General features: G+C 41.9%; 40 protein-coding genes and 1 pseudogene. 23 read left to right on the top strand and 18 right to left on the bottom strand.

All coding sequences use genetic code 11. From position 1 onward, the window contains the following. Together QZY95_RS03345 and QZY95_RS03340 are read right to left on the bottom strand one after the other, a co-directional pair. On the bottom strand, positions 1-1,452 hold a 1,452-nt coding region (locus tag QZY95_RS03345), incomplete at its 3' end, for a type IV secretory system conjugative DNA transfer family protein (protein ID WP_290919324.1). A 3-nt stretch (positions 1,453-1,455) separates the two neighbouring features. After that, positions 1,456-2,193 carry a TrbI/VirB10 family protein gene (locus QZY95_RS03340; protein ID WP_290919322.1) on the bottom strand — a complete coding sequence of 246 codons (738 nt, stop codon included), beginning with the start codon at positions 2,191-2,193 and terminating at the stop codon, positions 1,456-1,458. Positions 2,194-2,481: 288 nt separating this feature from the next. Between QZY95_RS03340 and QZY95_RS03335 the strand changes: the two genes are divergently transcribed. The 3 genes from QZY95_RS03335 (at position 2,482) to QZY95_RS03325 (ending at position 5,186) form a co-directional block, all read left to right on the top strand. After that, entirely contained in the window at positions 2,482-3,873 is a 1,392-nt protein-coding gene (locus tag QZY95_RS03335; protein ID WP_290919320.1) for a sigma-54 dependent transcriptional regulator, read from the top strand. 365 nt (positions 3,874-4,238) lie between these two features. Further along, entirely contained in the window at positions 4,239-4,535 is a 297-nt protein-coding gene (locus QZY95_RS03330) for a hypothetical protein (RefSeq protein WP_290919317.1), read from the top strand. Positions 4,536-4,862: 327 nt separating this feature from the next. Further along, the gene (locus QZY95_RS03325; protein WP_290919315.1) at positions 4,863-5,186 is read left to right on the top strand and encodes a hypothetical protein; all 324 of its coding nucleotides are present in this window, start codon (positions 4,863-4,865) and stop codon (positions 5,184-5,186) included. Positions 5,187-5,291: 105 nt separating this feature from the next. Here QZY95_RS03325 and rimK read toward each other — a convergent pair whose 3' ends face one another. After that, a complete protein-coding gene (rimK, locus tag QZY95_RS03320) occupies positions 5,292-6,197 on the bottom strand; it encodes a 30S ribosomal protein S6--L-glutamate ligase (RefSeq protein ID WP_290919313.1) in 906 nt (301 codons plus the stop codon). Between the two features lie 4 nt (positions 6,198-6,201). Continuing rightward, a complete protein-coding gene (locus QZY95_RS03315) occupies positions 6,202-6,639 on the bottom strand; it encodes an ATP-dependent zinc protease (RefSeq protein ID WP_290919311.1) in 438 nt (145 codons plus the stop codon). A gap of 379 nt (positions 6,640-7,018) precedes the next feature. Between QZY95_RS03315 and QZY95_RS03310 the strand changes: the two genes are divergently transcribed. From QZY95_RS03310 to QZY95_RS03290, 5 genes are read left to right on the top strand one after another with little or no spacing between them, the layout of a single operon-like run. Then, complete coding sequence (locus tag QZY95_RS03310; RefSeq protein ID WP_290919309.1) at positions 7,019-7,594, top strand: RNA polymerase sigma factor; 576 nt, start codon at positions 7,019-7,021, stop codon at positions 7,592-7,594. Continuing rightward, a complete protein-coding gene (locus tag QZY95_RS03305) occupies positions 7,572-8,168 on the top strand; it encodes a glycogen-binding domain-containing protein (RefSeq protein WP_290919307.1) in 597 nt (198 codons plus the stop codon). Before QZY95_RS03310 ends, QZY95_RS03305 begins: the two co-directional genes overlap by 23 nt. Further along, positions 8,158-8,970: a hypothetical protein gene (locus QZY95_RS03300; RefSeq protein WP_290919305.1), complete on the top strand. Its 813-nt coding sequence runs from the start codon at positions 8,158-8,160 to the stop codon at positions 8,968-8,970. Before QZY95_RS03305 ends, QZY95_RS03300 begins: the two co-directional genes overlap by 11 nt. A gap of 42 nt (positions 8,971-9,012) precedes the next feature. Continuing rightward, positions 9,013-9,981: a tetratricopeptide repeat protein gene (locus QZY95_RS03295; RefSeq protein WP_290919303.1), complete on the top strand. Its 969-nt coding sequence runs from the start codon at positions 9,013-9,015 to the stop codon at positions 9,979-9,981. Between the two features lie 10 nt (positions 9,982-9,991). Then, complete coding sequence (locus QZY95_RS03290; protein ID WP_290919301.1) at positions 9,992-10,876, top strand: hypothetical protein; 885 nt, start codon at positions 9,992-9,994, stop codon at positions 10,874-10,876. Between the two features lie 74 nt (positions 10,877-10,950). On the opposite strand, the gene QZY95_RS03285 is transcribed toward QZY95_RS03290, so the two are convergent. The 3 genes from QZY95_RS03285 to QZY95_RS03275 are packed head-to-tail and all read right to left on the bottom strand — an operon-like array spanning position 10,951 to position 14,667. Beyond that, positions 10,951-12,000 carry an ABC transporter ATP-binding protein gene (locus QZY95_RS03285; protein ID WP_290919299.1) on the bottom strand — a complete coding sequence of 350 codons (1,050 nt, stop codon included), beginning with the start codon at positions 11,998-12,000 and terminating at the stop codon, positions 10,951-10,953. Positions 12,001-12,010: 10 nt separating this feature from the next. After that, the gene (locus QZY95_RS03280; protein ID WP_290919297.1) at positions 12,011-13,609 is read right to left on the bottom strand and encodes an iron ABC transporter permease; all 1,599 of its coding nucleotides are present in this window, start codon (positions 13,607-13,609) and stop codon (positions 12,011-12,013) included. A 41-nt stretch (positions 13,610-13,650) separates the two neighbouring features. Then, complete coding sequence (locus QZY95_RS03275) at positions 13,651-14,667, bottom strand: Fe(3+) ABC transporter substrate-binding protein (RefSeq protein ID WP_290919295.1); 1,017 nt, start codon at positions 14,665-14,667, stop codon at positions 13,651-13,653. 786 nt (positions 14,668-15,453) lie between these two features. Between QZY95_RS03275 and QZY95_RS03270 the strand changes: the two genes are divergently transcribed. From QZY95_RS03270 to QZY95_RS03260, 3 genes are all read left to right on the top strand, one after another. Further along, positions 15,454-15,786, top strand: a complete 333-nt coding sequence (locus tag QZY95_RS03270; RefSeq protein WP_290919293.1) for a multidrug efflux SMR transporter — start codon at positions 15,454-15,456, stop codon at positions 15,784-15,786. 303 nt (positions 15,787-16,089) lie between these two features. Further along, positions 16,090-17,121: an alpha/beta hydrolase gene (locus QZY95_RS03265; protein WP_290919291.1), complete on the top strand. Its 1,032-nt coding sequence runs from the start codon at positions 16,090-16,092 to the stop codon at positions 17,119-17,121. Between the two features lie 42 nt (positions 17,122-17,163). Continuing rightward, entirely contained in the window at positions 17,164-18,093 is a 930-nt protein-coding gene (locus tag QZY95_RS03260) for an AraC family transcriptional regulator (RefSeq protein WP_290919289.1), read from the top strand. Positions 18,094-18,288: 195 nt separating this feature from the next. Here the strand turns inward: QZY95_RS03260 and QZY95_RS03255 are convergent, their stop codons facing one another. The 3 genes from QZY95_RS03255 to QZY95_RS03245 all read right to left on the bottom strand — a co-directional run bounded on the left by QZY95_RS03255 (position 18,289) and on the right by QZY95_RS03245 (position 20,846). Then, entirely contained in the window at positions 18,289-18,903 is a 615-nt protein-coding gene (locus QZY95_RS03255; RefSeq protein ID WP_290919287.1) for a hypothetical protein, read from the bottom strand. A gap of 363 nt (positions 18,904-19,266) precedes the next feature. Beyond that, a complete protein-coding gene (locus QZY95_RS03250; RefSeq protein WP_290919285.1) occupies positions 19,267-19,659 on the bottom strand; it encodes a rhodanese-related (seleno)protein in 393 nt (130 codons plus the stop codon). Positions 19,660-19,703: 44 nt separating this feature from the next. Then, complete coding sequence (locus tag QZY95_RS03245; protein ID WP_290919283.1) at positions 19,704-20,846, bottom strand: hypothetical protein; 1,143 nt, start codon at positions 20,844-20,846, stop codon at positions 19,704-19,706. 319 nt (positions 20,847-21,165) lie between these two features. On the opposite strand from QZY95_RS03245, the gene QZY95_RS03240 reads away from it, so the two are divergent. The 4 genes from QZY95_RS03240 to QZY95_RS03230 all read left to right on the top strand — a co-directional run bounded on the left by QZY95_RS03240 (position 21,166) and on the right by QZY95_RS03230 (position 23,988). Then, positions 21,166-21,615 carry a MarR family transcriptional regulator gene (locus QZY95_RS03240; RefSeq protein ID WP_290919281.1) on the top strand — a complete coding sequence of 150 codons (450 nt, stop codon included), beginning with the start codon at positions 21,166-21,168 and terminating at the stop codon, positions 21,613-21,615. Beyond that, positions 21,602-22,753: an MFS transporter gene (locus QZY95_RS03235; RefSeq protein ID WP_290919279.1), complete on the top strand. Its 1,152-nt coding sequence runs from the start codon at positions 21,602-21,604 to the stop codon at positions 22,751-22,753. The genes QZY95_RS03240 and QZY95_RS03235 overlap by 14 nt, the downstream gene beginning before the upstream one ends. Before the next feature lie 4 nt (positions 22,754-22,757). Then, positions 22,758-23,063 carry a 4Fe-4S binding protein gene (locus QZY95_RS16615; protein WP_365970757.1) on the top strand — a complete coding sequence of 102 codons (306 nt, stop codon included), beginning with the start codon at positions 22,758-22,760 and terminating at the stop codon, positions 23,061-23,063. A gap of 112 nt (positions 23,064-23,175) precedes the next feature. Next, positions 23,176-23,988, top strand: a complete 813-nt coding sequence (locus QZY95_RS03230) for a DUF169 domain-containing protein (RefSeq protein WP_290919277.1) — start codon at positions 23,176-23,178, stop codon at positions 23,986-23,988. 75 nt (positions 23,989-24,063) lie between these two features. On the opposite strand, the gene QZY95_RS03225 is transcribed toward QZY95_RS03230, so the two are convergent. Continuing rightward, positions 24,064-24,705 (bottom strand): CatB-related O-acetyltransferase, encoded by a 642-nt coding sequence (locus tag QZY95_RS03225; protein ID WP_290919275.1) that lies wholly within the window; start codon positions 24,703-24,705, stop codon positions 24,064-24,066. 395 nt (positions 24,706-25,100) lie between these two features. On the opposite strand from QZY95_RS03225, the gene QZY95_RS03220 reads away from it, so the two are divergent. From QZY95_RS03220 to QZY95_RS03205, 4 genes are read left to right on the top strand one after another with little or no spacing between them, the layout of a single operon-like run. Further along, on the top strand, positions 25,101-25,928 hold the full coding sequence (locus tag QZY95_RS03220; RefSeq protein WP_290919273.1) for a phosphate ABC transporter substrate-binding protein: 828 nt from the start codon (positions 25,101-25,103) through the stop codon (positions 25,926-25,928). Between the two features lie 53 nt (positions 25,929-25,981). After that, positions 25,982-26,854 carry an ABC transporter permease subunit gene (locus QZY95_RS03215; RefSeq protein ID WP_365970766.1) on the top strand — a complete coding sequence of 291 codons (873 nt, stop codon included), beginning with the start codon at positions 25,982-25,984 and terminating at the stop codon, positions 26,852-26,854. After that, positions 26,851-27,726, top strand: coding sequence for an ABC transporter permease subunit (locus QZY95_RS03210; RefSeq protein ID WP_290919271.1), 876 nt, complete (start codon positions 26,851-26,853; stop codon positions 27,724-27,726). The genes QZY95_RS03215 and QZY95_RS03210 overlap by 4 nt, the downstream gene beginning before the upstream one ends. Further along, on the top strand, positions 27,723-28,469 hold the full coding sequence (locus QZY95_RS03205; protein WP_290919269.1) for a phosphate ABC transporter ATP-binding protein: 747 nt from the start codon (positions 27,723-27,725) through the stop codon (positions 28,467-28,469). The genes QZY95_RS03210 and QZY95_RS03205 overlap by 4 nt, the downstream gene beginning before the upstream one ends. Before the next feature lie 244 nt (positions 28,470-28,713). On the opposite strand, the gene proX is transcribed toward QZY95_RS03205, so the two are convergent. From proX to QZY95_RS03185, 4 genes are all read right to left on the bottom strand, one after another. Beyond that, a complete protein-coding gene (gene proX, locus QZY95_RS03200; protein WP_290919267.1) occupies positions 28,714-29,739 on the bottom strand; it encodes a glycine betaine/L-proline ABC transporter substrate-binding protein ProX in 1,026 nt (341 codons plus the stop codon). Between the two features lie 19 nt (positions 29,740-29,758). Then, positions 29,759-30,607, bottom strand: coding sequence for a proline/glycine betaine ABC transporter permease (locus tag QZY95_RS03195; protein ID WP_290919264.1), 849 nt, complete (start codon positions 30,605-30,607; stop codon positions 29,759-29,761). Between the two features lies 1 nt (position 30,608). After that, positions 30,609-31,844, bottom strand: a complete 1,236-nt coding sequence (gene proV, locus QZY95_RS03190; RefSeq protein WP_365970752.1) for a glycine betaine/L-proline ABC transporter ATP-binding protein ProV — start codon at positions 31,842-31,844, stop codon at positions 30,609-30,611. Positions 31,845-31,949: 105 nt separating this feature from the next. Continuing rightward, positions 31,950-33,134, bottom strand: coding sequence for a LuxR C-terminal-related transcriptional regulator (locus QZY95_RS03185; RefSeq protein ID WP_290919262.1), 1,185 nt, complete (start codon positions 33,132-33,134; stop codon positions 31,950-31,952). A gap of 234 nt (positions 33,135-33,368) precedes the next feature. Here QZY95_RS03185 and QZY95_RS03180 point away from each other — a divergent pair, with 234 nt between their 5' ends. The 4 genes and pseudogenes from QZY95_RS03180 to QZY95_RS03165 all read left to right on the top strand — a co-directional run bounded on the left by QZY95_RS03180 (position 33,369) and on the right by QZY95_RS03165 (position 36,690). Further along, positions 33,369-35,333, top strand: a complete 1,965-nt coding sequence (locus tag QZY95_RS03180; RefSeq protein WP_290919260.1) for a cation:proton antiporter — start codon at positions 33,369-33,371, stop codon at positions 35,331-35,333. Positions 35,334-35,576: 243 nt separating this feature from the next. Next, a complete protein-coding gene (locus QZY95_RS03175; RefSeq protein ID WP_290919258.1) occupies positions 35,577-35,723 on the top strand; it encodes a hypothetical protein in 147 nt (48 codons plus the stop codon). 12 nt (positions 35,724-35,735) lie between these two features. After that, a pseudogene (locus QZY95_RS03170) lies at positions 35,736-36,086 on the top strand (redoxin domain-containing protein); the annotation flags it as partial. A gap of 10 nt (positions 36,087-36,096) precedes the next feature. Beyond that, on the top strand, positions 36,097-36,690 hold the full coding sequence (locus tag QZY95_RS03165) for an NAD(P)H-dependent oxidoreductase (RefSeq protein ID WP_290919256.1): 594 nt from the start codon (positions 36,097-36,099) through the stop codon (positions 36,688-36,690). Between the two features lie 15 nt (positions 36,691-36,705). Here QZY95_RS03165 and QZY95_RS03160 read toward each other — a convergent pair whose 3' ends face one another. From QZY95_RS03160 to QZY95_RS03150, 3 genes are all read right to left on the bottom strand, one after another. Further along, positions 36,706-38,736, bottom strand: a complete 2,031-nt coding sequence (locus QZY95_RS03160) for a DUF1365 family protein (protein ID WP_290919254.1) — start codon at positions 38,734-38,736, stop codon at positions 36,706-36,708. Then, positions 38,733-40,031 (bottom strand): FAD-dependent oxidoreductase, encoded by a 1,299-nt coding sequence (locus QZY95_RS03155; RefSeq protein WP_290919252.1) that lies wholly within the window; start codon positions 40,029-40,031, stop codon positions 38,733-38,735. Before QZY95_RS03155 ends, QZY95_RS03160 begins: the two co-directional genes overlap by 4 nt. Before the next feature lie 83 nt (positions 40,032-40,114). Then, positions 40,115-40,565, bottom strand: a 451-nt coding sequence (locus QZY95_RS03150) for a DUF2062 domain-containing protein (protein WP_290919250.1), incomplete at its 5' end; no start/stop codon positions are given.

Here is a 40,565-nt window from a genome sequence, read left to right as displayed (position 1 = left end):
GTACGCTGCGTGGAGCTGCGTTAAGTCCTGCACGATGAAGTACGCTTTCAGACCGAAGCCACCCATGAATGCAAGGGAACGCTCAAAGATTTCAAGACGGCCGAGCGAGGTAAATTCATCCATCATAAGGAGCAGTTGATGCTTGTAGCCTGCAACAGAGCGTCCGTCCTCAAATTCCATGTCTTCAGTAAGACGCCGTAAGATGATGTTGAGGATAAGACGGATCAGCGGCCTCAGGCGGTCAATGTCTGATGGTCGGATGACAAGGTACAAAGACACCGGAGCCTCATAGTTCATCAGATCATCAATGCGGAAGTCACATTCAGCTGTGTTGGCCGCAACAATTGGATCTCGGTACAAAGCGAGGTTCGCAACTGCTGTTGAAACAACACCGGATAGCTCGTTGTCAGCCTTGTTAAGCATTTCGCGAGCTGAAGAAGCAATGAAGCGCTGAACACTTAATGCCTCTTCTTTGCTTGCTCCAAGTGCATTCTGCAGAAAGGTTGCGTGGTCTGCGATGAGCATTTCCTGGAAGAGTACAGCATTGTCTTTCTCCGGATCAGCGAGCATCAAGCCAAGGTCACTTAAGTTTGCGATTCGGTCTTTCTTTTGAAGTGTCACAATGAGGCAGTGCAGAATAGCGCCGCCAAGCAGTGCAAATGCTGCTTTGTTCCAATAATCTTTCAAGCCCTTGCCGTCCGGATCAACGATCATGCTGGCAATGTTCTGCGTGTCTGCGATCGCGTGTGCGGTGTGCAGGCGGATCTCTTGAAGCGGGTTAAATCGTGCACCACTGGCGGTTTTATCAGTCGGTTCGAAACGAAGAACCCTGTGCCCTTGCTTTTGTCGCCAGCCGGCAGTGAGTGCCCAGTTCTCTCCTTTGATGTCGAGAGCGATGAGACTTTCTTTCCAGCTAAGGAGTGTAGGAAGAACAAGCCCGACGCCTTTACCCGATCGAGTAGGAGCGAACACAAGGATGTGTTCTGCGCCGCTGTGCCGAAGGTAGCGAAGGTTCTCTTTATCCTGCCAACCGCCGACATACACGCCTTTGTCAGCAAAGAGTCCTGCTTTTTGAATGTCCTTTTTCTTTGCCCAGCGAGCTGAACCGTGAAGATCTTTGTAGAGGTTCGGGGTGCGCATGAAGAACTGCCAAAGGCCGAAGATAGCAAATAGCGGAACTACGAATACCAATTGTCCTGTGAGCGTCGCGTCATCTATGACTTTTGCGGCTTCCGGAAACTGCTGGCTCCAACCTAAGATTGCCCAGGGCACATACCAATTGTTGAAGATCATGCCGTTTAGAGCAGGATGGTAGTTGTAGGTGGCTGCCACCTGTTGAGTGGCAACACTGAAGGCGATTAAAGCAAGAAGAACCAAGGTCGCTGGATAGAACAGCCATAAGAATTTGTATTTTTTAACGCTGCCAAGTCCGTATTTTGGTTTGTCTGACATGGCTTATCTCCACGGTTTGTAGGGGCTGCTGAAGACGATGTCTTTTTGAACAACCATATTGAAACGGTAGCCAGGGCGAATGGTGAGAGTCGGCTGAACGTTTAAGTTCTGCTGCAACAGGCGTTGGCTTGATTTGCCAAGCTCGCTTGAAAGAGCAGAGCCTAGCTCGTCCTGAAGAGACGGTTTATCGTTTGAAGCTGTGTCACTTTTGAACGTGTCAGAGGCGTAGGCTCCGACGCCGGAGATAATGCTCATGAGTGCAGCCGTTCCGAAGGTTCGAAAGTAGTGGTTGTCAGTGTGGTCAGAAAAACCGCTGTAGCCTGCCATATCGGCACCGGTCATTGAGCCGAGCGTTATGGAAGATCCGTCTTGAAAGATGATGCGGTTCCATGCAACGAGAACGCGGGACTGGCCAGCGACTACTCTGGAGTCATAGACACCGATCATCCTGCTGCCTTGCGGGATGAGGAGATATTTTCCTGTGGCCGTGTCATAGACGTTTTGTGAGACTTGCCCGATGAGTTGCCCTGGTAAGTCTGAGTTGATCCCTGAAATCATGATGCCAGGAATGACCGCACCAGTTTTTAACTCAAATGGGCTGCCTTGCGTTCGTGCGTGTTTCAGCGTCCATTCAGAGTTTCCGGAGGAGCGCTTTGAAAGGAACGCTTCTTTATCTTTCTGATCTGCCGGATTGTATGCTCCCTCTGGGAGATCCGGCAGTGGTGGACTGCTTGGGTACACTCCCGTCTGGGTTGAGCGCGGCTGTTGGGGCGTTGTTACTCGTTGTGCTTGAGAAGGCTGCTCAATATTTCCAGAGCGGAGAGGTTTACATGATCGAGAAAGTAGATGATTTGTCTACCGTAGATTGGAGGAGCGTCGGCAGGGAAAACGAGCTTGCCGTCGACTTCAATGAGATTTCAAGACTGTTAGTGAGGTAACTTCATCTGTCTAAGATGATGATGATTTAGTGGCTCTTTTTTATTGCCAAGGAGTAGGTAACTTCGTAAATTTGAGAAATAGGAATTTAATATGTTACAATATCAAATTATTACTCCTGACGTTCAGGCTAGCGAGATGCTCAAAAATAGTATTCTCAAATTGCGTCCCCAGACAACCGTTAGTGTTTCTAGTGTCTTTGATGAAAGGGCTACTAACGGTGAAACTGATGTTTTTTTTATTGATTACGGATTGTTGCTTGGTGATAAGGTCGGGATATCTGACGGTTTAAATTATATATGGAAAAGAGCTTCTAGGGCGGATGTTGTTGTTTTAGTAAATACTTCAGAAATAAGATACGCAGTAGAAGCGATTAACGTCGGCGCGGTGGATTATCTAGCTTATCCGCTTATGCCTTCAGAAGTAACTTTAGTGTTGTCACGGCTTGACCGTGACTTGGCACGCGAGCACGAGTTAGGTTATCTGCAGGACGGTTTTTGGAATGAGCAGTCTCTCCAGATGGTAAAAACTAATAGTTGTTTGATGCGTGATGTTTTTTCAATGGTCAGACAAATGGCCACTACAAAAACAACTGTTTTGCTAAGCGGAGAAACGGGTGTTGGTAAGAGTGTTATAGCGAAACTTATTCATTCGCATAGTACACGAAAAGAAAAACCGTTTGTTAGTCTTCATTGCGGGGCTATTCCAGATTCACTGATTGAAAGTGAATTATTTGGGCATACGCGTGGCGCTTTTACCGGGGCATTAAGAGATACTGTAGGTAAATTTGGAGCAGCTGAGGGGGGAACCCTTTTTTTGGATGAGGTAGGCACAATCACCGCCTCTATGCAAATTAAGTTACTACATGCACTTCAAGAACAGACCGTGCAGCGTGTTGGTAGTGATAAGGAGCACAGGGTTGATGTGCGAGTTATTGCTGCAACAAATGATGATCTATGGGCACAGTGTGAACTTGGAAAATTTCGCAAGGACTTGTATTACCGTTTAAATGTTTTTCCAATACACATCCCTTCGCTAAGGGAACGTCGAGATGATTTAGCATCATTTGCAAAAACTTTTATTCAAAATAACAACTTAATACTTGGTAAGGAAATAGAAGGATTACATCCTAAGGTGCTAGCAGCCTTTAAAAGATATTCGTGGCCTGGAAATGTCCGAGAGTTGGAAAATGTAATTGAACGTGCTTGTATACTGGAAAAAAATACCGTTATTCGTCTAGAGAATATCCCCAATGAGATCTCAGCACTTTCCAGAGGGGCATTAGATACGCATGCCGATATATCGGTTCCTTTAGGCAAAGCACGCCAAGGTGTGGTTGATCGTTTTGAATTCGTATATCTCTCGGAGTTATTGTTGGCTAAGAATGGAAAAATTAATAAGGCGGCTGAACAGGCTGGTGTTACAACCCGTCAACTGCATAAGTTGATGTTGAAACATGGATTAAAAAAGGATGATTATCGATAGGAACTAAAAGTTCTTAATTTGTTAAAATAAGAACTTTTAGTTCTGTTTTTGGTAAAGCATATTTTCCTTTAAAAATTGAGTAACTACCTATTTAGATAGATGATTTTGTTCGAAAGTAGAACCACTCTCTCTTAGTAATAAGAACTTGTGGTTCTTTTTTTTTGTCTTTTTGATTGGTAAGTGCAGTGAAAACAAGCTGTTACGATATTGGCATTGTATATGCTTTATCGCATTGGAGAATGAAAGATCCATTACCTATCAAAGATGATGTCATCATATATGGAGGCATTGTTAAAAATGAATAAAAGCTTTGGCAACGGAAAGAGTAAATGAGGAAAACAATCTTTCTATGTATAAGCATGGTAATGGCACTGTTGGTTATTGGTGAATCAAAAGCTCAGCAATTTGATATTGTAGAACCCAATACCCTAATTGCAGGTAATATCATTATTAAAGGTGAAAAAGTATATCTCGATGACGGTGAGTATGAAATTTTACTTTTGAACGTGAACGATACTACCTTAGAGGGAATGCAAGTCGAGATTGCGGGTGATTATGCCATTGTTGACGATAAAGCAGCGTTACAGGTAACCAAAATTAACATTTATGAAGGTGGAGAGTTATCGTTAGTTATGGAAGTTGAAGCTAGCGAAAATAAATAAGCATAGATGTTTACTGTTATTTGTCTCCATTACGTTTTTATCTTTCTAGCTGTAGTTAAAAACAGGGTGCTATTGTATTATCCACGGCTAATGTGTCTGACATATCCTAGCTCATATCCTTTGGGAAGACACTAGTAGCTTCAGTAGGCTCTGGCCCCGTAGTAGAGACAATAACATTGTGCCATGTAGGATGGGAGGCCTTGGTAAGCAGCCAAGGTTTCCCTTAAAAATCAACTGTCCCAACAAGCATTATTTTATTCTATACACCATCATACAATTGAATAGTGCTTGTTCCTATCTGCTTGAAGCATTAGTTTGGAGAATGTCATGAATTGTGAGCAGAAAACTGTACAGCTTAGCGGAATATTGCAGCCTTGGATCAAATGTTGTGACGAACCTGAAGGGTTGATGTTAGTAACTACCACTAATGACGGATACATTGTTGAAGAAAATCGCAGTGGTTTGAATCTGTTTTCATATATTGGTGAGTGGCTTGATGTTTCAGGTTATATCCGTAGAGATGGTCAGATTGGCTATCTTATTATTCGTTCCGCATCTGTTGCAGAGGACGATTTATGGCAAGACGAGTGTGACGCTGACTGGATGTCTGGACGCAGAGAGCCTCGAAAAATGCGGGAGAAGGATTATTAGATTAGTGTCGCTGACATCCCATATGTATTTAAGCAGATAAGGTGTGGATAAATAAAGAGAGGAGTTTATTAAAACTCCTCTCTTTATTTTTGCTGCTTTTTGACTTTAGCCCTTACCTTTTGTTCGAGTATTTCCCGGGCAGGCGTTTTTAGCTATATGATCTATAATCATGCCCGCAATATCTTTTCCTGTGGCTCCTTCAACCCCCTCTAATCCAGGTGAAGAGTTTACCTCCATAACAACAGGGCCATGGTTTGAACGAAGTAAGTCAACTCCAGCAACACCTAGACCCATAATTTTAGCGGCTCTTACTGCGGTTGAGCGCTCTTCAGGAGTAATACGAACGACAGAAGCAGACCCACCTCGATGAAGGTTTGAGCGAAACTCTCCCTCTTTTCCTTTGCGCATCATTGAGGCAACAACTTTCCCACCTACTACGATGCACCGAATATCACTTCCTTTTGCCTCTTTAATATATTCTTGAACAATAAAGTTAGCTTTTAGACCTCGAAATGCTTCAATAACACTTTCTGCTGCTGAATGTGTTTCTGCTAAAACTACGCCGACGCCTTGTGTACCCTCTAACAGTTTAACGACTAAAGGGGCGCCTCCTACAAGTTCAATAAGATCTTGCGTATACATTGTTGAGTTTGCAAAGCCTGTAACAGGTAAGCCGATTCCTTTTCGTGCCAAAAGTTGAAGGCTACGAAGCTTATCCCTTGATCGCGTAATAGCTACAGACTCATTTACACAATATACTCCCATCATTTCGAACTGCCTAACAACCGCTGTTCCATAAAAAGTAATAGAAGCACCGATTCTTGGAATAATTGCGTCGATATCTGTTAATTCTTGTCCACGATAATAAACAGATGGGTTGTGTGCAGTAATATTCATATAGCATCGTAGGGGGTTGATTACTTCAACTTCGTGTCCACGGGCTGTGCCGGCTTCAACAAGTCTACTAGTAGAGTACAGTTCAGCCTTTCGAGAGAGAATCGCAATTTTCATGGTTTTATTCGCATTCTATGAGTGGGTGTAAAAAAGTATGTTCGGGATCAATTATTGCTAAACCTGAAAGAGCAGATCTTCCAATCAGCATTTGGCATTTCATCCCTCTTCTTCGAGTGAGCGTGACCTCTGCAATATTTTGCCAGCTCCCTATGCAAAGTTTAGTTTCGATAACGAAGCGCTCTTCAGTTTGGCCGCCCGAGTTGGTTACATTGCGGGTTTCAAGTAAAGGGGCTTCGGCTATTGCAGTCCTTTTTTCATCAGAATCAAGTGCAATACAGAACCTTATCCATTTCACACCGTCTTTGAGAAAAACTTTTTCATGGACGGTATGAAGTGAAGAAGTACGAGCTCCAGTATCCAGTTTTGCAAGGATGGCTGATGTGTTTAAGTTTGGGAGCAAAACCCACTCTTTCCATCCGAATGTATATTTGTTTAACATATCGTTATGTATGGTTATTTTTTAAAAAAAAGTAAGATTTTTTTTGAGCTAGGGAGGTTTATGCTTTTTTGAAATACATGTCTATATAAATGTGAGTGTGTACTGTTGTTTAATAGAAAAAAAGTAAAATCATAAACCGCAGCGAGTGTGCAAAGATAATTTTATGCAGGCAATGCCGTTAAAGCTATAAAGCTTGTAGTAAACTTGAGGAGAGATTTTTTATCCAAAGCTAATGAGAAAAAAGATGGAGTACTGAAAAGTATATTTATTGGTCATAATCGTATTACATTTGTAGATCATGACATGCTGATATTTTAAGGAAAATAAAAAATATAATTTTTTTGTGACCAAACTCTCTTCAACTGCGTATTAGAATATAATGCGTAGCTCAAATCACCAAAGTAACGATGCTGTTTCTGATAATGAAGTTGTTGTCTCTGTCCTTAAGGGAGACACTGAAGCATACGCGTTGCTGATTACTAAGTATCAATCAAAAATTTACAGTATATTTGTCCGCTCTATACGATCTCAGGCCGTAGCAGCTGAGCTTGCTCAAGATGTTTTTTTGAAAGCGTATGAAAACCTTGGGCAGTATGTTCATGACAAGAAGTTTTCCACATGGCTTAATGCTATCGCAATAAATACGTTACGTGACTACTGGCGTAGGGAGGGAAAGAAAAACTTTTTTACTGATGAGTTGGATATAGAGCAGGTGTTTTATGACTCCAGTGTTGAAGCATGTGTGCTTGGTCGTAGCATTATGCAAATTGTACACGAGCTTCCGGATCTTTATCGCGAAGCTCTTCTGCTGCGGTATCGAGATGACTTGCCGGTCAAAGAGGTTGCAGATTCATTGGGCATTGGAGTGAGTGCGGCAAAAATGCGTTTGAAACGGGGGATTCAGATTATTTCAAATGCAGTGGGGGTAAGGAATGAAGAACGATACAAAAATTGAACAACAACTCCGAAATATTCTTTCTGAAGAATTTATTGATATTGATCCACCCGAAAATTTTACTAAAAACATACTGGCTAAACTTCCAGAAGTAGAGTCAAGAACGTCTCATCAGAGTTTTAAGCATATCTGTGGGTGTATGTGGGATAAGATAACAAGGCCGATAACATTTTCCTTTTCACCATTGCAGCTTGCTGTAGTTCTAATGGTCTTTTGCGGTAGTGCCGTTGTTTTCGCTCCGTTAAATTTTTCAAAAGTAGCGTCTAGACCTGTAACTATGGTCAAACAACAACCAGTTCGGTTTGCATTATACGACCCAGAACAAAAGTTTTCATCAGCTGTCGTGATCGGCTCATTTAATAAATGGCAAAGCCGTGGGTTTGAAATGAGTTATGACGAGCAGCAAAAGACGTGGATTCTAGAACATGAACTTCCAGAAGGGGACTATGAGTATGTGTTCCTTGTTAATGGTGAATCGTCTATTCCAGATCCGAGAGCGCTTTTCTATGTTCAAGATAGCTTTGGTAACAAAAATTCTTTGATTCAGGTTGGCGGAGTGCGACATGACTTGTAGCTTCATCCGATTGTTAAGTTTGAAGAAGTACTCAATCTCCATTTTGTTTTTTTCGGGATTACTCGTTAGTTTTCCAGCACTCGCTTCAACAACTGATATAAGCACAAAGTCATTTTCTAAACAGGTTGAAATGGCAAACGAGGCAAAGATCAGCAAAGAGCTACTTCTTTTGATTACTCAAGATGCTCTTGAAGATAGACTTGAAAGTCAGCAGGCAAGCTGCCTGTTAGCAAAGCTTATTGCAGCCCAAAGGGAAGGGCTTCCACTCAATGTTTTTGAAGAAAAAGTGATTGAGGGGAGAGCAAAAGGTGTTTCAGCTTCCAGAATATGTAGCGCGGTAAATGCTATGCTTGTTGAGATGCAGTTTTCTAAGCAGTTGCTTCATGAGTTGACAGGTAAAGCGCCTGATAAAAGTATTATTAAAAACATGGTTGAGGTGAGTGCGCAGGGGATATCGCGAGCACAGCAAACAGCATTTGTTACCGCTTATGCTTCGCGGAGTTTGAAGAGCATTGTGGAAGGGTTAAAGCTGTATGCCTTACTAAAACAAGCCGGTGTTTCTTTTAATGAGTTACAAGGCTTTATGCGTCTTGTGATGAAGGATGATGCCACCTTGATGCGCTGGAAAGAAGTTACTCAGCTCTTTTCAATTGTTATTGCAACAGGGGTAGATCCTGATGACTTTATTACAAAAGCAAGTTCTGCTGTTGAAGCTGGAATATTACCGAATGCCTTTGCAAGGAACTTTGCCCTACAGCCTAGATCATTAGGTGTTACTGAACGGAATAGTGAAATTAATTAGGTTGATAGCCAGTTCTACTTTTAAAGAGGTTGAGAGTTTTTGATGAATGTATCGAAGTTAATGTGTCGATTGGCAGTTCTATTTTTGCTTGTTGCATCAGTTGTTGGTTGTACAGGAGTGAAAGGGCAGTACTACCTTGGTATGGAAGAATACGACCAAGGGCAGAAAAATTTTGAGCAGGCAATAGCAGAAAATCCAAATGATGCAATGGCACAGTATTATTTGGGCAGAATGTTATTAGCACAAGAAAAGCCTGAAGCTGCGTTACCGCATTTGGAAAAAGCCGTTAGCATTGACCCGAGAGATGCGGACTATCATTTTTGGCTTGGTATCAACTACTGGGCTGTCATGGACTATAAAAATGAACGCAAACAATATCTGAAAGCAGTTGAGCTAAATCCAAGAGCAACTTACGCACATTTATATTTAGGGCACAACTATCTGGATAAAAATGAGTGGAAAAAAGCATATGACCAGTATCAGATTGTGTTGAGAAAAGATGAGTATGACCCCGAAGCTCTCTATAATACTGCGATCGCTTTGCATGGAATGCAGCGCTATAAACGAGAACATAAGGCTCTTCTAAGATATTTAAAGTATTACCCTGATGGGCATACAGCTCTAAAAGCTGTCTCAAGCTTAAATGCATTAGGTGATTTTTCTTGGCGTAATTTTTATATTGGCAAGAGAAGAGTGAGCTTCATAGGAGTACAGTTTGAAAAGGATACTGCTAAGATAAAAACGGATTCTACTGCTTCTTTAAAACTTCTGGGAGCCATGTTGAAGAACTCTCCTGATCTTTCTGTGAATATCGTAGCAAATGTGAAAGGAAAGAAATCGTTGGCAAAGGCACGGGCTTTTGCAGTTAGAAATTACATTGTTAAGTACGTTCCAGATGTTGAAACGAAACAGCTTCCAATGAGTTGGTTCGGTCAGTCAGAAAAAGTCAGGTATGGAAAGAAAATAAAGTACTTGCCTGAGTCAGTACGTTTTATAACTAAGGTTAAATAGGTGTTTAAAAATGAAGATGAATAAATTGAATGCTGTTCTATGCATTTGTTGCTGTTTGTTTATTAGTTTTGTTGCTGTTGTTTCATATGCTGAAACAGGGGCTGTATCAGAGGGGAATGTAGATTCGAGTGTTTCTTCTACTCCCAGTGCAAGTTCGGAAGAAGCAGCTGATGCAGGTGAAGACACCAGCGAAGACTCGGGTACAGAGGAAGGCACAGACACCGAAACTGACCAAGCTTCTTCTTTTGCAAATCCAGCTCAAGCTGCAAAAGCAGAAGCGTTAGCAGCAGCTGTAGCAGCTAAGCCTGATGCCGAAGTGGATGCAGCTGTAGCAGCCGTCGCAGATGCTGAGGCTGATTTAGCTGCAGCTAAAGAAATTGGTGATGAAGCTGCTGTTGCTGAAGCTGAAGCAAATTTAGCTGACGCACAGGCCGCTGCTGATGCTGCAATGGCTTCTATGACGTCGGTAAGTACTGCGGATATTGCAGCCATGCGTGATGCTGAAATGGGATGGGGAGAGATAGCTCATGAGCTTGGAGTTCATCCTAGCGTGCTAGGAGCAGCCCTTGGTAAAGCAAAAGGTAAAAGTAAAATTGGGACTCATGCCAGTGCCATGGGGCGTGGTAAAAGTAAAAATATGACAACCGCGCGCAATACCAAAAAAGGATATTCAACAGCACCCGGTGCAAAGATTGGAAAATCTCATGGTAGCAAAGCCGTTGGACTCGGACAATCTAAAAAAGGCGCTCGAGGTGCCAGCTCCGGTAACTCTGGAAAGGGTGGCGGTAAGGGCGGAAATTCCGGTGGTAAAGGTAATGCTGGTGGAAACGGTAAAGGTGGAGGAAATGGAAAAGGCGGCGGCAATGGCGGCGGAAAAGGTGGCGGTAAGAAATAGTACTACATGATAAATTAATAAGGCTTATGCGAATGCCGCATAAGCCTTTTTTTATGTCTTTCTTTAAAATTGCCTTAATTTCGGAAAGATACAGCAACAATATCATGTTGCGATAAAGAAGTATTGTTGGGGACTGTGGCGGTAATTATTTCATTTGAAGGCAATCTCACTGAACAGCTGCAGATAGTTCCTTTGAATCTCACATCTTCAATAATCCCTTTGACCGCATCTTCGGTGATGTTTTCCTTTAAAGAAGACACACAGATTTTTTCAGGACGTACAAGCATTACTCCATTTTTATGAGAAGGAAAGAATGTAATACAGTCTTTATTAAAAGTTCCCAATGCCGTGTTAACCATTGTTTTTGATAGGTTACCTTTAATTAACTCACCTTCGCCAATAAAAGTTGCGACAAAAGGGGTCGTGGGTGTGTGATACACTTCTGAGGGGGTGCCCCATTGATGAAGCTTGCCTTCATTCATAATACCGATGGTGTCGGCCATAGCAAAAGCTTCACTTTGGTTGTGGGTAACCATTACAGCTGTAATTCCTTCTTTTTTTAAAATGCTCCGCATTTCTAGTGATAGACGCTCCCTAAGCGTTACATCTAAATTTGAGAAAGGTTCATCTAACAGTAGTAGTTTGGGCTTTGGTGCAAGAGCGCGTACTAAGGCAACTCTCTGTTGTTGTCCCCCAGAGAGTTGATGTGGGAATTTGTTTGCTGATTCCGTTAGACCAACAAGGGAAAGCATCTTGCTAATACGCATTTTATCGGCGTTAGAGAGGGAAGCTGAAAGAAATCTTTTTCTCTTTTGCTGTAATCCGAAAGCAATGTTGTCTTTAACTGTTAGATGCGGGAATAGCGCATAGTCTTGAAATACCATGCCTATTTTTCGTTCTTCAGATGGTGTTAATTTCTTGTCAGAAGATACCAGCATCTTGTCTATGTTCACTTCTCCAGAGTCAACTGCCTCAAACCCAGCAATAATGCGCAATAATGTAGTCTTACCGCATCCGCTTGCACCTAACAGGCACCCAATTTGTCCTTCACGTAAAGAAAGGGATACATCCGACAAGACATATTTCTTATCAAATTTTTTTTGAACGGAAGAAATTTTTAACATTTTGTGCTCACTAAACAGGATCAGTTTTTTGATTAATACATAGAACAGGTATCAAACCAACAAGGATAAGAAGAATAGCTGGGATGGCAGCGCGCTCCCATTCTCCTTCACTTGTTAGTTCGTAGATCTTCACTGCTAGCGTATCCCACCCAAATGGTCTGGTCATGAGAGTAATGGGCATTTCTTTCATCACATCAACCAGAACAAGCAGTGCTGCGGTCAGAAGTCCTGTTTTCAATTGAGGAAGGTGAACTTTGCGAAGCATTTTCCAGCCTGTCACTCCCATGAGAATTGATGCGTCATCCATAGATGGTGTTATTCGTTGCATATTACTGTGTATGGAGCCATATGCCGCAGCCATAAAGCGAATGCCGTAAGCAATGAGGAGTACGCAAATAGTTCCTTGCAGAATAGGTTGTGCAGGATGTTTTGTGAGCAACGAAGCAATATCAACGTAAAGGTTATCTAAATACGCAACAGGAGCAATGATCCCGACAGCGAGTACAGTTCCGGGAAGTGAATAGCCTAGAGTTGAAAGGGAAATGATCCATTGAGTAGCTTTGGTGTGTTGAAAACGTGCAGCATAAGCCAATGCAAGAGCGCCAATACAGGTCACAACAGCGGCAAGAATACCGAGTAACAGAGTGTTAGTGCTGAAGGTTAAATATCGGCTTGATAATTCAAGGGCTGTTGTGTCTAACGCCCAGAGGGTTAGTTGAATTACGGGGAGAACAAAGCCAATACAGAATATTATGCTGCAAAATGTGCATGCTAGGATTGCTTTGGGCTTAGCAAGTTGTATTCGATTAAAATGTGATTGCTCTTGAGTGAAGCGCATTTTCTTTCGCAAATATTGTTCGCTTGTAAGCAAGCTGAGAGCAAGAATAACGAGTATTGAGGCAAGCTGAGAGGCAGTTGAGAGTGAAAAGAAGCCATACCACGCTTTGTAGACTGCTGTTGTAAATGTATCAAAGTTAAAAACTGAAACTGCTCCGAAGTCTGCAAGTGTTTCCATAAGAACTAAGAGAATGCCCGTTGCGATCCACGGACGGCAGAGTGGCAGTGCTACAGAGAAGAAGGCTGATTGTGTTGTGCAGCCTAAAGTTCGTGCCGCTTCAAGACATCGTTGCCCTTGTGTTGTGAACCCTGCCTTTGCCATAACATAAACGTAAGGATACAAGGCGAGTGTCATTGTTAGGCAGACCGTCCATATTGATCGCACATCAAATGGTGGTATTCCAAATTTGTTGCGCAAGAAAATCTGTAGTGGGTTTGAAAAATCGAAAAGTCCCAGAAAAACGAATGCAAAGACATAGGTTGGAATTGCCATTGGTAATAGAAGGGCTGTCGAAAAGAAGCGTCGTCCCGGAAAGTTACATGCAGCTATGAGCCATCCAAGAATGATACCTAAGATTCCTGTGCCAAGTGCAACGCCTAGGCACAGAGAAAGAGTGTTTATTGTTAACGACGGCAGGGAGGTTTCAATAAGGTGCGCCCAAAGTTCACCTCGTGGCTGTAGAGCAGAAGAGAAAATGACAAGAATTGGAGTTACTGCAAGGGCTGCAACTGCCAGTGGGATTATTTTGATAAGGATTTTTCTCATAGCCATTAAGAAAAGAGCGACAGCCTAGAACTGCCGCTCTTAGTTATTTATTTATATCCAGCACGATCCATAAGTTTAATCGCGTCAGCCTGCTTTTCACCATATACTTTTACATTCATCGGGTTACCTTTAAAAGATCCCCAAGCCTTTACTTCTTCGCTTGGTGCTACGCTAGGGTTCACAGGGAATTCCTGATTAAGGGCACCAAAAGTTTCCTGTGCTTCTTCTGAAGCAAGCCATTCAAGCAGCTTGATCGCTCCAGCTTTATTTTTTGCATACTTCGTCACGCCGGCACCGGAAATGTTCATGTGAACTCCAGTAGAGTTCTGGTTAGGCCAGAATAGTTTTAATGGAAGTTCTGGAGATTCTTTCATGAGGCGACCGTAGTAGTATGTATTAACAATTGCTACGTCACCAATCCCATTTGCTATAGCTTGCATCGCTTTAGTGTCATTGGAGGTTGGATCAATTGCAAGGTTGTTTACCCAACCTTTTACAATCTCTTCTGCTTTATCCGGTCCATGCTGCTCAAGTAACGAAGCAACAAGGGACTGGTTGTAAACCTTTTTGGATGTACGCAGGGTGAGTCTTCCTTTCCATTTAGAGCTTGCAAGATCTTCATATGTGGAAAGTTCATCGGCAGAGACTTTGTTGGTGTTGTAGACAATTGTTCTGGCTCGAATTGATAAGCCAAACCATAGATTTTGAGGATCACGAAGGTTTTCTGGAACAGCAGTGGTGAGTGTTTTGGACTCAACAGGCTGGAGCAGGCCGCTTTCTGCTGCGTGCCAAAGGTTACCGGCATCAACAGTGATAAGAAGATCTGCAGGAGTATTTTTCCCTTCAGCTTTAAGGCGTTCAAGCAGCGGGTTTGCCTTAGCAGTTATGTAGGAAATTTTTACTCCAGTTTTTTTAGTGTACGCATCGAATAACGGTTTGATGAGATGTTCTTTGCGAGCAGAATATACAACAATTTCTTCTTGTTCAGTAGAATGAGCAGTGGTTGGTACTAGAAATGAAAAAGAAATGATTGCAGCTAATACGCTGTAAAATAAGCTTTTCATGTTTAATCCTTCAAATAAAAGTTTTTGATAACGACATTGATTTTCGTTATCGATCATAAAGTGTTTTGTGAGTCAAACTAAAAAATAAGAAGTGAGCATATACTTCCAAAAGATATATTTTCTGAAAAAGATTTTAATTATTAGAGAGATAAAACGGAAAAGAATAAAGCAGGTAGAAATGTGATATCTGCAATCACTTGAAAGTATAAGCGAATATTTTTTTGAATCAAAATCATTTTTTTGCTCAATTGGAAGGTGAGGTGTAAGTGTCACAACATAGGTAGAGCATGAAGGATCGCGTCAGGAACAATGAGTGGAAAGTCACGGTAAAATGAAAGACGAAATTTTATGTGGGAACTTGAATGAGTGTTTCGACAAAAGTTCAGGCAGGTAATGGTGCTGTGTTACCTATTCTAGAGTTACTAAAGAAGAATGCCATGTAACACACGCAGTAAAAAAAGTTTTTACCAAGAATCAGATAGTTATAGCGAAAAAGATGCCTTTTGCATGTATAAATATGGTGATGCGATTAAGGGGGATGCTGCTCAAGTCAAGGTGGACTGTGTCATGATTTCGTAACGGGATATATTTTTGTAAAAAAGCGTTTCACGGAGAGCGCTTACAAGTTGTAACGGTAAGTAAAGAAATAAAATTATCTTGTCTAATGTATTAGAGTTCCCCATAATCCTTTGGAAAGTTGAATGGCCATTAACTTGAGGTTAGCAGCGTACAGGTAGTTGCAAAATTTCAAGTCACCTAATGAACAGTAATGAATGAAAGATAATAATGACAGCTTACGTACATCTTACTTTGGCAATAGTGCTAGAGGTAATAGCAACTAGCGCCTTAAAGGCTTCAGACGGTTTCACAAAACTAGTGCCGAGCCTTGTTGTTATTGGTGGCTATATTGCCACTTTTTATTTTTTTTCACTTGTACTTAAAACGATGCCTGTTGGGGTGGCGTATGCCATCTGGTGTGGATTAGGTATTGTTTTGGTTACACTTACAAGCGTTATTTTATATAACCAAATTCCCGATTTTCCCGCTGTTGTCGGGATGATGTTTATCCTTTTAGGGGTATGTATAATTAACTATTTCTCTAAAACTATTGTGCATTAAACTCGATTTATTTGCCCATTTAGAGACAAAGAAGAGGCCATCCATTGTAATGGATGGCCTCTTCTTGTTTTGCAAGCTGAAATGCTTCAATAAATTGAAGTCGCCTTCAGGAAAACTATTGAGCAAAGTCGTATAGGAAGGCTTGGGGAAAGGTTCATTCAATTGTTTTAGTTAAGATCGGGTGGAGTAGTTGCTCATATGTGATTTGTGTTCGTATTCACGTGGTTTGTTTATCGCTCTTATAGCTGGCTACGCATAGAGTCGTTCTTAGATTGAAGTTAACTACATGTAAAAGGATTACAAATGAAAAAGTTAACTATACTCGCAGCCTTTGTTTTTGTTTTGGCAATAGCAGTAGGTACATATGCAGAGACAGCAAATAAGGAGTTTATGATGGAGCCATTGCAGTTGAATTCTGGAAAGAATCACATCTTTTTTCAAAGCCAAGGAGTTAAGCTTTCGGGTTTATTGTTTCTTCCTGAAGGGTTTTCGTTAGAAAAGCAATATCCGACCGTTGTTATTACACCTCCTTTTAATCAAATAAAGGAGCAAACGGGTAGTGTATACGGTACTAAACTGGCAGCTAACGGATTTATTGCATTTGCTTTTGACCATAAAGGATATGGCGAAAGTGAAGGTGAGCTGCGTTCTTATGAATATACTCCAGCTTTTTTGGAAGGGATTTCTGATGCAATTAGCTTTTTGCGGATGCATAGCTTTGTAGATCGAGAACGTTTGTACGGCCTCGGCATTTGTGCTGGTGCGACTCACATTGTTACGACAGCTTTAACGGACAAACGTTTAAAAGCGATTGCGACAGTCAGTGGTATGCTGAATAATCAAGCAAGTTTTTTTGCAACTGTAAGTCGTAAACAGGCCGTTGCAGCATTACAGGTGGCAAACGAAGCACATCAGAAGTATTATGAAACTGGCGTGCAAGAAAATGTGGATTTATTAGGTCTTGAGACAAAGCCGGCAGAAAGCGCCCTAGAAGTTAATAAAGAAGGGTATAACTTCTATATGACGAAACGGGGTGGAAAAGAGACATATCCTAATTACACTCATAAAGGACCAATGTTTGTACACGAAGACTATCCTCGTTACAATGCAGTCGCAATGGCTCCTAATTTGTATACTCCATATTTAGGAATATATGGGAGTAAAGCAATGAATAGCACTGGTCCTCTGACTGTTGTTTTTTATGAGGCTGCCAGTGAGCCGAAAGAGTTGTATGAAGTAGAAAGCGCAGGGCACGTTTCACTTTATGACATTGATAAAGATGTTGACCGAGCTATTGCAAAGATGACTAACTTCTTTTTGCAATACGGAAGGTAGAAAGATTGCCAGCCTTCACTGTGTGGAGGCTGGTACATTTGTATGGGAGAAGATATGAATGAGCATCATTTTAAAACGATCGAAGAGCTTTATCGGTATATAGGTATCCCTTCCCCCAATCACCCAATGTTTGCCATTAATCAAACGCAAACCAGCAATAGTGCTTCTAAGGATAGTTGTTTTGAGCCAGTAGCCATTACTTGCGACTTTTATACAATTTCATTGAAAAAAGTGGTAGGCGGACAGTTACTTTATGGGCAATCGAAGTACGACTGTCAAAATGGGAGTATTATTTTAACAGCTCCCGGCCAGCGGGTTGTGTTTGATAGGCTTGTTGTCAGTTCTAAAGCAACGCATATAAGTTTTGATAAAGAATTTTTGTTAGGCCATCAGCTACAACGTAGCATTAAGAAATATCACTTTTTTTCTTATTCGGTAAATGAAGCTCTTCATATCTCAGAAAAAGAAGAAAAGCTCATCGACTCAGTTCTTGAGGCAATGCTCTTAGAGTATAATGATTCGTATGATTCGCTCAGTAAAGGTATTTTATTGTCACACTTGCAAACGTTGCTTCAATATATAGAACGCTTCTATAGAAGACAGTTCCTATACAGATTGGAAATGGTAGGAGGAATGTATGATAAGTTGAACAACGTGTTAAGTAATGAATTTAGTGCTGAGCGTCTTGAGGACACGGGACTTCCCAGTGTACAAGGCATAGCAGATAGACTGGGGATTTCTTCTGGTTACCTGAGCGACTCTCTTAAGATAGAAACGGGGAAGTCGGCACTTGATCATATTCATCTCCATTTGCTTGATGTTGCAAAGGAGCTGCTCATGTCTCCTAATTTGACTGTTACGGAGATCGCGTATCGCTTGGGCTTTGAGTATCCCCAATATTTTTCACGGTTATTTAAAAAGAAGCAGGGGGTTACGCCTACTGAGTTTCGCAAGGGACATACGTTGAGATGAGATGTGTAATATTGTTTTAACAGCTATCTATCATTGAATAACTTTTTAGATAAGTCTCACGTCATATGTGGAAAGTGTTTTTCGCGTTGAGCCTGTTGTGGTAATACAATATACTCATTAGCAGGGCATATAAACGCAGGTGAATTGGTCCACAGAACGTGTCCACGTCTCAATTCATCATGATAAGCGAAAAGCTTAAACAGTAATATTAACATGCTGTCCTTTAACTGCATTTGAAGACAGAACTTTCATATCTATTTCACTAGAAGACGGACGCGTAGCTGTTGTGCGCACCTTTTTTACTACTCGCACTTCTTTAACTTGCTCTCCAGAAGTAGGGTCTGTTTTGGTTACTTCTACTTGCTCTTCAACCATCTCTTCAGAAGTTTCAGCTTGCTGATTCTCTGTGTCTTTTGTGCTGTTTGCAATAACCTCATCGGCTTTTTGAGATTTGTACTCCTTCAAAACTGCTAAGCCTTTTACTCCCTGTTTTGAGGAAACTAAGTACTTGGCTTTTGTTGGTTCAATGCCACAGCTTACTATTTCGGCTATTTTTTGGTCACGCTCATTTTTCAACGAAATAACTTCGTTTAGTAGTGCGTTTTCTCCTTGAGCCATAGCGTTTGTAAGATATACAGGGGTGACTTTTACTGTATCTGTTTGGCTAAGAATTTGTTGAGCAGCAGTATCGATAGAGGAAGTTGTAATCGTTTCACTGCTAGACTTAACTAGTTCGCCTCGTTGTGAAGCTATAGATTTCAACATGGGCTGTTGCGCCAATAAGGAATTGTTCAATAGGTTGATTCGCATGAAGCCTCCTATTGTATTTATCGGTTTGCATATGGAATTCTTAATTAAAAAATAGATAATTTTATGCTCATTTATTGTCTTAACATCCTGTTATCCATATCTAATAATTTAAAAAACGTATACTGGGACAGTTCGCTATATCAATTTTTATATTAAAATGTAGTTGGTAAGAGAATGTTGGGATGTCATGTTGAATTGCTTTATAAATAAACAAAGTTTTATCTATGCATTTTTTTTTAGGTTCAAATGTAGGTGAAAAAATATAGCGAAAGAAAGAAAAAGCGATAGTCTAAGACTATCGCTTTTTCTTCTATCTTCTAAAAAACTAGACTGCCCCTAGGGGCAAATCTGATGTTTTTAAATCTACTTTTCTTCAACTGGATATTTGTTTCTATACCAGTCTCTCCAGCCGCCAGTCAGAGCGAAAACATTTTTGTAGCCTGCATCAATTAATTTCTGCGCCTCACGGACGCTTGTATGCTCACTAGGTCAAGCACAATAGAAAACAATTTTTGCATCTTTTGCCCATCCTTTGCTTTTGGCAAAATCTACAATGTTGCCCTTAGGGTGTACGGCTCCTTGAATTTTAAATTCGCTTCCTTTCCAGTCAGATCCAGTACGCACATCAACTATGATGTATGAACTCATGTCTGCCTTTAGCGTATCTTTGTCTATCCGCTGTACATCGACGGCAAATGCCGTAGCTACAAACGCCAAGATCATTATGACCAAGGCGGCTAGTCTGATTGGCTTCATAGTAATTTCTCCATGAATTTTTTGTTTCATTGTACCAGATATTTTTAGGGTAACAACCTTCTCCTGAGGATTATGCTCAGCAACACGATAATTATGGAAACAAACGCAGCTATAAAAAGTCCTTTAAATGGATGTTCAGGGAGTTGAAGTGTTGCGTATGCAAGGTACAGACATGAGACTATGCCCGATGTTTTTAGCATATTAATGTAGAAAGAGCCTGTGTGATTGATGGCTGAGGCTGTGTTTACACCATAATAGATAAACCAAAGCGCAAAGCCTCCGGCAATGTATGATTCGGTTATGGGCTCGCCAGCATAGCCCTGAAGAAGTAGTACAGAAACGGTCAAAACAGGTATGGCCGTTGCAATCACCTGCCTTCCCAGTTCACTGTTTGGAATGAGAGTTAACGAATGCGAATTCATAAAAGTAATTAAAGGAGATTTGAGGAATTGAAGGGTAGTGTTGAAGGCAACATAACTCCCTAATATGATGATGCCTCCCATTATATAACGACCAGTTTGTCCCAGAATTTTTCTTGCACCAATCATATAAGGAACCGTTGAGTCTGCGAGTTTTTCTGTTCCTGAAACGCACAGTGCAGCGTAGGCGAATATGGACAGAAAGAAGACTGCGATACCAAGAGCAAGCACATACGACTTTGTGCTTGTTTTGTTTTTTGCAGAAGAAGTTGCAAAAAGCTCATAACCGACAAGAAGAGGAGCCATTAAGAAAAGTCCATCAGAGAAAGGTGCTGTTCCATAAGGCAGGAAGAAGTCTGGTAACGCAGCGTTTTTTGGGGATGGAGCCCAGAGCGAAGCAATGGAAAGAGTCGTGATACCTAATAGTATGGCTGTGACCACAGTGAGTTGAATTCGTTTTATGTTCTTTAAAGACAGTAGGCTGGTGAAGAATGAGCATGCTACTATAATGAAACTGAAAAGAAAGTTCGGGAACCAATACAGGAAGACTTCGTTGAATGCGTAACCGGCAATTCCCAAAATTGAGCATGAAAAGAAAACCAGTGTAAAAAAGCGCAATCCGTAGCCAAACGACTCCAACAGACCAGCATTGGAGCTTTTATCGCTGAGCTTGATAGCAGGAAGCGTCGCAAGGTGCGTTATGAAAAGTAAAGCCACGATGGCAATGTACCAGTTGGCAGCCAACCCTATGCCGCTACCTGAAATCATAAACGCTCTTGGCGAAAGTAGAAAACCAATTGCTAACAGGGCACTCGAAAGCATTTTCACCTCGCAAACGTCGCATGTTCCATAAAATAGATACCATGCGGTTAACGTTGGAATGAACAAGAGTGTAACATGAACTAAGGGGGTGAAATCAAGTTTTGAGTTGTCATTATTCTCTACGGTTTTAAAAGAATGCTTGGGATTTTGACGTAATGAGAGAGAGTTCAATTCAATGATATGGAATAGTTGTTGCCTGTAGCTGGTATATAGTTTACTAGTTGACTATATGCTAATTAACTAAAAAGGATTGGTGACAGAAAAGATGAAATACGATGTGGCAAATTCTACCGGTGTATTACTGGCAAGGGCTTCACAGCTTATGCGGTTGGGATTGAACAGAAAGTTCTCAAGTGCTGGCTGTTTGGCTACAGCTGAACAGTGGAAAGTGCTGATTGCATTATGGCAGGCGGATGGGCTTACCCAACAGGAACTGACTGAACGTGTGTTCAAAAGTAAAGCGTCAATGACGAAGCTTATTGATGGATTGGAACAACGAGAATTGGTGTTACGGAAGTCTGACCCAACAGACCGGAGGAGTAAAAGGATTTACTTATCTGTAAAAGGTATGACCGAATTAGAAAGTCTGATGGTACTGGCAAAGCAAAACCTGGTTCAGGCAGAAAAGGGGATTTCGGAGGGAGAGCTTGAGGTTTTTAAAAAAGTCTTAAAGCAAGTTATCTGTAACATGGAAGAAAATCATGATGAAAAATGAAGAAAATAAAGTTGTAGCAGCTATTTTGTCAGTGTCATTGTTGACGGTAATGGCAGGGGCTGTTGTAGCTCCAGCACTCTCCAGCCTTGCAAAAACATTTTCAGGATATTCAACCGATCTGGTTAAATTGATAGTAACTTTACCACCGTTACTCGTTATACCTACCGCATTGTTGATAGGGAAAATCGCCGATAGATTAGGGCGCCGTTTTCTACTTCTTGTTGGGTTAGCGCTATATTTTTTGGGTGGCGTTGGTGGTGCATTTTCGAATAGCTTTTATACTCTATTATTCTTTAGAGGGATATTAGGAGTTGCCGTTGGTATTGTCATGCCAATTTCAACCGGCCTTGTTTCCAATTTTTTTCATGGAATCAAAGCTCAACAAATGATGGGGCGAATTAGTGCTGCAAATCACTTTGGAGGGATGAGCGCGCAATTTATATCAGGGGCTCTTGCGTTGTTTTCATGGCGGTATTCATTCGGTGTTTATGGAATTGCCTTGATTGCATTCATGCTTGTTTTATTCTGGCTGCCTGAACCTTCAACTCAAGGGACACGAGGTCAGAAAAAGGAAGCATTACCACTCAAGACATATTTGTATGGTTTTTACATGCTGCTTTTGATGCTTGTTTTCTACACAGTTCCTTTGAATATCTCTTTATTTGTAGAAGGGACGGGGTTGGGAAGCTCAACTGCTTCTGGAGTAGCATGTGCAGTTGCAACAGGGGCGCCTTTTATTGTGGGTCTATATTATCAAGCAATACAAGATATTACAGGGCGCTATGCAGTTTTTTTAGCAATTTGTGTCATGGGGCTGGGAATGTTGATTGTAGGAGAAACGAGCAACCTGCTCATACTATTCCTAGGTACTTTTTTGGTTGGAGTAGGAGAAGGGTATTTGTTTCCTCATTTGATGGATGCCATTCGCTCAACGGTTACTCCTCGTAACAGTGTTCGGGCACTAGGGATAATGAGTAGTATGCTTTATTTAGGACAATTTTTATCTCCTATTGTCGTGGATACACTTGGAAGTATGTGTGTGTCACCTTCACTTAGACAACCCTTTTTTGTCGCGTGGGGACTTTGTGCATTTGCAGCGACTATTTCTTTTGCGCTTTTGATTAAACAACGAGCATAAAGCTATGTCGAGAACCTGTAGAAATAAACAAGGAAGAAAAAAGTACTATTTAAAAAGATGCAAAAAGCGACATGAGAATACTATAAATCATGTATTCGCCAGTAGCCAAAACATATTCACTGCAGATACGTCATCTCATAAGACCTTAGCAGTCGATCATACCCGCTGTATTCAATGTAAAATATGTCAAAAGATATGCCCGAATAATGCTATTGTATTGGAAAAAGTTGTCAGAATAGATAGCGGAAAATGTAGGCAGTGTGGTGCTTGCGTTGTAGAATGCCCAAGTAACGCAATTTATTTTATATAATATCTTTTAGTAAAGTGATAGTCTGTAATTTTAGTGTAATTTATAAGTAAGTTTTCTTAGTTACTGTTTCATAAAACTATAGAAACGTACTGTTACGATAGAGAGAAAAATCATGAAAAGTAAAATTGCATCACATTTGAATCTTCAATTTAACCCCGTTGTGTTATTGCGAAGTGACGAGCGTCCTCATGAGGCGATTCAACTTAAGGAAGGCAAATATTGTTGTGTTATGTCGATGTTTGCTCAAGTTACAGCGCATGGAAAAACAGCAGTTTTTGATCGAAAAACCTACGGATGCCCGGGGGCAGTTGCAGGTTTGGGAATGGGAACCGCGTATCCTACAGCCATGGGCGGAGCCGATATGTTTGAGGCATTCTTTTCAAAAGGTAAAGAGGCTGCAAAAGATCCTGTTGCATATCAGAATATTATTGATAACGCTCCGGCACATATGCGCTCAAAACTTACAATTGGTGAACGTTTTCACTGTACACCGGAAAAAGCTCGGAAATGGTTCAGTGAAGATTTGCCTGTGTATGATTTTTCCAATGAATATAGAATAATGAAACCATTATCTGAAGTTGAAGAATGTGAGTTGCCGGATTCAGTTGCATTTGTCGTAAACCCTCTTCAATTGTCAGCACTTATAACATTAGCTGGATCAGTTCGAGAAGGACTTATGGACATAATGGCTCCACAAGGGGCAGCATGTCAGATGATTGGAGCGTACGTATTTCAACAAGCAGAAAGAGACAGGCCAAAGCCCGTTCTTGGAATGACAGATTTGGCAGCCCGTAAGCATGTTCGAACAACTATACCAGAAGAGTATTTAACGTTTGCAATGCCATGGAATCTCTTTTTGCAATTAGAGGAAGAAGCCGTAGACGGGATCTTTGTATCACCTTTATGGTTAGACTTGCAGAAATAAAATTGTCCTGACTAGAGGTGACAAAAGGTTAGCGCTTTTCGTTCACTAAAAAAACTACATGTCCCTATAGTTTTTTTAGTGAACGTTTTTATCGTATTTGCAATGCGCGTCTTCAAGTTTATCAATATCTGCACTACAAATGAGATCTTTTAGTGCTTCAAATTTCGCTTCAGACCAATCATAAATATGTAGAGCGAGTAGACGATCAATTGTCTTTTGCGGAAAACGCAAACGGATTTGCTTTGCAGGTACTCCTCCGACAATCGTATAAGGAGGTACGTCTTTCGCCACAACGCTGTTCGCCGCCACAATCGCGCCTTCTCCTATGGTGACACCGGGCATAAGCATTGCGCGCATGCCTATCCAGCATCCATCTTGAAGCACAGTGTCCCCTTTTGATTGGTAACTTTCTTCAATTCTGTCCATAAATGGATACAGCGAAAACCAGTCATAACGATGTGTATGGTTTCCTCCCATAAGGATTACTGCCTCTGCCCCAATGCAGACATAATCTCCTATAATGAGCTTATCTATTTCCCAACGTGGTTCCCATTGACTGCTGATTTCATCTCCATGAAGCATGCGGACAACAGATTTTTCAAAACCATCATCATAGGCATCACTGTAGTAACTATGAGTGCCTTTAATTGTAATATTTTTGTTTTTTACGGTCTCATGAAGCATTTCCATTTTTGACCAGTGTTTTATTTTTTCCATTGCTACCTCAATAAATTTGAATGGTTAATCGTGTATAAATAATAGAAAGCAGTTGAGGAGGTAAAAGGACATTGTACTTGCGGGTAACTTGAATAAATTAATAAGTATTCAATGTGCAAGTGATGACATTTCCTTTTTACGTTTATTGAAGGCTATTAGAGGCGGCTCATTTGCTGTAAGTGTTTTTATTAATGTTGAAACGTTGCCTGAATGAACGGAAGGCGCTACTGTACGCTGTTTCTTTACGTTAGTAAGTATTTAATATTTTAATCAGAATGATCGCGTACTATTTGTATTTTTTATTGGTCATCGAAACTTCTGGTGAGATAAACTCCCCAATCTAATTTTATAAATCATGGTAAGTTACTGTTAATGACCATGTTAGGGAGTTGCATATGAAACGGTTGTCTACAATTTTGTTTTTTGCCTTATTAAGTACTGCGCTTTGTTTTCAAGCTGCATTTGCTGGTAATGTTGCAGGCTTTGAGGGACAGAAGGGAACAATTTCTATTGCCGGAGGCACAGCACATATTCCGGTTATGAAAAAAGCTGCGAAAAAGATAATGAAAGGTAATTCTGATATTCGAATTACTATTGCTGGCGGTGGTTCTGGTGTCGGTATTCAAAAAGTTGGTGAAGGGCTGGTGAACATTGGTAACTCCGGTCGTAAAGCCAGTGATGCAGAACAGGCCAAATACGGGCTTGTTCTCTTTCCGTTTGCAGTGGATGGTGTTGCAACTGTTCTGCATGCAAACAACCCGATTACTAGTCTGAGCAGCGAACAGGTACGTGCTATTTTTGCAGGTACAATCACTAACTGGAAAGAGGTTGGTGGCAACGATGCTCAAATTAATATTTACAGCCGTGATGAATCCAGCGGTACACGGGCAGTTTACTGGAAAAAACTCCTCAAGAAAGGCCCTCTGGCAACTGCTGCAAATATTGTTGCTTCAAACGGAGCTATGAAGTCTGCTATTTCACGCGATGTTAACGGCATCGGATACGTTTCTATTGGGCATCTTGATGACAGCGTTAAAGCACCTCTTCTTGATGGTGTAGTTGTAAATCAGGAGACCGCCAAAGATGGTCAGTACCCGATTGTCCGTAAGCTCTACATGAATACGAAAGGCCAGCCAAAAGGAATCGTAAAAAGCTTTATTGAGTTTATTATGAGTCCAGATTGTGATGAAATCATCAAATCCAGCGGCTATATCCCAATGTAAATTTTTACGACAGGCAACGCCCCACGCGAAGAGGGGCGTTGCCTCTTTTTACAATGACTCGACATAGATTATTTAACGCTTGTTCATTTTGGCCCGTACTTTGCCGTTGTTCAGCTGTATTCTCAGTTGCGGTGGTGGGTTCCATTCTTTTTTTTCTGCTCTATTTTTGTGTACCGTTATTTGACAGAGATACGCTGTCTAAGCTTTTGACGTGGGACTGGCGGCCTTTTCAAGGGCATTTCGGGATTCTGCCAATGATTGCAGGTTCGTTTTTTCTTTCAATTTCCGCGTTAATTTTAGCATTCCCAGTTTCATTAGGAATATGTTGTTTTGTGCATGGGATGGGAGCACCCCGCTTGGGGAGTTATGCACTACGATTGATAAAGCTCATGACAAGTATCCCGACAGTTGTTTACGGTTTTGTTGGAGTTTTTGTACTTATTCCACTTATTCGTGATGTGTTCCAGCATGGAAGCGGTTTTTCATGGATTGCCGCGACTATCGGGCTTGCTGTTCTTATTCTTCCGACAATTGTTTTAATGCTTCATACCCAGTTTTCGCTCATAGAGTCTCAGGTTAGCCTGACTGCCAGTGCATTAGGGATGACCACTGCTCAACGACTTTTGTATCTAGTAATCCCGGCTTCCCGAAAGGGCTTTATTGCAGCGGCGGTGCTGGGGTACGGACGTGCTGTAGGGGATACTATGATCCCACTTATGTTGGCTGGGAATGCCCCGCAACTTCCGGAATCTTTTTTTGACTCGTTAAGGACTATGTCTGCACATATTGCCTTAGTGGTAGCAGCGGATACACAGAGCCTCGCCTACCTTTCTCTTTTTGCATGTGGACTTTTTTTGTTCCTTAACACGATATTCGTTAACGTAGGGCTGAGGATACTCATGAAAGGTTCGGAGCAGGGCGTATGAAAGTAGGGGAAAAAGCTTTTGGGGTGTTTTGTTGGTTTAGTGTCTTGCTAACAATGCTAGGTGTTGGCGGTTTCTTGGCGTTTCTTGTGCATGAAGGTGGTAGCGCTGTTACTGTTTCACTTTTTTTCGAAGATACACCACCGCTTGATGCTATTTTTTCCTTTGCACCTGTATGGGACGGCATTTGGGCTGCTTGTTTTGGAACCTTAGCGGTTATTCTGTTGGCTTGTATTATTGCAATCCCAATGGGCATTGGTTGCGGGATTTATTTGAATGAATTTACGCAGGGACGATTTAAAGTTCTTTTTGAATTTTGTATAGATTTACTCGCTGGAATTCCGTCGATTGTTATTGGACTTTTTGGATTTGCACTTATTCTTTTTCTTAAACACACCTTCTTTCCTGATGCGGGAACCAGTCTTTTACTATCCGGTATGTGTATGGGCGTGCTTACGCTGCCGTACATGGTTCAGTCCACACAGTCATCGCTTTCAGGTTTACCGGAAGAGCTTCGATTAATGGGGGCAAGTTTAGGCTTTTCTAAAGGACAAACTATCCGGCATGTTTTGCTCCCCTCTGCAAGTGAGGGAATAATGGGTGGTGTGGTTTTGTCTATCGGACGTGCTGCTGAGGATACAGCCGTAATTATGCTTACAGGGGCTGTTGCAAATGCGGGTTTGCCAAGAAGCCTTTTTGACAAGTACGAAGCCTTGCCTTTCTATATTTATACAACTGCTGCGGAATATCAGAGTCAAGCCGAGCTACAGCGCGGGTTTGGTGCAGCACTTGTGTTGCTGGCGTTGAGTGTGAGTTTGTTTTTGCTTGCACATGGATTGCATAATGCGATGAAACAGCGGTGGAGACGTGGATGAATACAGCAATTTCCTTTAATGATGTAACCATTACTTTCGGTGGCAACACGGTTGTTTCCGGTGTCAGCTTTGATGTGAAGGCAGATGAGTTGACTGTCCTTGTGGGACGTTCCGGTTCTGGAAAATCTACGTTGTTACGAGCAATCAATAGATTAAATGAATGCTTTGAAGGCTGTACGACCACAGGAAGCATAATGGTTCAGTTGCATGATGCCATGGTAGAGGTAAATTCTTCCCGAATGTCGCCAGAACATTTGCGTAGTCGCGTTGGAATGGTGTTTCAGACGCCTAATGTTTTGCCTATTTCGATTGAACGAAACTTGTTGCTTCCCCAAACGTTAGTATGTGGTGCCAGTGAACGTCGGGCACGTGAGAAAATGGAGATGGTGCTCGAAGATGTTGGTCTTTTTAATGAAGTTAAGGATAGACTCAACCAGCCGGCAAAAAATCTTTCCGGTGGACAACAGCAACGGCTTTGCCTAGCGCGAACATTGGCATTGGAGCCGGAAATACTGTTGTTGGATGAGCCTACAGCTTCAGTTGATTACAAATCGTCAGAACTTATTGAACAACTGCTTTTACAATTGGCGAAAAAGCTTCCGGTGTTGGTTGTTTCCCATAGTTTAAAACAGACCAAAACTCTTGCAGATCGAGCGCTACTTATTCGAGAGGGAAAGCTGGCCGGTACTTGGAGTACTTCGGATAATACTTCTTTGGATGAATTGCTTTATAACGAATTTTAACTACTCCTTTCTATGTAGTATGCAATTTTTAGCTGCTTCATACTACTAATGCGGTGTAGCTCCGTATCCAGGACAGGTTTAACTTGTGGAGTCACCTTCAAATTTTCTTGCAGCACTGACAGCCTGCACGGAGATTGGGTTGTGCTAATCGGTTGCGGTGTTGAACGTATTCTTCAGTTCTAATAAAAAAGCTCCCCTGCATAGGCAGGAGAGCTTTTTTATGTTTGGAGTAATTAAGCCAATACTATTGCGCAGCTTTTCTAGCTTCAGAAAGCCATTTATTCCAAGTTTCTTGATTAGTTTTAATCCATTCTTCTGCGTGACGCTGAATATCCTTATCTGTTTTTTCACCCTGATAAAGCAGGTTGTTCTGGGCGTTGATATCTTCAAGAGGAAGACTGAATATTTCAAAGAATCGTTTTGCTGCCGGATTTGCCTCAGCAAATTTAATGTTAGCAACAATACGGATATCTGAAGGAGCAAAGCCCATTTTTAAAGGATTTGTAGCTGCACCTTGCAGGTATGGGATAACCATAGTTTCCTCAAGACCTTTTTCATCCTTAGAAGGGATGATTTTAGGTACGTTGATCCAGACTACATCTTTACCCGGTTTGAGCTTAAATACTGTCCAGTTTGGAGTCCAAGTGTAAAAGAATACAGGTTCGCCGGCCTGATAGGAACCAAGAACAGATGCCATTCCCGCTTCGTATGCAGCCTTACTAGGCTTGATGTATTTTTTGAGATCATAAACTTTTAAATGGCGGTCGATATCACGTTCACAGCTCCATCCTGGAGGGCACGCAGTAAGATCTGCTTTTCCGTCATTGTTTTTATCGAACAGTTCAATTACTTCAGGGCGTTTGAAGTCATCAAGGCTGGTAATGTTTAATTTATCAGCTTCTTTTTTGCTGACAAGATATCCCTGAAGACCACCTGCTTGCACTACAAAACCATATGGCTTTGCATGATCAAAAAAGTCTCCTCCCATGTAACTATTATGGTTCGGGAACCAGCCACTAGGCCAATAGTCGATATCTCCCATGGCTAACGACTTGTAAGCGAGAGCATTTGGAAGGTCTTTGGGCTTCTTAACGGTGTACCCTAAGGCTTCAAGGCCACGCTTTAACAGCTCTGCATGGAAAAAACTTGTGTTCCATGTAGCACGAGCAGGAGTAATGGTGATTCCTTTCCCCGGGAGATCGGCAGAAGCAAGGGCTGCTGTTGTGCTGAGCAGGCAAATTGATAAACATATTATTAGACGTCTAAGCATTTGTATCCTCCTTTAAAAATTACTTTTTAGCTATTGATTGTGTTATTCTATCCAAAATTACTGCAAGTAAGACAATAGCTAACCCACCTACAGCAGCTTGCCCTGTATCAAGGGTGTTTAGCCCCAGAACAACAGGGGAACCTAATCCTCCGGCTCCAATAAGTGCTGCAATAACGACCATAGACAGTGCCATCATAATGGTCTGGTTCAATCCGGCGAGAATCGTAGGCAAGGCGAGTGGCAGTTGTACTTGGAATAGAACCTGAAGTTCGCTTGCCCCGAATGCTTGAGCAGCTTCGATTAGTTCAGGGTGTACTTGCCGGATTCCTAAGCAGGTAAGCCTGATAATCGGTGGAAGAGCAAAGATGATTGTTGCGAGAACACCTGCCGTATTGCCAATGGAAAAGAGCATGACAATGGGCACTAGATAAACAAATGCAGGTGTTGTTTGCATTGCATCAAGACAAGGTCTCATTACAGCTTCAAACAGTGGACTTCTCCCCGCAAGTACTCCTAATGGGATACCGATGACACCACAAAAGACTACCGATGCGATCACCATAGCCAGTGTGGTCATAGTTGCTTCCCAAAGTCCGAGACAGGCAATCGCAATAAAGGACAACAGCGTGAACAATGCCAGTCTCTTCCCGGAAGCTTTCCACGCAATAAGAGTGATCAGCAAAATAGGAATATAAAATGGCAAAGCAGTAAGACCTTGCGTAATTCCATGAAGTGTCAATTCAACTGGCAGCTTGATCAGTTGAAAAAAATCTCGGAAGTTCAGAACCAACCAGTCAATTCCATCTGATATCCATTCAGAAAGTGGAATAATGCTCTCATCTAAAGGGATTATATCTAAGCTAAACATGCTAGGCCTCATGAACTTGGTTTATGATCTGCTCAGGTTTATGCAGAATGCGTAAGAAACGGCTTTTAGAAATAACACCTTTGAATTGCTGTTTTTCGTTGAAAACAGGAACTGGACAGGGAGAACTGGCTACAATGGGTTGGATTTCTGTTAATGCGTCATCCAGATTAACGGTAGCAACATCCTGAAGATACGCATGTGCCAGAGCTGCAGACGGTGAATGTTCTTCTGCTGCATCTCTCAGGCTTTCTGTAGAGACGACACCAAGAAGCCTTTTTTCAGCATTCAGCAAATAGCAGTAATCTCTATCGCTGTTACTGAGGTATTCCTGAGCGGTACGGATATTGCCGCCTTTTGTGATAATAAGCGTAGGATGGTTGTTGCGTACGATATCGCTGGCCAACAATATGTTTGTTGGATCTACGCCCTTAAAGAAAGATTTTACGTAGTCATTTGCCGGTGAACGTAAGATTTCATCAGACGTACCAACCTGAACTACTTCTCCATGCTGCATGATAGCGATTCGGTCGCCAATGCGTATGGCTTCATCAAGGTCATGAGAAATGAATATGATTGTTCGCTTGTGTTGTTCTTGAAGAGTCAGAAGCTCATCTTGCATTTCAGCTCTGATAAGAGGGTCTAAAGCTGAAAAGGCTTCATCCATAAGCATGATGTCAGGATCGACAGCGAGCGCTCTTGCTAAGCCTACACGCTGTTGCATACCGCCACTTAACTGTTCAGGTGAGGCATGTTCCCAGCCGTTAAGCCCGACTTGTTCTAGGGCTTCTTGAGCGCGTTGGTTGCGTTGGTCTTCAGGTATTCCGGCAAGCTTTAACCCGAAGGCTGTATTTTCAAGAACTGATAAGTGCGGCATGAGAGCAAAGGACTGAAAGACCATGCTCATATTTTTTAATCTGAATTTTACCAATTCGTTGTGCGGCATTGCTGAGACGTCTTTACCGTCAACTATAACGCTGCCAGCGCTTGGTTCGATTAACCGATTCAAAAGGCGGACAAGTGTGGACTTACCCGATCCGGAAAGCCCCATGATGACAAAAATCTCACCTTCATACACTGTAAATGAGGCGTCTTTGACTCCAACTGTTAACCCGGTTTTTTGGAAAATCTCATCTTTCGAAAAATTTTGTTCAAGTAATTTAAATGCTCGATCGCTTTTTTGACCAAAAATTTTATAAAGATTTTTTACGACAACTTTTTCTTTCTGTAGAACCATCATACCCTCATTTTTGTGGTTTGGAAGAGGGTAGAGACCATCGGGTATGGTTACAAGGGGGGGGAGCAGGTATGCTTCGGGTATGGTTAGCGTGGAAAGTATACCCGATTAGTCGAAATCTGCTTTGTTCGCTAAGTAGGCTGCCAATGAAATGTTTGTTCCACGTAAGTTAAGTTTGCGACGAATGTTCTTTCTATGGCTTTGAAGCGTTTCGAACGAAATACCGAGTAGCTCAGAAATTTCTTTTCCCTTCATCCCAACATGGATGAGCTTACATATCTCCAGCTGCCTCCCCGATAATTTAAGCATTTCATCACTGAATTCTGTTGTGTTTTCAGTAAATTCTTCAATATGTGATTTTAGGATCCCACTGTAGCTTTTACGTAAATTTTGTGAAGGAGCTTCTGCGATGCGGTCAATTGTCGGCAGGAGATATTCCTTTACTTGTTCCATGACTTCTTCGCGAAATTCCTGTTTTTCTTCTTCAACAGTTCGAATCACAGTTCTGAGCGTATTGTCCATTGACTCAAGTTCTTCTTCACGTTCTTTTAAGTCTTCTTGCAGTTGCATCCTCAGGCTCAAATCCTTAATGATAATTTGGTAGAGAATTTGATCTGAAAGGTGAATACGGCGTGCCGTGAGTACGATCGGTAGCTCTTCGTTCTTTTCGTTAATCGCAATAAATTCTCCGCAGCACTTTTCACCTTTTTCCATCTCAAAGATTTTGTTTTTTACAATCTGCTGAAGAGATTGTTTTATTATGGACAAGAAGGAATAAGATTGTTTTTCTTCCAGCGGTAGCTGAAATTTTTTAACTGCCGCCGGATTTGCGCTAAGAATATTAAGCTGATCGTCCACAAGAATGGTTGCATCAGGAGTTGCGTTAAACAGTGCCCCGAAAAGCTTGAATGAGTCTTTATGAGCAACGACGTTGTCTTGTAAGTTTTCTAATAATTCAGTCAGCGGGGTTAATGTGGCGACAACACCACCATTTGGAGCAAGAGTTTTGGGAATAGGCATCATCCATAAATTGCATTCCCCTTTATCCCGTAATGAAACACGTGAGGTTTTGCCGGCAGGGAAGAGTGAAAACAGGGCATTGATATTTGATATGGGGACATCCAACAGTTCCCATAAGGGTTCGTTAACGACTTCTCTCTCCCAAAAATTACGGGCACCCACGCTACTTTTTGTAACAACACCATGGTCGTCACAAAACAGCACAACATCTTCGAGGGAGTCCGTGAATTCTTGGAAAATATCTTCATGTTGAGGTCGTATTAATTCAAACAACGATTCGTTCATTATTAGCTCCTGTTTTTAGAAACATATACTGAATTGGCCTTAGAGCCAAATTTTGGTCTTCCATCTTTCTATATGGATTTTCATAAGTTATGTTGAGGAGCTGGCTTCTTTGAGAAAAATTCACACTGTGGTAATTTGAATGACCTAAGTAAATAACTATTATCTGACAGTCCGAGTGCCGCTGCATCGGGCTATTTAGAATATGAGTAGAGGGGTAATGTAATGGGGCTCGCCACTGATATCATTATTACCGTGGTTTTCGCGTTCTTTTTCGGGTTGATCGCTCAGAGATTAAAGCAACCTTTGATTCTTGGATATATTCTGGCTGGAGTATTTCTCGGGCCGTATACAAGTGGCTATACCATTTCAGAAGTTCATGAAATTGAGCTTCTTGCTGAAATTGGGATTGCATTGTTGCTTTTTGCGCTGGGGTTGGAGTTTTCTTTTAAGGACTTGAAACCGGTAAAAAAGATCGCGTTAATCGGTACTCCGATTCAAATGCTATTAACAATTGTTCTGGGATACGGCGTTGGTCAGCTTATGGGCTTAGACTGGAAGTCTTCTATCTGGCTTGGTGCTTTAGTTTCGTTTTCCAGTACAATGGTCATTTTAAAAACGCTGATGAATCAAGGATGGGTCGGCACACTTTCAAGTCGTGTAATGATAGGGATGCTTATTGTTCAGGATTTAGCTGTTGTCCCTCTTATGATTGCCTTACCTGAACTGAATGACCCAGTGCTTGGCCTGCCGAAACTTGGTTTTGCTGCCTTGAAAGCAATCGGTTTTCTAACCGTTATGATTATGCTTGGCACACGGTTGTTGCCGTGGCTGTTGCGACATATTGCCAGAATAGGCTCAAAGGAACTCTTTTTGCTGGCAATTACAGCGATTGGTCTTGGTGTTGGGTATCTTACATACTTAGTAGGGCTCTCCTTCGCTTTTGGAGCATTTATCGCAGGTATGGTCTTAAGCGAATCAGATCATGGTCATCAGGCATTAAGCGTTATCATTCCGCTACGAGATATTTTTGGATTGCTGTTCTTTTCATCCGTTGGGATGTTGCTTGATCCATCTTTTTTGGTTGAACACTTTTCGGATGTCATTAAGCTTCTGCTCATCATTTGTGTGGGTAAGGGGCTGATTTTTGCCGTTATCTCCATAGTTTTTAATTACAGAAACGTTGTCCCTCTGGCTGTCGGATTAGGACTTTTCCAAGTTGGTGAATTTGCATTTGTTCTTGCTCGCCTTGGAGTTTCAACAAATTCTATTACCAGCGAACTGTATTCCCTGGTGCTTACTGTAGCCATTGTATCTATGGCCTTAACACCAATAATTTCAGGATTAACTGCGCCTCTTTATCGTCTCCGCCAACGATGGTTCCGCCATGAAAAGCTGGATACGTACAATTTGCCGCAAGAGGCATGGGAGAACCATGTTGTTATTCTTGGTGGAGGGCGAATTGGTTTTCAAACAGCTCGTATTTTACAGCGGTTGAATCAGTCACAAGTTGTCGTCGAATTTAACCAGAGACGCTTTGAACAGTTAAAACGTGCCGACTTGCCAGTTGTATTTGGTGATGCTGAACAAGAGATAGTTCTTGAAGCGGCAGGGCTGCGTTCGGCTGCTCTTCTTGTTGTGACATTTTCAGATTGCGTAACAAGGCAGGAAGTCGTCAAAGTTGTTAAAAACATGAATAGTGATGTAAAGATTATTGTGCGTACAGCGGGTGACGACGACTTCAAAGTTATGAAAGAGCTAGGCGTAACTGAAGCTGTGTTACCAGATTTGGAAGGAAGCTTAGAGATTGTCCGACAAGCTTTACATTACCTTGATGTGCCTTTGACAGAAATTCAGCATCAGACTGAAAAAGTTCGTCAGGAGCTATACGCTGACCTATCAACTCAGCAGGATGACTACAAAGTCCTTTCGCAATTACGCGGTGCAGAACGACAGTTTGATTTGCAATGGGTGAAGCTCCCTAAAGAAAGTCCGCTGGCGAATCGCTCAATTGGTGAAAGCAACGTAAGAAAACTGACCGGTGCATCCATTGTGGGAGTTGTCAGAGATGAAGGCTTGCTTAGTAATCCTGATGCAAACCATATTCTTTTACACGAAGACTTGGTTGCCATTATAGGTAACGATGAGGCTAGAAGTAACTTTTTACAGATGATAAAGGGCTATTCTTAGTCAAGCTCGTAATTATTCAGAAAAACAAAAAGCTCCTGTGTGTAATCGCAGGAGCTTTTTTGTTTTTTAGCCAGAGCGCCAAGCTGGTCCCAATATAATTCATTCGAAAAGTTCAGGGACGTAAACTAGTGAAGCTTACGTGTAATGAGTCAACTGTATGTCTTCTAAGCAAGCAAAACGTAGAGGGCGGGTTGGAATGCCCGAAATTAACCTCTTCTGCATAGTTAAGAATTGTTGGAGGCTATGATGGCAATTTTAGGAACACAATTAGATCAGGGAGCAACATTTCCCGACATGACTTGGAATATGCTAGGCGGCACAACTCTTACAATCCCTGAAGAGCTTGAAAATCGTTGGACAGTTTTAATTATTCTTCGAGGGCACTGGTGACCCTATTGCCGCCAGCAGGTTGCTGACTATCAGCGTTTGTATGCAGAATTTACAAAGAATAATATAGGCGTAATCATAGCTTCTGTTGAGGACAAGGCCACCAGTAGAAAGCTATTGGATCGTAACAGTGTGGATATTCCTTTTGCCTATGGTCTGGACGCAAAAGAAATGTCCCGCAAAATTGGCTGTTACTACGATGCCAAGGATATGTACATTGAGGCAACAGGCTTTATGCTTCAACCTGATAAAAAGGTATACCTTGGTGCGTACTCAACGGGAGTAGTGGGAAGGATTCGCGCAGAAAATGCACTGTCTGTTATCCGCTATTACCAGACAGAAGATGTGGGCTTTTTACCGGAATAAGGATGAACTGATGAAGAATGTTTTTATTATTAACGGACACGAACCCTATTCTTTTTCAGAAGGGCGGCTTAATGCAACTCTCTTTGAAATGGCTAAAAACTACTTCGAGGCAAAAGGCTGTAATGTCAAAACGACGTCCATGCAGCATGATTGGGATATTGAAGAAGAAATAGACAAACATGTCTGGGCAGATGTCATTATTCTCCAAACTCCTGTGAATTGGATGGGAGTTACATGGCCATGCAAAAAATACATGGATACTGTGTATACATATGGGATGGATGGACGCCTGTGCAGCGGTGACGGTCGAACACGGTCAGACCCTCGAAAGCAATACGGCTCCGGTGGCTCATTGGAAGGGAAGAAGTATATGTTGTCCCTTACATTCAATGCTCCGGCAAAAGCTTTTAATGATCCTGAACAGACCTTTTTTGAGGGAAAATCCATTGATGATTTATTCTGGCCGATGCATCTGAATTTCCGCTTTTTCGGTATGGAAGCACTGCCATCTTTTGCGTGTTATGATGTTTTGAAAAATCCCGATGTTGAAGGAGATTTCAAACGCTTCACTGAACACTTGGACGAAGTGTTTATCCCGTCTTAATAGCTTGTTAGCGATCTATAGACAGGAAGGCGGGCGAGATAACACGATATGCAGATCATTGATGTAACCCTCAAGAAATGCGGCTTCACAGCTTGCTAAATAATAAATCCACGTGCGTCGGAAATAGTCATCAAAACCGTGTTTGGCTATTTCCGACCAATTTTTTTCAAAGCGTTTACGCCATTGGTGAAGCGTGTTCGCATAATGCAGGCCAAGCGCCTCTACCTGTTGAACACACAGTGTGGTGTTGTCCGATGTTACCTCACAGATCCTTGCTAAAGAGGGAAGTTCTCCACCGGGGAAGATATATTTCCGTATCCAGTCAACTCCCCATCTGTAGTGATTGTAGTGTGCGTCTTGGATTGTAATTGTTTGCAGAGCAATAAGCCCTGATGGAGCAAGAAGCCGTTCAAGTTTTTTGAAGTACTCTTGATGGAATCGATGTCCTACAGCTTCAAGCATCTCAATAGACACAATTTTATCAAATTCATTTGTAAGTGTTCTGTAGTCTCGTAATTGGATGTCTACAAGATGTGTTAATCCAGCTTTTTTAATACGCTCTATGGCATATGCGTACTGCTCTTTGGAAAGTGTCACGCCTGTGATTTTGCAGCCGCGTTCTTTAGCGATTTGCTCAGCAAATCCTCCCCAACCGCAGCCGATTTCCAGCACATGGTCATCCGCGGTTATTTGTGCTCTATCTGCCAGCTGTCTGTTTTTACGCAGTTGAGCTTTCTCTAAATTCTCTGTCATGTCTGTAGGATCAATAAAAACGCCACTGGAATAGGTCATTGTGGGATCAAGAAATTGTGAAAACAGTTCGTTAGATAAGTCATAATGAGCTGCGATGTTAGCCTTAGAGCCTGCCTGATCATTTTTTGGGGCTTTAAGGTGCAGCAAGCGCATAACATTTCCAGAAAGAGCAGCAAACAAGTTCGTAATAGCGTTGTGTGTGCGTGTATGTATTTTTCTGTTCTCAAGGAAAAAACGTATGACCTCAACAGGATCGGGTGAATCCCATTGATTGTTTGAGTATCCTTCACCAAGTCCAATTTCACCTTTTTGCATAACAGTGCGAAATAGCGAAGGCCTATTTACCGTGAGCGTAGCGGATGGGTTTTCTCCGTTCCCGAAATATTTCTTTGAACCGTCTGGCATTGCAACTTCAAGTTTTCCATGCTGCATCCGGTTCAGTCCCGTTAGGATGACTTTTTCTTCAAGGCGATTGAGAAGGCTTTTGGGGTGATTATGCCGGATGGTCATATGACTTGCCGGTTCAGGTTTTGAATGGAAGGTAATTCCTTTGCCATAATGAATTTTTCCAGCCTCCCACAGAATTCTTGGGACAGTAAGGTGAGTGGTGAAGGGCTTGGTAAATGTAGTTTTTAGCAACGCTGCATCTGTGAGCGGAACTCGACTTTCCTCTTTTAAATTAGCCTCAAATGTTTTTTGCTCTTCTTTAAAAAGTTCAACCGTTACATTAAGTTTTTTGCGTACATCCTCAATGGAGAAATGGTAATCGCCTTTCAAGTCCATAAACGGTGAAACATGAAATTGCTTTGGCATTTGGTAATAAGCCGGAAAAGAGGGTGCGCTTTGACTTAACGACGGAGAGGTGTTGTCCATTTGGGAATCCGTTAGAGGGTAGATATGCTTTTCACCAAAAGTATTGTTTACTTCTGCAACACACCCAAGCAAAGATTCTTCGCGAAATATCCAGTAGAATGAAACTGGATTGAAAGAGTAGTTAACAAAGCGTGCTGAAGTAATAAGATATATCGTATCAGTTTCTTCTAAACGAACATGTTGGGCGTGAAGCAACGTTGTAAGCTTTTCTCTTATTGGTTCTGATCCACTTTGTAGATAGTCCTTGTCATAAAAAGATGTAAGACGCAGCGTATTATAGCCGAAAAATTTTTGGCTTCGGTTTAGCTCCTCAAGTTCATCAATATTGAGCAGAAATGTGTAAAGAGGGTATGAAAATGAATGATGCTTTGGAAGAAAGCGTTCATGACGTACTCTGCATGTTATTAGAAAGCTGCTCACAGTGATACTCCAAAAAGCTCTGCCACACGGGCACCTGACTTTGCTCCATCTTCATGAAAACCATACCCCTGATAAGCACCGCAGAAGAACGTTCTGTTTATCCCATTAAGCGAAGGTAATCCCTCTTGAGTTTGCATTGCTTCCAACGAGTACTGCGGGTGAGCAAAATGCTTGTCTTCTATCAGCGTGTCGGGAGCCGGTTCACGCGTAGGGTTCAGTGTTACCACATATTCATGCTCTGCTGTAATATCCTGCAGTCGATTCATGTGATAACTGACGCCAACTGTATCCCCTGATATTTGCTGTGGATCGCGAATGAAGTTCCATGAAGCTCTTCCCGCTACCTTTGGAGGGAGAAAGTTTTCGTCTGTGTGTAACACAACATGATTGTCTGTGTAGTGCCATGGAGAGAGCAGGGCGATTTCCTGTGAGCTTGGGCTTGAAAGCAATTGCAAAGAGATGTTTGCATGCGTCGCAAGAACTACGGCATCAAATTGCTCTGGTTGCTCATTGATTATAAGCTGAACAGCTTGGGGGGTACGAATCACAGAAGAAACAGCAGTCCCTGTTCGTATGATGCCGGAGAATTGGCGTTCAAATGCTTGCACGTAAGAATAACTGCCATTTTTTACAAAGTACCATTGTGGCAGGTTCAAATGATTTAAGAGCATGTGGTTATCGAAAAAACGTACAAGTGCTTCGGCAGGGAAATTATGGGTGTCTTTTTCCGGTGCTGACCATATAGCACCAGCCATTGGGAGCAGGTAATTGTTTTCAAAAGACTTATTATATCTCTTCTCGGTCAAATACTCCTCAATTGTTTTTCCTCTCAGGGAACCGGAATCTAAGTCTCTTTTCGCTTCGCCATTAAACTTGCGTATACCGTTCAACATTCGCCAAAAGACTGGTGAAACAAGATTCCGTTTGCGAACAAGCATCCCCCTGAGTCCTGTGCCTGCATACATGAAGCCTGTTTCTGGATCATGAAAAGCAAATGACATGTCAGACTTTGCAGCTTCAATGTTAAGCTGCTTAAGAAAGGCGTTAAACGTTGGGTAGTTCTGTTTATTGAAAACAATGAAGCCCATATCAACTGGCAGTTGAAGCGTCTTTGCCCCTTGTGAAAAAGAGACTTGCGAAGTGTACGTATGCCCACCTAAACGCGGCTCTTTCTCAATAAGTGTTACATTATGTTTACGTGAGATAAGATGTGCAGCTACGATGCCGGATATTCCTCCGCCAACAACTGCAACCCGTAAAGAACCGGAAGTGTAATCTATGGATTTCTGATACATAGAACTATTTGTACTACAACCAGTCTTTTATAGGAAGGATGAGATGTAATTTGCACCTAAGATGGGCAAATTTATTGGGGCTGCTACTTGGTTATAGCTTTGGGCGCAGCCTTTTTTAATAAAAGATATTTTATTGGTAGATACACTGCCGGGGCAACAAAGAGCCACGCGACAACCCATCCGAAAATAGCATGAAGAAGCGGAATTCCTAAAACAGCAAAAGAACCAATCGGGTCAGTGACAACGATTGTAATAATTTTAGGAACTGTTGTTTCAAAATGAGGTATTCCTAAAAGTGTTTCTCCAAAGCGAAGAAAGGGAATCATAAAGACATATTGAAGCGGAGAGAAAACGATGCTGATTCCTCCTGTTATTGCTTTGTTACACCGGAATATCCATGAAAGGATAATCGCCATAATAGGGTTTGTAGCAATTTGCGGCCACGTAGCAGAAATTAACCCTAAAATGCAGGCAAGTGTGACCTTCGGAACTGATGTTCCTTTGGTTAGTTCTTGAATAATCGGTTCGCGAACT

It is taken from the genome of Halodesulfovibrio sp. (assembly GCF_015482765.1).
In the GTDB taxonomy this organism is placed as follows: Bacteria; Desulfobacterota; Desulfovibrionia; order Desulfovibrionales; family Desulfovibrionaceae; genus Halodesulfovibrio.
Note: the sequence above shows the minus strand (reverse complement) of the source record. Positions and strands in the feature narration are given on the sequence as shown.

What these genes read in the sequence shown, in the direction of transcription:
- QZY95_RS03195 (WP_290919264.1), bottom strand. Translation starts at nt 30,607, where the DNA reads ATGTTTAGCTTAGATATAATCCCTTTAGATGAGAGCATTATTCCACTT.
- QZY95_RS03220 (WP_290919273.1), top strand. Translation starts at nt 25,101, where the DNA reads ATGAAACGGTTGTCTACAATTTTGTTTTTTGCCTTATTAAGTACTGCG.
- QZY95_RS03305 (WP_290919307.1), top strand. Translation starts at nt 7,572, where the DNA reads ATGAAGAACGATACAAAAATTGAACAACAACTCCGAAATATTCTTTCT.
- QZY95_RS03285 (WP_290919299.1), bottom strand. Translation starts at nt 12,000, where the DNA reads ATGTTAAAAATTTCTTCCGTTCAAAAAAAATTTGATAAGAAATATGTC.
- QZY95_RS03225 (WP_290919275.1), bottom strand. Translation starts at nt 24,705, where the DNA reads ATGGAAAAAATAAAACACTGGTCAAAAATGGAAATGCTTCATGAGACC.
- QZY95_RS03210 (WP_290919271.1), top strand. Translation starts at nt 26,851, where the DNA reads ATGAAAGTAGGGGAAAAAGCTTTTGGGGTGTTTTGTTGGTTTAGTGTC.
- QZY95_RS03205 (WP_290919269.1), top strand. Translation starts at nt 27,723, where the DNA reads ATGAATACAGCAATTTCCTTTAATGATGTAACCATTACTTTCGGTGGC.
- QZY95_RS03235 (WP_290919279.1), top strand. Translation starts at nt 21,602, where the DNA reads ATGATGAAAAATGAAGAAAATAAAGTTGTAGCAGCTATTTTGTCAGTG.
- QZY95_RS03300 (WP_290919305.1), top strand. Translation starts at nt 8,158, where the DNA reads ATGACTTGTAGCTTCATCCGATTGTTAAGTTTGAAGAAGTACTCAATC.
- proV (WP_365970752.1), bottom strand. Translation starts at nt 31,844, where the DNA reads ATGATGGTTCTACAGAAAGAAAAAGTTGTCGTAAAAAATCTTTATAAA.
- QZY95_RS03240 (WP_290919281.1), top strand. Translation starts at nt 21,166, where the DNA reads ATGAAATACGATGTGGCAAATTCTACCGGTGTATTACTGGCAAGGGCT.
- QZY95_RS03270 (WP_290919293.1), top strand. Translation starts at nt 15,454, where the DNA reads ATGACAGCTTACGTACATCTTACTTTGGCAATAGTGCTAGAGGTAATA.
- QZY95_RS03290 (WP_290919301.1), top strand. Translation starts at nt 9,992, where the DNA reads ATGAAGATGAATAAATTGAATGCTGTTCTATGCATTTGTTGCTGTTTG.
- QZY95_RS03260 (WP_290919289.1), top strand. Translation starts at nt 17,164, where the DNA reads ATGGGAGAAGATATGAATGAGCATCATTTTAAAACGATCGAAGAGCTT.
- QZY95_RS03215 (WP_365970766.1), top strand. Translation starts at nt 25,982, where the DNA reads ATGACTCGACATAGATTATTTAACGCTTGTTCATTTTGGCCCGTACTT.
- QZY95_RS03335 (WP_290919320.1), top strand. Translation starts at nt 2,482, where the DNA reads ATGTTACAATATCAAATTATTACTCCTGACGTTCAGGCTAGCGAGATG.
- QZY95_RS03275 (WP_290919295.1), bottom strand. Translation starts at nt 14,667, where the DNA reads ATGAAAAGCTTATTTTACAGCGTATTAGCTGCAATCATTTCTTTTTCA.
- QZY95_RS03315 (WP_290919311.1), bottom strand. Translation starts at nt 6,639, where the DNA reads ATGTTAAACAAATATACATTCGGATGGAAAGAGTGGGTTTTGCTCCCA.
- QZY95_RS03310 (WP_290919309.1), top strand. Translation starts at nt 7,019, where the DNA reads ATGCGTAGCTCAAATCACCAAAGTAACGATGCTGTTTCTGATAATGAA.
- QZY95_RS16615 (WP_365970757.1), top strand. Translation starts at nt 22,758, where the DNA reads ATGTCGAGAACCTGTAGAAATAAACAAGGAAGAAAAAAGTACTATTTA.
- rimK (WP_290919313.1), bottom strand. Translation starts at nt 6,197, where the DNA reads ATGAAAATTGCGATTCTCTCTCGAAAGGCTGAACTGTACTCTACTAGT.
- QZY95_RS03280 (WP_290919297.1), bottom strand. Translation starts at nt 13,609, where the DNA reads ATGGCTATGAGAAAAATCCTTATCAAAATAATCCCACTGGCAGTTGCA.
- proX (WP_290919267.1), bottom strand. Translation starts at nt 29,739, where the DNA reads ATGCTTAGACGTCTAATAATATGTTTATCAATTTGCCTGCTCAGCACA.
- QZY95_RS03165 (WP_290919256.1), top strand. Translation starts at nt 36,097, where the DNA reads ATGAAGAATGTTTTTATTATTAACGGACACGAACCCTATTCTTTTTCA.
- QZY95_RS03180 (WP_290919260.1), top strand. Translation starts at nt 33,369, where the DNA reads ATGGGGCTCGCCACTGATATCATTATTACCGTGGTTTTCGCGTTCTTT.
- QZY95_RS03155 (WP_290919252.1), bottom strand. Translation starts at nt 40,031, where the DNA reads ATGTATCAGAAATCCATAGATTACACTTCCGGTTCTTTACGGGTTGCA.
- QZY95_RS03255 (WP_290919287.1), bottom strand. Translation starts at nt 18,903, where the DNA reads ATGCGAATCAACCTATTGAACAATTCCTTATTGGCGCAACAGCCCATG.
- QZY95_RS03330 (WP_290919317.1), top strand. Translation starts at nt 4,239, where the DNA reads ATGGCACTGTTGGTTATTGGTGAATCAAAAGCTCAGCAATTTGATATT.
- QZY95_RS03230 (WP_290919277.1), top strand. Translation starts at nt 23,176, where the DNA reads ATGAAAAGTAAAATTGCATCACATTTGAATCTTCAATTTAACCCCGTT.
- QZY95_RS03175 (WP_290919258.1), top strand. Translation starts at nt 35,577, where the DNA reads ATGATGGCAATTTTAGGAACACAATTAGATCAGGGAGCAACATTTCCC.
- QZY95_RS03325 (WP_290919315.1), top strand. Translation starts at nt 4,863, where the DNA reads ATGAATTGTGAGCAGAAAACTGTACAGCTTAGCGGAATATTGCAGCCT.
- QZY95_RS03295 (WP_290919303.1), top strand. Translation starts at nt 9,013, where the DNA reads ATGAATGTATCGAAGTTAATGTGTCGATTGGCAGTTCTATTTTTGCTT.
- QZY95_RS03245 (WP_290919283.1), bottom strand. Translation starts at nt 20,846, where the DNA reads ATGATTTCAGGTAGCGGCATAGGGTTGGCTGCCAACTGGTACATTGCC.
- QZY95_RS03265 (WP_290919291.1), top strand. Translation starts at nt 16,090, where the DNA reads ATGAAAAAGTTAACTATACTCGCAGCCTTTGTTTTTGTTTTGGCAATA.